Consider the following 57,400-nt stretch of genomic DNA (forward strand, 5'->3'; position numbering starts at 1 on the left):
GCCTGCGGGCCGCGCCCCCTCCCGCTTCACGCCGCCTCGGCCTCCAGCTCGAACCAGACGGCCTTGCCCACTCCGTGCGGCCTGACGCCCCAGGCGTCCGCGAGGGACTGCACAAGGAACAGGCCCCTGCCGTTCGTACCGTCGTCGGCGATCGGTACGCGCAGCCGGGGTCTGCGGGCCACGAAGTCCCTTACCTCCACCCGCAGTCCACGCGGTCCGACCGTGGCCGTCAGAAGCGCGTCGTGATCGGTGTGGACGATCGCGTTGGTGACGAGTTCGCTGGTGAGCAGTTCCGCCACATCGGATCGTCCGGTCCTCCCCCACTGCCCGAGCAGCTCCCGCAGGGCCCTGCGGGCTTCCGGCACGGCCCGCAGGTCCGCCCGCCCGAGTCTGCGCCTCAGCTGAGGCACGGGCACCTGCTCCGTGTCGTCGTCGGTCCTGTCCTCCACCGTCTTCGCCGAGAAGGCCCCTATCGTTATGGGACCGCCTCCCCGTGCCTGCCTCTCCATGACCCCCGCCCGCGCGCCGATGTCGGTTCCCCTCCTGCTCGAACACGTTCACGGGGATCCATGCCCCATCGGACACGCGGCAGTCCTGTCGAGTCGTCAACGACCGGGTGTTCGGCCAATCGGACGGGACCTGCGGGCCGGGCTGCGGGCCGCTGAGCGGTACGGCGGTGGCGGGGAGGGGGACAAGAGGGTAGCCGGTACATGTCCCCGGGCGGATCGTGACCGCAGGAGATCGGACGATGTGCCGATGGCCGGCTGCCGATCCTTGCGTACGCGACGAAGGAGCGGGGCAGCCGGCCCCCGTGCGGGGCGGCCCGGTGAAGTTGGCCGAAGTACGACGGTCTCTCCCCGGCCTCTGACCGGAACAGGGCCGTCCTCCCCACCCCCGTGGCGGGAGGACGGCCCTGGTTCTCTCCGGTGGCCGCGCGGTCAGTACAGCTTGTTGACGGCGGTGGTCGTCGTCTTCTTGAAGGCGGCCACGGGGGCGTCGCCGAAGTCGCCCATCTGTCCCCACTGGACGACGGTGACGGTCCGGCCGTCCTGTCCGACGGAGAGCAGCGAGATGTCCGTGGCGCCCCAGGAGGTCTCGGTGTGCAGTCCGCGGACGTGGGCGCCCTCCTCGACCGGCAGCGTGCCGTAGTCCCGGCCCTCCGCCTCGATGTCGGGGGAGGACTCCTCGATGCGGTCGGCGCAGGTGCGGATCAGGTCGTCGTAGTGCTTCGCCAGGGCCTTGGCCCGGGCGGCTGAGCCCGTCACGACGGTCAACTGCACGGCGCCGGTGTCCAGGTCGGTCCGGAACGTCCGGTGCCGGTATTCGTAGTCGAGCACGCCCTCCGTGCTCACGCAGAAGCCGAGTTCCTCCGGGAACCCCTCGGTGACCGGCCCGGCGGTCCAGGACGACGTCGGGTGCGGCGGCAGCTGGGACGCCGACAGGAACTTGGGCGCGGCGGCCTTCGGCGCGGCGCCGGCGGCCGGTGCCGTGAGGACGGTGCCCGCCGCGAGGGCGGCGGCGGTGAGTGCGGTGAGAGCGCTCGTTCGGATGCGCATGGACATGGGTGTTCCCCCGTGATGAGTGCGTGGACTGGATGCCGCGGCGAGGCCGGCTGGTCGGCCCGGGCCTGGCCGGTGCGACACCAAGAGCATCAGCGGTCACAGCCGGCGGGCGCAACAGCCGGCGGCCGATCGGCCACGGTGGAACCATCCCAGGCCGTCTGACGTGCAGGTACAGGGATGCCTGGGATGCCGTCCCGGGCCGGGTCGGACCTTACGAGGGCGGGGGAAACGTGTCGGCACAGGAAGACGTGGACGACGTCGGGGAGTTCGCGGCGCTGCTGAGGGAGCTGAAGGAGCGCACGGACCGCAGTTACGGTTCGCTGGCCCGCCGTCTGGCCATGAACACCTCGACCCTGCACCGCTATTGCGCGGGCGATGCGGTCCCCCTCGACTTCGCGCCCGTGGAGCGTTTCGCGGCGCTCTGCGGAGCGACCCCGGAGGAACGCCTGGAGCTCCACCGCCGCTGGCTCCTGGCGGTGGCGGCACGCAAGCGGCCTCGTACGGCGAGTGCGGTGGAGGAGGCAGCGAGTGCGGTGGAGGAGACGGCACCTCCTGTGGAGGAGAAGGACGACTCGGATCCGTCCCCGCTCCCCCGCCTCCCCTGGTACCGCCGCAGAGGGGTCGCGGTCGGGCTGGCCGCGGCCTGTGCGCTGCTCGTGACGCTCGGGGCCCTTTCCGCGCTGCCGGACGGACGGCGCCCCGCCGCCGACCGTGCCCGTACGGCCGGACCCGCCACTTCCGGCACGACGGAAGCCAAGGCCCCGGACCGGAGCGGCACCTCGCCCACCCCGAGCGCCTCCCCGACGACAAGGCAGCCTTCTGCCTCCGCCACTCCGAAGAACAAGGCCAGGCCCTCCCCCAGCCCTTCCGCCCGGGCCACCACCCCGCCGCGAAGCGGGAAGAAACCCGCCGTGCCCCTCACCTGGTCCGTCGACTCCCAGGCCTGGAAGCTCGGCTGCGGTCATGACTACGTGATCGCCAAGCCGCCCGGGCAGGTGCCCCCGCCCCCGGCCCCGCAGGACGCCGGGACCTGGGCGGCGTCGCAGGGCGCGGTGCATGGGGGCGAGACACTCGTGGAGCTGTCGGTGCAGGGGCGGACGGACACGGCCGTCGTGCTGAACGCGCTGCGCGTGCGCGTGGTGGGGCGTGCGACCCCCGCTCCGGGCAACGCCTACGCCATGGACCGGGGCTGCGGCGGTGCGGTCACCCCGCGCTACTTCGACGTGAACCTGGACAAGGACCGGCCCATCGCCCGCGCGGTCGCCGGAAGCGACACCGGCGTGCCGATCCCGGCGGTGCGCATGCCGTACCGCGTCTCGGCCGAGGACGCCGAGGTGCTGCTGATCACCGCCCGGACCGTGACCTGCGACTGCCGCTGGTACCTGGAGCTGGACTGGTCCTCCCAGGGCCGCAAGGGCACGGTCCGCATCGACGACGCCGGCCGCCCGTTCCGCACCAGCGGCATCAAGGGCCTTCCCCGGTATGTGTACGACACCTCGGCACGCCAGTGGACGCCGTACAGCTGACCGCGCTCAAGGCCGGGGCACGTTGCGCAGGTTGGACCGGGCCATCTGGAGCATCCGGCCGACCCCGCCGTCCAGCACCATCTTCGAGGCGGACAGCGCGAAACCGGTCACCATCTCGGCCTTGATCTTCGGCGGGATGGACAGCGCGTTGGGGTCGGTGACGACGTCGACGAGGGCCGGGCCCTTGTGCTTGAAGGCGTCCTTGAGGGCTCCGGCGAGTTCCTTGGGCTTCTCGACCCGTACGCCGTACGCGCCGCAGGCCCGGGCGACGGCGGCGAAGTCGGGGTTCTTGTTGGCGGTGCCGTAGGACGGCAGCCCAGCGACCAGCATCTCCAACTCGACCATGCCGAGGGAGGAGTTGTCGAAGAGGACGACCTTCACCGGGAGGTCGTACTGCACCAGCGTCAGGAAGTCGCCCATCAGCATGGAGAACCCGCCGTCGCCGGACATCGACACGACCTGCCGCTTGCGGTCGGTGAACTGCGCGCCGATCGCCATGGGCAGTGCGTTGGCCATCGAGCCGTGGGAGAAGGAACCGATGACGCGGCGGCGGCCGTTGGGTGAGATGTAGCGGGCGGCCCAGACGTTGTTCATGCCGGTGTCGACGGTGAACACGGCGTCGTCGGAGGCGACTTCGTCGAGCACGGACGCCACGTACTCGGGGTGGATCGGCGTGTGCTTCTCGACCTTGCGGGTGTACGCCTTCACCACCCCCTCCAGCGCGTCCGCGTGCTTCTTCAGCATCCGGTCGAGGAAGCGGCGGTTCTTCTTCTCCTTCACCCGCGGGATCAGACAGCGCAGCGTCTCGCGTACGTCGCCCCACACCGCGAGGTCCAGTTTCGAACGGCGGCCGAGGTGTTCGGGCCGGACGTCGACCTGGGCGATCTTCACGTCGTCGGGGAGAAAGGCGTTGTAGGGGAAGTCGGTGCCCAGCAGGATCAGCAGGTCGCACTCGTGGGTGGCCTCGTAGGCGGCGCCGTAGCCGAGGAGCCCGCTCATGCCGACGTCGTACGGGTTGTCGTACTGGATCCATTCCTTGCCACGCAGCGCGTGCCCCACCGGGGACTTGACCTTCCCGGCGAACTCCATGACCTCGGCGTGCGCGCCCGCGGTGCCGGCTCCGCAGAAGAGGGTCACCTTGCCGGCCTCGTCGATCATCTTCACGAGCCGGTCGAGCTCCTCGTCACCCGGGCGGACCGTCGGCCGGGAGGTGACGAGGGCGGTCTCGGCGGGCTTCTCCGGGGCGGGCTCGTCGGCGATGTCGCCGGGCAGGGAGACGACGCTGACACCGCTGCGGCCGACGGCGTTCTGGATGGCGGTCTGGAGCAGCCGGGGCATCTGCTTGGGGCTGGAGATCAGCTCGCTGTAGTGGCTGCAGTCCTGGAAGAGCCGGTCGGGGTGGGTCTCCTGGAAGAAGTTGAGGCCGATCTCGCTGGAGGGGATGTGGGAGGCGAGGGCGAGGACGGGCGCCATGGAGCGGTGGGCGTCGTACAGGCCGTTGATGAGGTGGAGGTTGCCGGGCCCGCAGGAGCCGGCGCAGGCGGCGAGCCCCCCGGTGATCTGGGCCTCGGCGCTTGCGGCAAAGGCGGCGGTCTCCTCGTGCCGGACATGGATCCAGTCGATGGCGGAGTTGCGCCGGACGGCGTCGACGACCGGGTTCAGGCTGTCGCCGACGACTCCGTAGAGGCGTTTGACTCCGGCGCGGGTCAGGATGTCGACGAACTGTTCCGCGACGTTCTGTTTGGCCATGGCTCTCGTGTGCCCCTTCGGTCTCCAGGGATCCCTCCGGGTTCCATCAAGTCACAGGGTGCGCGCTCACGCCTCCCACACGGCGGCGGCCGTACGGTCGTCCGCGTAGCCCTTGACCCGCACCTGGGAGTCCGCGAGGAACGCGGCGAGGCCGGGCGGGTCGGGGCGGGACCACCGCTCGGCGAGGTAGTCGCCCAGTTCGGGTTCGCCGCGCAGCGGGTCGGCGAGGCCGCCGCTGCACAACAGGAGCGTGTCACCCGGGCGGGCGATGGAGGTACGGAAGCGGAAGGGTTCGCGGGGTGGTTCCGGGGCCGGTTCGTAAGGGCTGGGCGGGGTCGGGATGCCCAGGTCCATGGTGAACCGGTCGCCCTCGGGCGTCTCGGACGGCGGCGAGCCGAACCCCATCACGGGCTCGCCCTTGATCTGGGCGACCTGCGGTTCGATGTCCTGCCACTCGCCGTCCCGCAACCGGAACAGCCCGCCGGGCCCGACGCCGAAGAACACGCGCGTACGGCACTCCGGATCGGCCGACAGCAGCAGACAGCGCAGGCCGGCGGCGTACTCCTCCGGGTCGACGCCCTGTTCGGAGGCGCTGGCGCGGAGCTTGCCGAGACTGCGGTCGGTGAGGCGGTGCAGCCCGGACTTGAGGTCGCCCCGCCGGCCGTCCCTGATGTCCGCCACCAGCCGGGCATGACTGCGCCCGACGGCCCGGCCGATCCAGTGACAGGCCTCGGCGGCGGCCCGGTGCGCACCCGGCGTGGCCCGGGCGCCGGTCGCCATCGCCACCAGCAGCAGAGCGTGCTCGCCCGTGCCGAAGCGCGCGGTGAGCAACGAGTCGCGTCGTGGCTCCCCCCGGTACCGCGCGGAGTCGCCCCGCACGGACACGGCCCGCAACGTACAGGCCCCGTACCGGGCCCCGTCGAGCACGGTGTCCGCGACGAGGTCGTCGAGATCATCGGGGTCGGCCGCCGGCAGCGCGATGGGTTCGGCGTCGTAGGTGGGCGGCCGGGACCCCACGTACCCACGGGGCCGGGGGGAGGACGCGGGCCGCTCGATCCGGGGGGTGGGTCGGTCGGAGGGGGTGTGCGGCGGGGCCGGTGGATCGGCCGGGCGCGGTGGCGTGGTCGGTGCATCGGCCGGTGGATCGGCCGGGCGGGGTGGCGCGGTCGGAGGTTCGGCGGACCGGAGGGGCGCGGGCGGCGGGTCGGCCGGGGCGGGGAAGGCGGGCTCGGCGGGGCGGAACTCCGGGCTGGGCCAGGAGGGTGGGGTGGTGGGCAGGGGTGGAGGGGGAGGTGGTGGGGGCTGCGGGGCCGGCGAGGTGGGGGCCGTCATCGCCGGGGGCTCCGCCGGCGCCTCCGAGGGGCCCCGGGGGCCGGTCGGCGAAACCGTGCCGCCCGTGGGTGGCCGATCGGGTGCTTGCCCGGCCCGTTCCGGCGGCTTTGTGGCGGTCGGGAAGGTCAGCGGGCCCTTGGGCCGGGAAGCCGGTGGCTCCCACGGCGCGCGCGGCAGGTCCGTGGCCTCGTCGGCGGCTGCCCGGGGCGCCGGAACCACCGGCTCGGAGGCGGGCCGTTCGTCCGCCGGGTCCCCCACCGCCCCCGCCGCCGAGGCGAAGCGGTCGTCCAGGGAATCCGGGGCGGGTGCGGGGCCCGTGTCGTCGGTGGAGTCGTCGTACAAGTGCCTCCACCAGTCGTCGTCATGACCGGTGGGCCTTCCCCCCTGCTGACTCATGCCCCTAATTGTCCACCGCACGGCCGGGATGAAAACGGGGCTTCCGGAAAAACCGGTCCGTCACGGCGGCGTGAAACGACGGCTCGAGTGATCTCTAGAACGACCATGCGATAAGGGCAGACGGCGGACCCCCGGGCGGCTGACCTGCGGGTCCTGACCACGGCCACGCTCCTGACCTGCGTGTTCTCCTGGATTCCGGCAGGCTGGTCAGATGGGAGTGTGGGAGCTCCTGCTGGTCGGGCTGGTCATCCTGCTCGGTCTGTGCGGAGTGCTGCTGCCCGCGGTGCCCGGGTCGTTGCTGGTGTGGGCCGCGGTCATGTGGTGGGCGCTGAAGGATCCCCAGCCCGTCGCGTGGTGGACCCTGGTGGGTGCCACGGTCCTGATGTTCGTCTCCCAGGGCGTGCGCTGGGCCCTGCCGCCCCGGCGGCTCCGCGCGAGCAGCGCCAACCGCCGCATGCTGGCCTGGGCCGGAGGCGGCTCCACCGTCGGTTTCGTCCTGCTTCCCGTGCTCGGCGCGATCCCCGGATATCTGGCCGGTATCTACCTCTACGAACGCCGCCGCCTCGGCCGCCACGGCGACGCCGTAGCCGCCCTGCGTCAGGTGATGCGCTCGGGCGGCTCCAGCATCCTGGCCGAACTGTTCACCTGCCAGCTGATAGCGGCGGCGTGGATCGGCGCGGTGCTCTGGGGCTGACAACGCCCCGGGCGGCGGCCTGGAGCACGCCCTCGTGCGTGAGCAGCCGTACCTTGCGGTCCAGGCCGCCCGCGTAACCGGTCAGGGTGCCGTCGGCGCCGATCACCCGATGGCACGGCCTGACGACCAGCAGCGGATTGGCGCCGATCGCGCCGCCGACAGCCCGTACGGCCGCCCTGGGCGCTCCGATCCGCGCGGCGATCTCGCCGTAGGTCGCCGTCGAGCCGTAGGGGATGTCGTCCAGCGCGGCCCAGACCTTCTCCCGGAAGGCCGTGCCTTCGGTGCGCCACGGCAGCCGGAACTCCTTCAGTTCCCCGGCGAAGTAGGCGGCGAGCTGCTCCTCGGCCTCCCGGAACGGCCCGGCGTCCTGCCGCCAGTCGTCCAGCACCACCCGTCCGCCCTTCTGCCCGGGCACGGACAGCGAGGTCAGCTCGCCGGTCGGGGCGGCGGTGAGCAGCAGCGGCCCGAGCGGGCCCTCCGCTGTCGTCCAGTACGTCGTGGTCATCACAACTCCCACTCCCCTGCTGCGCGCAGGTGGTTCAAGGCGTACGAGCGCCAGGGGCGCCAGCTGTCGGGGACGTCGAGGCCGGGCGGGGCCACGTCCGGGTCGCCGAGGGCGCGGGTGCGGATCTCGGCGATGGTACGGGCGTCCAGGCCGGGCACGGCGCGCAGGGCGTCCTGCGCGTCGTCCCGGTCGGCGCCCGGGTCGAGGCGTACGGCGTGGTCGGCGAGGGCGGCGGTGAGCGCGCCGAGGGTGCCGCCGGGCTCGGCCCCGGCGAGGACAGCCGGCTCGGGGAAGAGGTGGGTGAGGCTGCCGCAGGGGGCGTCGAGCGCCTTGCCGTATCGCCGTACGAGCCGTTCCGCCTCCGTCCGGCCGGCCAGCGCGCGCACCGCGAGCTCCTCCGGGTCGGCGGTGCCCGGCGAGCGCAGCCCGGGGCGGGCGGCGACCAGGGGCGCGAGCCGTGGGTCGGCGGCGAGGCGCTCGTCGACGGCGTAGGGGTCTGCGTCGAGGTCGAACAACCGCCGCAGCCGCTGTACGGCGGTGGTCAGGTCGCGGGGGTCGGTGAGGTGCAGCCGGGCGTCGAGCCAGCCGCCGGGGTGGGCGCCGAGCCCGGTGCGGGCGGTGCCGGGGCGCTCGTCGACGGCGACGATGCCGGTGCCGTACGGGAGCCGGAGCGTGCGCCGGTAGGTGCGGGCGCCGGGCGGGCCGCTCACGTCCTCGACGCCGGGTACGGCCTCGCGTTCCAGCAGGTCGAAGACGGGTCCCGCCTGGTAGGGGCCGCGGTGGGCGAGCCGCAGCGGGATGCCCGCGCTCGGGGTGGCCGTACGGCGGTTCCGGCCGCCCTTCGGGACGGCGGCGGCGCGCAGCTCGCTCGGGGTGGAGGCGTACACGGCCCGGATCGTGTCGTTGAATTGCCTGATGCTGGCGAAACCCGACGCGAATCCGATGTCGGTGACCGGCAGCCCGGTGGTCTGGAGCAGCACCCGCGCGGTGTGGGCCCGCTGGGCCCGGGCGAGGGCGACGGGCCCGGCGCCGAGTTCGGCGGTGAGCTGCCGCTGCACCTGCCGTGCGCTGTAGCCGAGCCGGGTGGCGAGACCGGCGACGCCCTCGCGGTCGACCACGCCGTCGGTGATCAGCCGCATGGCCCGGCCCACCACGTCCGCGCGGACGTTCCACTCGGCGGAGCCGGGCACGGCGTCCGGCCGGCAGCGCCGGCAGGCCCGGAAGCCCGATCCCTGCGCGGCGGCGGCCGTGGCGAAGAAGCGCACGTTGGGCCGCTTCGGGGTGACCGCGGGGCAGCTCGGCCGGCAGTAGATGCCGGTCGTCGCGACGGCGAAGAAGAACACGCCGTCGAAACGGGCGTCGCGGCTGCGTACGGCCTCGTACCTGGTGTCCTCGTCCGTTACCTGGTCTCTCACCCGTCCAGTCTCCGCCGTGCCCCGGCCTGTCGCTGGCGGAAATCGGACATAGCGCTTCGAGTGTCCGGCCTCGTCCTGGGGCGGGCCGCGCCTCGCGGCGGGCGAGGCCGGCCACCCGGCACCGCGTCTCCCGTCGGCGTCGGTGGGCGCCTCGGCCAGGCACCGGCGCAGGCTGTCGGCGCCGGCCGCGCGGGACTGCCAGGCGGCCAGGAGCGGCGCCGCCCAGGCCTCCTCGCGCAGGGCCGCGTAGTCACCGAAGGGGTCGACGAGCCGCAGCGCCTGCGCGCGGTGGTCGCGGAAGAAGCGGTGGTGTTCGTCGCGGGGAGGGACTCGGCGGTGAGGCCTGCGTCGTGGCGCACGACGTAGGCCTCACGGCGGCCGACCGGGTGGCCCTGGCCCTGGAACATGAGCCACCGGACGGTCTCTAGGGGACGTAGAACTCGGTGTCGTAGTACCAGTCGTCGACGCCGTTGAGCCGCAGCCGGCCGGCGACCACGAAGATCGACTCGTTGCCGACGTACTTGGTCGGCGCGAGGCACCCGCGGGTGAAGCCGGCGTTGAGCGTGGAGCCGGCGCAGTCCACGTCGCTGCCGAAGTTGCTGCTCACCGCGCCGCCGATCGACACCGCCACGCTCGCCGCGTTCTGCACGACCAGGACGGCCTGGCCGTACCTGCTGCCGTTGATGACGGCGCAGACCTTGAACTTGACGTTGTCGGAGACCTTGTGGGTCTTGTAGGCGCCGCAGTGCCAGGTCGAGTTGGTGCTCACCGCCTGCCAGTTCTGCGCGGCGCCGGCCGGCGCGGCGGTGACCGCGAGGGCCCCCGCCGCGGCCGCGGCCACACCCAGAGCTCTGAAACGCATATCGCCATCCCCCTCGATACGAACACTTGACCGCCCTCAGGCGGCCGTTGATCATATCCGGCCGACGGCGACGCGCCTACGAGCGCCAGTGCGCTCCGCGCTTGGCCTCCATCGCGGCCCGTCCGATCGCCCCCTTCCGCTTCCAGTCCTTGCGGATCTCGGCCCGGAGCCGGGCGTCCGTCTTGGCGACGATGCGCTGGTTCTCCCGCAGGAGCTTGCGGTAGCTGTCCAGCCGCCGTTCCGGCAGCTCACCGGTCTCGATGGCGGCCAGTACCGCGCAGCCCGGCTCGGCCTCGTGCGCGCAGTCGTGGAAGCGGCACCGCTCGGCCAGTTCCTCGATCTCGGAGAACACCTGGCCGACGCCGGTCTCGGCGTCCCAGAGGCCGACGCCCCGCAGTCCGGGGGTGTCGATCAGGACCCCGCCGCCGGGCAGGGCGAGCAGATTGCGCGTGGTCGTGGTGTGCCGGCCCTTGCCGTCGGCGTCCCGGGTGGCCTGGACGTCCATGACGTCCTCGCCGAGCAGCGCGTTGGCGAGGGTCGACTTGCCCGCGCCGGACTGCCCGAGCAGCACGGACGTACCACCGCCGACGATCGCCGCGAGCACGTCGAGCCCGTCCCCGTCGACCGAGCTGACGGGCACCACCGGCACGCCGGGCGCGCTGGTCTCCGCGTCCTGGACGAGGTGGGAGAGGGTGACGGCGTCCGGCACGAGGTCGGCCTTGGAGAGGACGACGACGGGCTGTGCCCCGGACTCCCAGGCGAGCGCGAGGAACCGTTCGATGCGGCCCAGGTCGAGTTCGAGGGCGAGGGACACGGCGACGATGGCGTGGTCGACGTTGGCCGCGAGGATCTGCCCCTCGGACCGCTTGGAGGAGGTGGAGCGGACGAACGCGGTGCGGCGCGGCAGGTACGACCGGACGTAGCGCGGGTTCCCGCCGGGTTCGACGGCGACCCAGTCGCCGGTGCAGACGACCCGCATCGGGTCGTGCGGCGTGACGAACGCGGTGTCGGCCCGCAGGATCCCGTCGGCGGTGACGACATCGCACTGCCCGCGGTCGACCCGGATCACGCGTCCGGGCAGCAGTCCTTCGGTGGCGTAGGGGGCGAACTCGGCCGCCCATGCGTCGTCCCAGCCGTAGGGAGCGAGCGCGGAGGAAACGGATGAAGCGGAGCTGGAAGTCAAGGGTGACCCTTCCCAGGTCGGCCCCCGGCCCGACAGTCGGTCGGATCAGCCGGTGACCATGGAGGTGGACTTGATGAACTGGATGCGGGCAGCGCTCATCGCAATGACAGCCATCGGTCAACACCTCCTCGTCCCTGAACTCTTCGGCTCTTCTTCGGCTCTCTCAGTGGAACCGCCGTAACGCTATCCCGGCACGGCGGAGTCGCGTCAACCGGTTTTCGCGCAGTCGTGGCCGTTCAGCTCGAAGTCGTACGGCGGGGAGTTCTTGCCGCGCCAGGATGAGAGGAAGCCGAAGGCCAGATCGTCGCCCGCCTGGACCGACTTGTTGTAGTCGGCGGCGGTGGCGGTGACACGCGAGCCGTTCTGGGAGACGGAGGCGTCCCACATCTGGCCGACCTGCTGGCCGTCCCGGAAGGACCAGGAGACGCGCCAGGAGTCGAGGGCCTCGTTGCTGGTGACGGTGACGGTGGCCTGGAAGCCGTCGGGCCACTGGTTGACCAGGTCGTACTCGACCCGGCAGACGGGGTCCTCGCTCTCGCCGCCTTCCGCGCGGTCCGTGGGAGAGGAGGTGCCCTGCGGTTCCGTCCGGCGGTCGCTGCTCTCCGGCTTGCCGGGCTTCTGCGACTTCCCCGTGTTGCCGGTGGCCTTGCCGGCCGGCTTCGAGGTCGCGGGAGGCAGGGAAGGGACGGACGGCACGGACAGGTCGGGTTCGGCCACCGGCTGACGGTCGGCGTCGCCGCGTGCTCCGAGGTCGTCGCCGCTGCCGCCGAAGGGCATCATCGAGACGCCGAGCGCCAGTACGGACACCAGGACGGCGGCCACGAGGAGGCCGTTGCGGGCGACGCGCGCCTTCTGCTCAGCCTCCTCCGGTTCGCCGGGCGCCAGTTCCGCCCGCCCCGGACGGCCGGCGCCGAGACGCACCTCGGCGGCGCGGCGGCGGCGCTCCAGGTAGGCGAGCCCGCCCCAGCCGATCACCCCGCCGGCCAGCGCCCCGGGCAGTCCTCCGCCGTGCAGGCGCAGACAGGCGGCGGCCTCGGCGCACTCCACGCAGGTGGCGAGGTGCCGGGAGAGGTCGCCCGGGGTGTCGGCGGCGGGGGCCCGGGTGACGGCGTCCAGCAGCCGTGCGTAGCTGCGGCAGCGGGCGTCCATCGGTGTGTCGAGGTGGTTGCGGTGGCAGCGGTCCCGGAACAGGGTGCGCACCTGCTGGAGTTCGTCGTCGGCGGTGGCCGGGTCGAGGCCCAGCCGGCGGGCGACCAGGGAGAGCGGCAGCGCCTCCACCTCGGCCAGCCACAGCAGTTCGGCGTCCGCCTGCTGGAGGTCGCGCAGTCCGCGCAGCGCGAGCGGGCGCCGCAGGGGCGGCCCGGTGTAGCGGGCGGCCTTGTCCGAGTTGAGCCACAGGCGCAGGTCGGGGTCGAGTTTGTGGCCCTGCCCCGTCTCCTCCCAGGCCGCGGCCGTGCTGCGTACGGCGGTCAGCAGCAGGGGTATGCGCGGCAGCCGGGCGGGGCGGCGCCCGGAGGCGCGGACCGGGCCTGCGTCGGCGGCGCGTGCCTCGCGTATGCCGTGTGCGAACGCCTCGCGGCCCAGCTGTGCGGCGGCGGTGGAACCGGACGTGCACAGATCGGCGTAGGCGAGGACCGCGTCCCAGCACTCGGAGAACAGCGCGGCCTCGGAGGCGTCCTGAGGGGTCGGCAGGTCGGGCATGAGTCTCCTGCATCCACAAGCGAGGTCAACTCACCATGTTGGCAAAGGAGTTGGGGGGAACCTCGGGGCAGGAGACGAGTTTTTCACGCTCTCGACACAACTGACAAGCCGCGTATTCAAATCCTCACACGGCCGACTCCGGAAGTAGATACGTACAGAACGCCGAAACGTCTCGATGGCGACCCGGATCACATCGGGTCGCCATCGGAACACGGCGCTGGACGAGTGCGTCGTCAGATCTCCACCGGCTCGTCCGCGGGCAGGCTGTCCATGAAGGAGCTGACCGAGAAGACCGCGTTGCCGGCGCCGGGGGGACCGTAGCCGGGGGGCGAGGAGAGGCCGAAGTCCTCCATCGTCTGCCGGTACGCCTGGAGCAGACGGATGTGGTACTCCAGGGGCGCGCCCTGCGGGTTGGCCTTGCCGAGCGGGGTCGTGGGCTCGGGGCACCAGGTGGTGAAGCGGGGCGTGATGCCGTGGGACATGAAGAAGCGCAGGCCCTCGGTGGTGGAGTCGATGGCCTCGTCGACGGTCTTGAACCCGAAGGGCTCGGCCATCTCCACGCCCGCCACGAAGTTGGGGATGACGTTGCGCGCGCCGAAGATGTCCGCCGAGTCGAGGATGCGCTTGTGCCACTCGTCGCGGCCGACGTACCGCTCCTTGCCCGGGCAGTACATCTTGAAGAGGTACTCGTCCCACACCTCGTAGTTGGGGTGGTAGATCTGCACGCCGTAGTCCTTGAACCGCTGGACGTCGTCCTTGGGCAGCGCCTGGGCGACGACCTTGCCGATCCAGCGGCCCGGGAAGTGCTCCTCGATGGCCTTGGCGTAGCGCCCGTAGAAGTCCGCCTCGTCCAGGCCCTGGACCTTCGACGTGATCGCGCCGCCGGTGAGCGTGTACGCGGTGGACACCTTCGCGGTGTCGTACTTGTCGATGATCTCGAGTGCCTCGAGGACCTCGTCGACGTCCTTCACGCCCGTGTACGGGCGGCCGGCCGCCTTGTGCTGGCGCCAGTTGTGGTTGATGTCGCAGTACTGGCACTCCTCCTTGGCGCCGAAGTACTGGCAGACGCGGAACGCGGTCAGATAGATCAGGTAGCCCCACTGGATGGTCGGGGCCACCTCCATGACCGACTTCCCGTTGGCGAGGGTGTGCCGGTAGTACTCGGGCATCGGCGGCACGCCGACGTCGGAGATCCGCTTGCCGTCGAGGTAGAGGCCGAGCACGCCGTCCTCGTTCGCGGCGACGCGGTACGGCGAGGAGGGGTTCACCCGGACCGAGACGACGGTCCGCCGCAGGTCGTACGGGCCGCCGGTGAGAATGATCTCCTCGGGCGGGCGGCGCAGCGCTGCCTCGCCCAGTTCCGGCAGGGTGCCGTGGTCGAAGGAGAAGATGAAGTACGACTTCGGCTTGACCTCACCGCCCTCGTTGTCGCTGAGCGCGGACGGGTCGAAAGCCACTCCGCCCCGGAGCAGGTCCTCCTTGAAGACGGCCTCCCGCGGGACGTGCGGGAATCGCTCCATCAGATCCTCGACCAGCGCGGTACGGCTGCCGCTGCTCATCCCGTCTCTCCTCCCGGCTCGGACGTACGACTCCTCACGGTATGCCCACGGCTGTACGTGAGCGGTACCGGGTCCCCCCTGGAGCGGGGGCAAGACCTCACCCGGCGGGACACCCGCCGCCCCTCCTGCCTGCGGATCGCCGCGCCCGTCCCGTCGCCGGTCGGCAACCGCCGGAGGCCTCGCCGGCCGACAGCTGCCCTGACGGCCCGGCAGCCCCCGCCCGGTGACGCCACCGAGTCTCCTTGGAACAACGGGCAGCGCCCAGCCGACGGGGGCACGCGCCGCCCGCCGCCGCCTGGCCGGTCGGCGAAATGCCACCGGCGGGGAACTACCGCTGAGAACCCAGCCGCCCCAGCGGCACAGCCGGCACAGGGCGTGCCGCTGCCCGCGCGGCCCCCTTTGCTGCCGCGCGCACCAGCGACAACGGGTCCCCGAGAGCAACGGGCAGCGCCCGGCCGACGGGGCACACACCGCCCGCCGCTGCCCGCAGACCGCCGCCCGGCCCGTCAGCGGAGGCCACCGGGCGGGGAAGTGCCGGTGAAGACCCAGCCGCCCCAGCGGCACAGCCGGCACGGGGCGTGCCGCCGCCCCCGCAGCCTCCCCCTCGGAGCGGCGGGCCTGCTCACCCGGGCCGCCGCATCGGTGAGGACCCGCCCGGCCAACACACCCCTGCCCGGCCTGTCGGAGCCCGCAGCAGCCCCGGCGGGCAAGCACACGACGCCCGGCCGGGACGGCAGTCGAACATCAGCGCCAGGCCCGCCCGCGCACAACCGTCACACCCCCGCGGCCCCCGCCCGCCCGGCCGACCCCATGAGGCGACCCGCCGGACCACGCACCCCACCCGGCCACCGGGACCCCTGGCAACCCGGCGGGCAAGCACACGACAGACGGCCGGCCTCAGCCGAGCCGAACGGGATCGATTCTGCCGATATCGGCACATACTGGCGCTGCCCACCAGGCGCGCTCTCAGGCCTCCCGCCCCAGCGCCGCCAAGTCGACCGCATAGGCCGGTTCCCCTCCGGCCAGCAGTCGTTCCGCCTCCTCGGCGACCGTCCGGCCGAGGCGGGCCAGTTCGTTGCCCTGGGAGCCCGCGAGGTGCGGGGTGACGAAGGCGCCGGGCAGGTCGTAGAGGGGTGAGTCGGCGGGGAGCGGCTCGGGGTCGGTGACGTCGAGGATCGCGGTCAGGCGCCCGGCACGCAGTTCGGCCACCAGGGCGTCGTGGTCGACCAGCGCGCCGCGCGCGGTGTTGACGAGCACCGCCCCGTCGGGCATCAGGGCCAGCTCGCGGCGGCCGATCAGGTGGTGGGTCTCGGGCGTCTCGGGGGCGTGGACGGTGACGATGTCGCAGGTGCGCAGCAGGTCGTCCAGCTCCAGCAGGGGGACGCCCAGCGCGGCCGCCTCCGCCTCGTCGACGTACGGGTCGGTGAGGGCGGGCCGCAGATCGAAGGGGCGGAGCAGTTCGAGGACGCGGCGGCCGATGCGGGAGGCACCGATCACGCCGACGCGGCGGCCGTAGTTGCCGATGCCGGGGACGATGCCCCAGCCGGAGGAGGTGCGGGACGTGCGCATCCGGTCGCGCGCGGCGAGGACGTCCTTCCCGGCGAGCAGGATCATGGCGAGGGTGTACTCGGCGACGGGCAGCGCGTTGGCGACGGCGGCCGAGGAGACGGCGATGCCGCGCCGCCAGATCCCGGGGGTGGCGAAGGACTTCACCGAGCCGGCCGAGTGCAGTACGGCGCGCAGCCGGGGAGCCGCGTCGAGGACCGTCTCGTCGATCCGGGGGCAGCCCCAGCCGGTCACCAGGACTTCGGTCCGGGCCAGCGCCCCGAGCACGCGCGGGTCGGTGAAGTCCTGCGCCACCAGGGCGGGATCGATGTCCACGGACTCCCGCAGCCGCGCCAGCACCTCGGGCGGGAAGACCTGCGGCACGTTCTCTGCGGCCATGGCGAACAGTGCCTGGGGGCGCTGGCTCAAGGAGGTGACCTTCCGGCTCGGCGGCACACGGGGAAACGGAGCGGATAGAAACCGCTCTCTACAACCTCTCCACGGTAGGCCGAGCCGGGCGGCGGCGGCAACGGACACCGGGCCGGGGTAGGTTCCGGCGGGGGCTTGTCGTCCCCACAGCCTCGGGGAAAGGACGACGTGGATGACCGGGACCGTGACCAACTGGGCGGGCAACATCACCTACGCGGCCAAGGAGCTGCACCGGCCGGGCTCGCTCACCGCGTTGCGCGCGCTGGTCGCGGACAGCGACCGGGTGCGGGTGCTGGGCAGCGGGCACTCGTTCAACGGGATCGCCGAGCCGGGCGCCGAGGGTGTCCTGCTGTCGCTGGCCGATCTGCCGCCCGAGGTGGACGTCGACACGGTGGCCCGTACGGTCCGCGTCGGCGGCGGGGTGCGCTACGCGGAGCTGGCCCGCCGGCTGCACGGGCAGGGTCTGGCGCTGCACAACATGGCGTCCCTGCCGCACATCTCGGTGGCCGGGTCGGTCGCCACCGGCACCCATGGCTCGGGGGTCCTCAACGGCCCGCTCTCGACGGTCGTACGCGAGGTGGAGCTGGTCACGGCGGACGGCTCGACGGTGACGACGGGACGCGACGAGGAGCGGTTCGGCGGGGCCGTCACCTCGCTCGGCGCCCTCGGTGTCGTCACCGCGCTCACCCTCGACCTGGAGCCGGCCTTCGAGGTCGAGCAGCATGTGTTCACCGAACTGCCGCTGGAGGGGCTGGACTCGGGGACGTTCGAGACGGTGATGGCGACGGGGTACAGCGTCAGCCTGTTCACCGACTGGCGTGCGCCGGGCTTCCGGCAGGTGTGGCTGAAGCGGCGCACCGACCAGGCGCTGCCGGCCTTCCCCTGGGCGGCTCCCGCCACCGAGAAGATGCACCCGGTGCCGGGCATGCCCGCGGTGAACTGCACCGAGCAGTTCGGTGTGCCGGGGCCGTGGCACGAGCGGCTGCCGCACTTCCGGGCGGAGTTCGTCCCGAGCAGCGGGGCGGAGCTTCAGTCGGAGTATCTGCTGCCGCGCGGGCACGCCGTGGAGATGCTGCGCGCGCTCGACGCGATCCGGGAGACCGTCGCCCCGGTGCTGCAGACCTGCGAGGTGCGCACGGTCGCCGGCGACGACCAGTGGCTGAGCCCGTCCCACGGCCGGGACACCGTCGCGGCGCACTTCACCTGGGTCGAGGACACCCGGGCGGTGCTGCCGGTGGTGCGGCGGGTCGAGGAGGCGCTGGAGCCCTTCGGGGCGCGGCCGCACTGGGGCAAGGTGTTCACCGTGCCCGCGTCCGTCCTGGGCGGGCTGTATCCGCGGCTGGACGACTTCCGCGCGCTGACGCGGGAGCTGGACCCGGAGGGGAAGTTCGCCAACGCCTTCGTGCGGGACGTGCTCGCGGAGGCATAGGCGGGCGGTCGGCGAGTCAGGTCGCGGCGCGCGGCCTGCCGCCCGGGGCGGTGACGCGGTCGGCCTCGGCCTGGACGAGCAGGGAGAGCAGTGAGGCCACGGTCAGACCGGCCTCGGCGGGGTGGCGCAGCACCTTGCCGGGGTCGATCCGGTACGTGTTGGTGCGGCCCTCCTTGGTGTGGGACAGATATCCGTCCTGCTCCAGGTCGGCGATGATCTTCTGCACGGCGCGTTCGGTGAGCCGGCAGTGGGCGGCGATGTCCCGGATGCGGGCGCTGTGATTGTCGGCGATGGCCGCCAGCACCCGGGCGTGGTTGGTGATGAACGTCCATCCGGTGTGTGGCTCGGGCACTCCATCCATACCCCCACTCTAGCGACCAGGGGTTCACGCAATCAAAAACACGTACTTCGTTTCATGTATCGGTTGACGTGTGTGGGGTAGAGAGGCAACGCTGGAATCACGGGGGCAGGGCGAACGGACAAGGGAGAAGAGGGCCATGCCGGAGCCTGCGTACTCTGCGCGGTCTCACGCGCCGGAGGGCGGCGCATCCATGGCGGGCGACAGCGCACCGGCGGCGATCCCGCCGTGCATGGCGACCATGGACGTCGCACCGGACGGCGACCGGATGACCGTGACCCTGTGGGGGGAACTGGATCTGGGAAGCCGGCGGCTGCTGCCGGACCTGTACGACATCCTCACGCTGTCGGGCAGCGGCATCGACCTGCGCCTGGACGCGGTCGGCTTCTGCGACTGCTCGGGCCTCAACGTGCTGCTGGATCTGCGCATGCGCGCCCTCGACCTGGCCAAGACGGTCGTGGTGCGCTCCAGCGGCCGCGCGGTCGAGCGGGTCCTCGACCTGACCGGCACCCGGGAGCTGTTGACGGACGACGCCCCCCGGCCCGCCCGTGCCGTCTCCCCTCAGACCGGCGCCGACCAGGACCTGCGGACCGAAGTCGCCCAGTTGCGACGGGCGATGCAGACCCGGCCGACGATCGATCTGGCCCGCGGCATCCTGATGGCCTCCTTCGGACTGAGCCCCGAGGCGGCCTGGAGCGTGCTGGTCCGGACCTCCCAGAACACCAACACCAAGCTGCACCATCTGGCCGACGAGCTGGTGAGCACCGCCCACGGAACCACACTGCCGGAACAGGTGCGGCGGCAACTGGCGGCCGCGGTCGCGAGCACGAGCACCCGGAGCGCCGCGGCGGCCGGTCCCAGCGGAACCGTCGAGCACGGGGACTGACAGGCCCCTCCCGGGACCCGCCACGTCCGCCCCCTGAGGCATCATGAACAGGCCATGGCCAGCCACCGCCGGTTCCACCGGGAGCGCACTTTATAAAGCCCCTTTCCAAACCCCTTGTCGAAAGTCCCGCCAGCCCATAGCCTTGCGCCGCGCCGGTGCCGACGTCGACCCCGGCCAGGGCAGGTCTGGGAAGGGATGGGGCACCCCGGTGAAGCGCACATCACGCGACATCCGCACCGCGAACCGCTACGAGGTGCTGCGCCAGATCATCGCGGAGTCACCCACCTCCCGGCAGGAGCTGGCGGCCGCGACCGGCCTCAGCCTCGCCACGGTGGCCACGCTCGTGGGCGAGCTGCTCGACCTCCGCATGATCACGGAGGTCGGCTTCGAGGACTCGGCAGGGGGCCGGCCCCGGGGCCTGGTGGCGGTGAACGCCTCGGGCGGCGCGCTGATCGGCGTCGACATCGCCGAGACCTACGTCCATGTCGAGCTGTTCGACCTGGGGCTGAACGTCCTGGCCCGCGCCGAGGAGGACGTCCGGGCGAGTGAGAGCCTGCCCGAGCAGGTGGTCGGCCATGTGGCCACCGCCGTCGGCTCGGTGGTCACCCAGGCCGGCATCGAGGGCGCCCGGGTGCTCGGGGTCGGTGTGAGCGTGCCGGGGCAGGTGGACCGCGCCACCGGCATCTCGGAGTACGCGCCCAACTGGGACTGGCACGACGTACCGCTGCTCGACCTGCTCACGGAGCACATCGCCTACCCGCTCTACCTGGACAACCCGCTGCGCGCCAGCGCCGTCGCCGAGCTGTGGTTCGGGGCCGCGCGCGGAGCCGGGACCGCCGTGGTGGTCAACCTCGGCACCGGCGTGGGCGCCGGGCTCGTCCTGGGCGGCGGGCTGCACCGCGGGGTGAGCAATAGCGCCGGCGAGTGGGGCCACACCACAATGGTGCTGGACGGGCGGCTGTGCCGCTGCGGCAACCACGGCTGTGTGGAGACGTACGTCGGCGCGCGCGGCATCATGCTGAACCTGCGGGAGATCGGCCCAGACAGCGCGCTGCTGCACGCGGACGACCAGACGGCGACCATCGACGCGCTGGCCCGCGGGATCGCGGCGGACGACCCGGTGGCACGCCGGGCCGTCCATGAGACCGCCCGCTATCTGGGCGCCGGCGTCGCGGACCTGGTGAACCTGTTCAACCCCGAGATCGTCGTGCTGAGCAGCTGGGTCGCCCGCACCCTGGGCGAACCGCTGCTGCACGAGGTGCGCGAGGCCGTGACCCGGCACGCGCTGCCGCGGCCCCTGGCCGCCACCGAGATCGTCCTCTCCCCGATCCCCACCGACCCGGTGTGCCTGGGCGCGGCGACGTTCGCGCTGGAGGGCGCGCTCCAGGCCGTCGGGCAGAAGAACGGCAAACGCACCGCCCCCGTGAGGAGCCGAACCGCCGCCGCACCCCCCTCCTAGCGGCGGAAGCAACTCCTCCGCCACCCCCGCATGTTCGAAATCGCGAACCGGACACAACGCTTCGAACAGACTTCGTCCAACCCCTTGCCGAAGCCTTAGCCGAAGCTCTAGCGTCCCGCACCGCACCTCTCTTTGAGCCATCTGGCGCGAGCCCCCGGGCCCGTGAGCCATCAGGCAGTGAGCCGAAGAGCCGCAGCCGCACTCGAGACAAGGACGTCAGCATGTCGGCATCGAGCAACATGAACTGGGACCGCCGCAACGTACTGCGGGCCGCGATGGGCCTGGCCGCCGCCGGCGGACTCGCCGCGTGCGGCAGCAACACCGGCCGGGGCGGTGGGTCCGGGTCGGGTGACGGCCTCACCCAGTACTTCCACGCATACGGCGAGGCCGGCGTCGAGCAGGCCGTGAAGCGCTACGCGAAGGCCTACAAGGACGCCAACGTGACCACCCAGTGGATCACCGGCAACAACTACGAGCAGAAGCTCTTCGCCGCGCTGCTCACCAAGAACGCGCCGGACGTCTTCGAGTTCCACCCGCAGATCCAGCTCGTCAAGAGCGGTCAGGTGGCCGACCTGACCGACATCATCGACCCGGTCAAGGACGACTTCAACCCGGCCGACATCAAGTCGCACACGGTCGACGGCAAGATATACGGCATCCGGATGATCGACGACCCGCAGTTCCTCTTCTACCGGCCCTCGCTGTTCGAGAAGGCGAAGATCGAGGTCCCGACCACGCTGGAAGAGCTGATCGAGGCCGCCGACAAGCTGACCACCAACAAGGTCAAGGGCATCTTCCTCGGCAACGACCTGACCTCGATCCAGCACAACGTGATCTGGTCGGCCGGCGCCGACACCCTGACCCCGGACAACAAGCCCGCCTTCAACACGGACGCGGTGGCCGACGGCCTCAAGCAGCTCCGTGGCCTGTTCACCAGCGGCAACCTGCTCCTCGACGCCCCTGCCGACTCCTGGGACCCCTCCGCCTTCAACCAGGGCCTGACCGCGATCCAGTGGTGCGGCATGTGGGCCATGCCGGCCATGCAGCAGGCGCTCGGCGACGACATCGGCATCTTCCCCTTCCCGAAGATCGGTTCCGCCGGCAAGGAGTCGGTCTACAACGGCGGCTGGTCGATGTTCGTCAACGCCAAGGGCAAGAACGTCGAGGCGGCCAAGGACTACGTCAAGTGGCTGTGGATCGACCAGAAGAAGTACCAGGAGGACTTCGCCACCTCCTACGGATTCCACATCCCGCCGCGCACCTCCCTCGCCCAGTCCGCCACCAAGCTGAAGTCCGGCCTGCCGGCCGAGGGCGTGAAGCTCTTCAACGAGTTCGGCCACTTCGACAACATCGGCTGGACCCAGGCCATGATCGCCGCGATCAACGACGTCATGGCGAACTCCGTCCGCAAGAACGGCGACCCCAAGGCCCAGCTCGCGGCCGCCGAGAAGAAGGTCGACGCCGAGCTCAAGAAGCTGTTCGGTTAGGCCCGGCGGACGGACCACGACATGTCGACCACCACCACACGCGGGGTCGCCCAGCCCGCCCCGGCCAAGGTCACCAAGACCCGGCCGCGGCGGGGCCTGAGGGCGAGCAGCACCTTCAACTTCTGGCTCTTCACCGGCCCGTTCCTGATCGGCCTGGTGATCTTCGTCTTCGTGCCCATCGGCTGGAGCATCTGGCTCAGCTTCTTCGAGGCGCGCTTCACCGTCACGCCGAGCGAGTTCATCGGCTTCGACAACTACCGGCAGATCCTTAACGACACGAACTTCCGGAACTCGCTCGTCACGTTCACCGTGTTCGCCGCGTTCATCGTGCCCGCGACCTGGGCCATGTCGCTGGGTCTCGCCCTGCTGGTGAACCGGCTGCGGTTCATGCGGGCGTTCTTCCGTTCGGTGTTCTTCCTGCCGACCGCGGTCAGCTACGTCGCCGCCGCGCTGATCTGGAAGATGTCCATCTTCAACGGCGTCCGCTTCGGCCTGGCCAACACCGTCATCGGCTGGTTCGGCATCGACAACGTCGCCTGGCTGGCCAACCCCGACCCGCCCTGGTACTGGCTGGTCATCGTGACCGTGCGACTGTGGCTGCAGTCGGGCTTCTACATGATCCTGTTCCTCGCGGCGCTGCAGAACATCCCGCGGGAGCTGTACGAGGCCGCCTCCATCGACGGTGCCAAGCCGGGCTGGCAGACCTTCCGGCACATCACGCTGCCCCAGCTGCGGGCCACGTCCACCGCGGTGATCCTGCTTCTGCTCGTCGCCGCCTACCAGGCCTTCGACGAGTTCTTCAACCTGCTGTCCAAGGCCACCTGGGGCCAGCCGCCCCTGGTCGAGCTGTACAAGATGGCGCTCGGCAACAACCAGAACTACGGCGCGGGCAGCGCGGGCGCGGTCGTCCTGACCCTGCTCATCTGCGTCGTCACGCTGCTCCAGGGCAAGATCATGGGCTTCGGAAGGGGTGAGGAGTCCAAGTGACCACCACAGCACCCGACATCCGCGAGGGCGCGAAGCCGGCCGCCAGGGCCAAGCGTGGCGGCGGGGTCCTCGGCAACACCGGGCTGTACATCGCGACCGGCGTCGCGGCCCTGCTCTTCCTGGTCCCCTTCTATCTGATCGTCCGCAACGCGCTGATGACGGACCAGGAGATCACGGGCGAGGAGTGGAAGTGGTTCCCCACCACCATCCAGTGGGGCAACATCACCGAGCCGTTCAACGATGTCACGGTCGACTTCGCCCAGTCCCTGTGGAACTCGGTGGTCGTCGCCGTCCTGCACACCGCCGGCATCCTGCTGATCTGCTCGCTGGCCGGGTACGGCCTCGCCCGGATCCCGTACAAGCACGCCAACAAGGTGTTCTACGCCGTCCTGGCCACGCTGATGGTTCCCACGGCGGTCACCTTCGTGCCGAGCTTCGTTCTGGTCTCGTCCCTCGGCTGGGTGGACAGTTACCGGGGTCTCATCATCCCGGGGCTCTTCAGTGGTTTCACCTGCTTCCTGTTCCGGCAGTACTTCCTGGGGTTCCCCAAGGAGCTGGAGGAGGCGGCGCGCGTGGACGGGCTCGGCTACTGGGGCGCGTACTGGCGTGTCGTCGTGCCGAACTCGCTGAACTTCTTCGCGGCCATCGCCACGATCACCTTCATCAACGGCTGGAACGCCTTCCTGTGGCCCCTGGTCATCGGCCAGGACCCGAGCGCCTGGACGGTCCAGGTGGCGCTGTCGTCGTACATGACGAACCAGACCGTCAACTACCACCTGATCTTCATGGCCACGGCCATTTCCATCCTGCCCCTGGTGTTCGTCTTCCTCTTCCTCCAGCGCTGGCTGGTGCAGGGGATCGCCCAGACCGGCATCAAGGGCTGAGCTAGGAGACCGATGTCTTTCCGCACCACCGCCGACTATGTCGAGGACGTCTCCCCGGGCAGCGGGGCTCTTCCGGCCCGCGCCTGGTACGCGTCCTCGGACGCCGCGTCCCTGTCGCTGAACGGCAGCTGGCGCTTCCGGCTGTCGGCCACCGTCGACGCCGAGGACGACTCGTTCGCCGAGGAGGGCTACGACGCCCACGGCTGGGCCGAGGTCACGGTCCCCGGGCACTGGGTCCTCCAGGGCGACGGGGCGTTCGGGTCCCCGATCTACACCAACCACCTCTACCCCTTCCCGGTGGACCCGCCGCACGTCCCGACCGAGAACCCGACCGGTGACCATCTGCGCGTCTTCGACCTGCCGTCGGACTGGCCGTCGGACGGCGGGGCGGTGCTGCGGTTCGACGGCGTCGAGTCCTGCGCCCGCCTCTGGCTGAACGGCACGGAGCTCGGCGAGTTCAAGGGCTCCAGGCTGGCGCACGAGTTCGCGGTGGGGCATCTGCTGAAGCCGGGCGGCAACGTCCTGGCGGTGCGGGTGCACCAGTGGTCGGCGGGCTCCTACCTGGAGGACCAGGACCAGTGGTGGCTGCCGGGCATCTTCCGTGACGTGACGTTGCTGCACCGCCCGGCGGGCAGTGTGGGCGACTTCTTCGTGCACGCCTCGTACGACCACACCAGCGGCGAGGGCACCCTGCGCGTCGACTCCGACGTGGAGGGGCGGGTGACCGTCCCGGGTCTGGACATCGATGTCGCGACCGGCGAGCCGGTGACGGTGGCCGTCGAGCCGTGGACCGCCGAGACACCGCGGCTGTACGACGGTGTGCTGGCCACCGAGGGCGAGCGGGTGCCGCTGCGGATCGGATTCCGGACGGTCGCCCTCGAGGACGGGCTGATCAAGGTCAACGGCAAGGCCGTCCTCTTCAAGGGCGTCAACCGGCACGAGTGGCACCCCGAGAAGGGCCGTGCGCTCGACCTGGAGACCATGCGCGAGGACGTGCTGCTGATGAAGCGGCACAACCTCAACGCCGTGCGCACCTCGCACTACCCGCCGCACCCGGCCTTCCTGGACCTGTGCGACGAGTACGGCCTGTGGGTCATCGACGAGTGCGACCTGGAGACCCACGGCTTCACCGAGCAGGACTGGCGGGACAACCCGGTCGACGACGACCGCTGGACCCCGGCCCTGCTGGACCGCGCCGAGCGGATGGTCGAGCGGGACAAGAACCACCCGTCGGTGGTGTTCTGGTCGCTGGGCAACGAGGCCGGCACCGGCCGCGGGCTCACCGCGATGGCCGAGTGGATCCACGACCGCGACCCCGAGCGCCTCGTGCACTACGAGGGCGACTGGAACTGCCGCGACACGGACGTGTACTCGCGGATGTACGCCTTCCACGACGAGGTCGACAAGATCGGGCAGCGGCTCGACGGCGGTACCGGCAAGCGCCGGGAACTCCCCTTCATCCAGTGCGAGTACGGGCACGCGATGGGCAACGGCCCGGGCGGGCTCGCCGACTACCAGGAGTTGTTCGAGAAGCACGAGCGGCTCCAGGGCGGCTTCATCTGGGAGTGGATCGACCACGGCGTCAAGCACGCCGAGCTGGATTACGCCTACGGCGGTGACTTCGGCGAGGAGCTGCACGACGGCAACTTCGTCTGCGACGGGCTGGTCTTCCCGGACCGGACGCCGTCGCCGGGTCTGATCGAGTACAAGAAGGTCATCGAGCCGGTCGGCATCGAGGGCGACGGCACCGACGGCACCGTGCGGATCACCAACAAGCAGGACTTCGCCGACCTGTCCGCGCTGGCCTTCGAGTGGTCCTGCCAGGTGGACGGCGAGACCGTCGAGTCGGGCCCGCTCGCGGTGCCGGTGCTCGTGCCGGGCGAGAGCGCCGAGGTGAAGCTGCCGGAGCCACCCGCGGACGGCCGGGGCGGCGAACGCCAGTGGACGGTGCGGGCCCTGCTCGCCGACGACACGGTCTGGGGTCCGAAGGACCATGTCGTGGCCTGGGGGCAGTTCGCCGTGGGGGTACGGCCGCTGCCGTCCTTCCCCGCGAGCGACCGGCCCGTGGCGGACCCGGACCGGATCACCCTCGGCCCCGCCGAGTTCGACCCCCGTACCGGCGCCCTGCGCTCGATCGGCGGGGTCAGGGTCGGCGCGGCACCGAAGCTGGACGTGTGGCGCGCGCCGACCGACAACGACGACGGCGCGGAATGGCAGACCGACACCCGCTACGGGATGCTGTGGCGCACGCTCGGCCTGCACCGCATGCGTCACCGCCTGGTCTCGGTCGAGGCCGGCGACGACGCGCTGACGGTCCGGACCCGGGTGGCGCCCGCGGCCCGCGAGGTCGGCCTGGACACGGTGTACCGCTGGACGTCCGACGGCGAGCGGCTGCGGCTGACCGTGTCCGTGACCCCGGAGGGCGACTGGACGGTGCCGCTGCCCCGGCTCGGTGTCCGCTTCGGGCTGCCGGAGGCCGACCGGGTGGAGTGGTTCGGCGGCGGTCCGGGCGAGGCCTACCCGGACACCAGGACGGCGTCGATGGTGGGCCGCTGGCAGTCGACGGTGGACGGGCTGCAGACCCCGTACGTCCGTCCGCAGGAGAACGGCGCCCGGGCCGATGTCCGCTGGGTGGAACTCGGCGGGCTGCGGATCGAGGGCGACCCGGAGTTCTGGTTCACCGCGCGGCGCTGGACGACCGAGCAGCTCGAGGCGGCCCGGCACCGCACCGACCTCACGGCCGGCGACACGGTGTGGGTCAACCTCGACCACGGGCAGCACGGCATCGGCTCGCAGTCGTGCGGCCCGGGTCCGCTGCCGCAGTACTTCCTGAAGGCGGAGCCGGCGGAGTTCTCGTTCGTGTTCTCGACCACCGGGTAAGAAATCGTTTAATCGATTGACCAATTGATCGACATTCCGACAGTGTCGGGACGTCATCCGCGGCCGGTCGGCCCTCGAAGCCGACCGGCCGCAGCTGCGTTCACCGCACGAAAGCAGGTGGGTCGATTGAGTGTCTCCATCGAGGTCCGCGGACTGTCCCGGACCTTCCACACCACCGTCCGCCGCCCCGGATTCCTGGGCGCCGTCCGCTCGCTCGTCAACCCCGAGCGGGTGGCCAAGCACGCCGTCTCCGACATCACCTTCGACGTGGCCCCGGGCGAACTCCTCGCCCTGCTCGGCCCGAACGGCGCCGGCAAGTCCACCACCATCAAGATGCTGACCGGCATCCTCACCCCCACCTCCGGCGAGGCCCGGGTCGCGGGCGTCGTGCCGTACCGGGAGCGGGAGCGCAACGCCCGGAACGTAGGCGCGGTGTTCGGGCAGCGCACCCAGCTGTGGTGGGACCTGCCGGTGCGGGAGTCGTTCGCGATCCTGCGGGACATCTACGAGGTGCCGAAGGCCGAGCACGCCGCCCGGCTGAAGGAGTTCGACGAGCTCCTGGACCTGTCGTCCTTCTGGGACACCCGGGTCCGTCATCTCTCCCTGGGCCAGCGGGTGCGCAGCGACCTGGCCGCCGCCCTGCTGCACGATCCGCCGGTGGTCTTCCTCGACGAGCCGACCATCGGCATGGACGTGGTGGTCAAGGAGCAGGTGCGGGAGTTCCTGCGCCACCAGGTGGAGCAGCGCGGCCGTACGGTCCTGCTGACCACGCACGACATGACGGAGGTCGAGCGGCTCGCCGAGCGGGTGGTGCTGGTCAACCACGGCCGGCTGGTCCTGGACGGCACCCTCGACGAGATCCGCCGGAAGTTCGGCTCCACCTGGCAGGTGCGCGCCACGCTCGCCGACCCGCACGCCGAGGTCCTGCCACCGCCCGGGATCACGCTGCTGCGGCACAACGGCGCGCAGGTCGTCTTCGGCCCGGACGGCGCGGACGCGCCCACCGTCCACCAGGCGCTCAAGGCGGTGATCGAGCGGTACGAGGTGACCGACATCGCCCTGGACGAGGCGGACCTGGAAGACGTGATGCGGGCCGCGTACGTGCATGCCGGGGAGGTCTGACATGGCCGTGCTGCACGCCTGGCGCGCCGCCCGCGTCACCCCGCTGGGCGAGTTGAACGCCCCGCCCCGGATGACGGCCGTCGCGCTGCGGCTGGCCGTGCAGGTGGTCCTGGTCTGGTCGCTGTGGCGCGGCCTGTACGCGGATTCCGGCACGACTGCCGGCCTGACTCGCGACCAGGCGGTCACCTACGCCGTACTGGCCGTACTGGCCTCCCGGCTGCGGGAGCTGGACCAGTACGCGGGCCGGGACACGGTCCTCCAGCACATGCACTTCGGCACGATCGTCTACTGGTACCTGCGCCCGCTGCCGCCGCAGCGCTACTACGCCCTGCGGGCCGCGGGCGAGCAGCTGTACGGGCTCGCGTGGGCGCTGACCGGGTATGTGATCTGCCTGGCCGCCGGGCTCGTCGACCCGCCCCGCTCGGCCGCGGTGGCCGGGGTGTTCGCGCTCAGCATGCTGCTGGGCCAGTGGGTCCTGTACTACGTGATGCTCATGCTCGACCAGTTGTGCTTCTGGACGGTCCGCAACACCGCCGCGATGCTCATCCTGCTGTTCGCGCAGAACCTGCTGTCCGGCGTGTACGCGCCGCTGTGGTTCTTCCCGGACTGGTTCGTGACGATGAGCGCCTTCCTGCCCTTCCAGGCCACGCTGAGCGTGCCGCTGTCGCTGTACGTGGGCCGGATCCCCCTGTCGGACGCGGCCTTCCAGCTCTGCGTCCAGGCCGGGTGGGTCGTGGTGCTGGCGTTGTTCACCCGGCTGCTGTGGCGGCGGGCCGCCCGGCGCGTGATCTCGCAGGGAGGCTGAGATGTCGCTGAAAGCTCTGCGGATAGTGTGGCGCGTGACGGCGCTCAACTTCCGCGCGCAGATGGAGTACCGGACCGAGTTCCTGCTGATGATCGCGATCGGGGCGATCTGGCAGGTGTCGGTGATCGTGTTCGCCACGGTGCTGTTGTCCCGGTTCGCCGGGATGGGCGGCTGGGACAGCTCGGACGTGCTGCTGATCCCGGCGACGCGCATGCTGGCGCACGGTCTGTTCGTGCTGTTCCTGGGGCGGATGCACTGGGCCGGCCGGCAGGTCCAGGAAGGCCGGATCGACATCTATTTGATGCGCCCGATGCCGGTGCACCGGCAGATCCAGCTGGCCTTCTTCCCCACCAACGCCATCGGGGACCTGACGGTCGCGGCGGGCCTGATGGTGGGCGCGCTGTCCCGCAGCGACCTGGACTGGACGGCGGGCCGGATCACGTATCTGATCGCGGCCGTGCTGGGCGGCATGCTCCTGGAGGCGGCCCTGTTCACGGTCGTGGCGAGCGCGTCCCTGCGCTTCCCGGCCGCCGACATGTGGGGCCGCTGGCTCGAGGAACTCCTCGGCACGTTCGGCAGCTATCCGCTGAACGTGCTGCCCAAGGCCGTGGGAGGACTCCTGACCTACGGCCTCCCGCTCGCGTTCGTCGCCTACTTCCCGGCGGCGGTGCTGACCGGGCACGGCCATACGACCGGTGTGCCGTACTGGCTGGCGGCGGCCTCACCGCTGCTCGGGCTGCTGGCGTATCTGGGGGCGCGGCTGCTGTGGCGGTGGAGTCTGCGGCACTACAGCGGCATCAACGGCTGACGGTCCGGCCCGCGCCGTGGACCGGGGTGAACAGGGCGGCCACGGCGAGCAGGACGCAGGTCGCTCCGGCGGCCAGCGCGACCGGCGTCGTGCCCTGTTCCTCCGCCGCCCAGGTCAGCACGGCGGCGCCGATCGGTGCCGCCGCGTAGTGCAGGGTCCAGAACGCGGAGGTGACCCGGCCCAGGAGGTGTTCCGGGGTCACCTCCTGGCGGAACGACATCGAGCAGGTGCCTCCCATGGCGGCGCAGGCGAGGAAGGCGGCGCACAGGGCCGCGACGGCCGGCACGTCACGGGCCCAGCCGAGACCGGCGAAGGCGAGCCCGCAGCCCGCGACCGAGCCGACCCAGGTCGGCCCGAAGCCGAGGCGGCGGCGGATCCCGGCCACGAGCAGGGCGCCCGCGATGGTGCCGAGCGCGCCGGCCGCCATGACGGTGCCGACCGTGCCGTCGTCCTGGCCGAGATCGTGCTTGAGGTGGTAGATGACCAGGTCGTGGATGCCGAGGGTGAGGAAGCTGAAGACGAACAGCAGAACGGTGAGCGAGCGCAGCACGGGGTGGCCGTAGAGGAAGGCGATGCCGGTGCGCAGGTCCTGCCACAGGCCGGTGCGCGTGCCCGGCCGGTCGTCCGGGGCGCGCTTGCGGAACCGTACGCAGAACAGGAGGGCCGCCGACACCCCGAAGCTGGCCGCGTCCACGCCGACGGCCGCGGCCGGCCCGGACCAAGCGGCCACCAGTCCCGCGCACAGCGGCCCGAGAACGCCCGCGGCGGCGGCCGTGGCGTTCAACCGGCCGTTGGCCTCGGTGAGTTGACCGGTGCCCACCAGGCCGCGCACGACGGTGACGTAGCCGACCGCGAACAGCATGCCGACGGCCTCGCACAGCGGCAGCACCACGTACAGCAGCCAGATCTGCGGGCCGAACAGCCACACCAGCGGGATCACGCCGTACAGCCCCATGCGCACCAGGTCGCAGCCGATCAGCAGCCGGCGCCGGTCCACCCGGCCCACCACCGCCCCGGCGAACACCGCGGCCGCGACGGACGCCGCCCCGCCCACCGCGGTGAGGAGCCCCATCCGCGCGACCGAACCCGTGGCCTCCAGGACCAGCAGCGGCAGGGCGATCAGGGCGAAGGAGTCGCCGAGGACGGAGAGCGTCTGCGCGGTCCAGAAGATCCCGAAGTCCCGCTGCCGCCACAGCGGGCGGGGGCCGCGTAAGCCGTCGTCGCCGGCGTCCCGGGGCGTGCCGCTGCCGGGCTCGTCCTCGCGCCGCGCCGCCTCGGATGTCATGCACACTCCCCCGTCGCCGATGCACGGCAACCTTACGGCCGAGCGCGGCGACTGAGGGTGTCGCACGCCCTCCGCCCGCTCACGCTCGCCGCCGCAGGCGTAGGGCGAAAACCAATACCGGCGGGCGGTGCGGGCGGGCTATCGTCCGCACCGTGAGCTGATCTCTTCCGCGGTGTCCCGGGACACCGCAGACGCGCAACGCACTGCTTTGTCGTGCCCGTCCCACTGGGAGAGATCACCATGCAAATCATCCTGGGCAACACCCCTGACGACACACTCGCCGCCTTCACCGCCCGGGCGGCCGAGGACCCCGGAGTCGCGGGTCTGGTCCTCAGCGGCTCACGGGTCCACGAGGGCATGCCGACCGTCCACTCGGACTACGACCTGCACGTGATCCTCCGGGACCGGCAGGCCTCCGCACTCGCCGAGCTGGACTGGTTCCGTTCCGCCCACCTCGACCTCGTCGTCATCCCGCTGGCGGAGTTCCGGACCCGCGGCATGCCCGGCCGGCCCGACCACTTCGCGCGCTACTCCTATGTCCACGCGGAGGTACTGCTCGACCGGCTCGACGGGGACATCGCCCGGATCCTCGACGAGAAGCGGCGGCTGGGTGCCGAAGAGGCCCGGGCCGCCGTCGACGGCTGGCTCGACGCCTACGTCAACCAGACCTACCGCTCCTTGAAGAGCTACCGCGACGGCAACCCGGCCATGGGTCACCTGGACGCCGCCGAGTCCGTGCCGTACGCCCTGGAGGTGCTCTTCGCGCTGCACCGCCGTGTCCGGCCCTACAACAAGTACCTGCGGTGGGAGCTGGAGCGGAGCCCGCTGGGCGAGCGGCGGTGGGAGGCGGACCGGCTGCTGCCCGTCGTACGCCGCCTGCTCGCCGACGGTGACCCGCCCACGCAGCGCGCGCTCTTCACCGGGATCGAGGAGGCGGCGCGCAGGGCCGGGCACGACAAGGTCCTCGACGCCTGGGGCACGGACCTGGACCTGCTGCGTCCCTCCTGAGGCGGGTTTGCCTTCAACTGTTTCCCCTACTCCCCTTGCGCCACACGGGTGTTGCCCCCGAACCTGAGCACCGTTCACCTTCCTCCCCGCTGCCTCCCGACCGGAGACACCCCCCATGAAGAGACTGATCGGCACCCTCATGGCCGCCGCCCTGGCGGTCACGGGCCTGGCCGCCACCGCCGCGACACCCGCCGTCGCCGCGGACTCCGGCTCCTTCAACGTCCTCACCTACAACGTCGCGGGCCTTCCCGAGGGTCTGAGCTCCGGCAACCCGGAGAAGAACACCCCACTGATCTCCCCCCGCCTCGGGGCGTACGACATCGTCAATGTGCAGGAGGACTTCAACTACCACGCGGCCCTGTACGCGGGCGACAACCACGCCCACCGCACCGCGACCAGCGGCGGTGTCCCCTTCGGCGACGGCCTCAACACCCTCTCGGACCATCCCTTCGAGGACTTCCAGCGGGTGAAGTGGAACAAGTGCACCGGCACCAACTGCCTGACCCCCAAGGGCTTCTCGCTGGCCCGGGTCCGGCTCGCCGAGGGCGTCTTCGTGGACCTCTACAACGTGCACACGAACGCGGACGACTCCGCCGACGCGCTCGCCGCCCGCCGGGCCAACATCGAGCAGCTCTCCGACTTCATCCAGGCGAACTCGGCGGGCAACGCGGTGATCGTCATGGGCGACACGAACACGCGGTACACGCGCTCCGGCGACAACATCCGCACGCTGCTGAGCGAGAACGGCCTGACCGACGCGTGGGTCCAGCGGGTGAAGGGCGGGACGCCCCCGGCCCAGGGCAGCGACGCGCTCGTCTGTCCCACGACGGCGCCCACGAACGACTGCGAGGTCGTGGACAAGGTCCTCTACCGCGGCAGCAAGCTGCTCAGCCTGAACGCGACCCGCTACAGCAACGACTGGGCGTCCTTCCTCGACCCGGCCGGCGCCAACCTCTCCGACCACTTCCCCCACACGGTCGACTTCTCCTACACGCTCGACTCCTCCCTGCGCGCCAGCGACTTCTTCGGCGGCCCGCACGGCACGGCCTTCAACGACGCGGACGACCTGCCCGCGACCCCGGCTCCCCGCACGCTGACCCTGCGCGGCAGCGCCCGCCTGGACGCGGTGTCCCTGGCCCACGACGGCGGTACGACGCTCACCCACGGCGGCACGGGCGGCACGGCGACGTCGCTGACGCTGGCGGCCGGTGAGCACCTGACCTCGGTGAGGCTCACGCAGGGACAGAAGGACGGCCGTACCCGCCTGTTCTCGGCGGCGTTCACGACCGACAAGGGCCGCACCCTGTCCGCCGGTACCGCCACGTCCGACGCGAAGACCTTCACGGCCCCCGCCGGCCGGCAAATCGTGGGCTTCACGGGCCGCGCGGGAGACGAGGTCGACAAGCTGGGAGTGGTGTACGCGCCGATCCGCTGAGTCAGCGTCGCGGCGGGCTCAGGGCCGTCAAGTCGGCGGGCAGCAGCTCCGGGTGGTAGGTCGCCAGGGCCGCGCCGCCGAGCCACCAGCCGCGGTGGACCAGGGCCCGGCACAGGCCGGGGTCGAGGCGGTCGAAGACGGTCGGGACGAGGGCCAGGTGCCGGCCGTCGAAGGCGGGCTGTTCGGCGAAGGCCGCGCGCCAGCGGCGCAGGGCGTCCGGGCCCTCGGCCGGGAAGTCGGTGGAGAGCTGGACGAGGACTCCCCGGCGGGCACCGCGCGGCAGTTCGCCGTCCGGGCCCGCCGCCCTCGCCCCCTCGAAGCGGTCGACGACGGCCCGGGTCCGCAGCGTGGTGCTCTGCCGGTACAGCAGGGAGTTCGCCCGGGCCAGGTCGCGGACGACGGGGAAGCGCCCGTACACACCGGGCCGCAGCAGTCCTCCGGCGTTGAGGACGCACAGGAAGGTGTGGCGGTAGCGGTCCCCGTCGATGGCCTCCAGGCCGGTGTTGTCGTACGTACCGCCGTCGAGCAGCGCGGGCGGGTGGGTGGCGCACGGGAAGGGGTTCCGGTCGAGGACGACGGGCGGGAAGGCGCCGGGCACCGCCGCGGAGGCCGACACGGCCCGGCTCAGCCGCAGCCGTGTGCCGGCCGTGGGAGCCAGGCCGATGGTGTAGTCGCCGTACACATCGCGTTCGAAGGTGAAGCGGGCACCGGTGGTCAGGTTGGCCGCGTTGACGATCCAGCGCACCTGCGGGTCAAGCCGCTCCAGTTCGGCCTTCTCGAAGAACCACTCGTCCAGACGCCTGGCCAGCAGGTCCGTGCGGGTCGTGGGCCCGATGGTCCGCCACAGGCCGCGCAGGAGGGCCCGCTTGAGGGAGCGCGAGGAGATGCGGTCGACGACCGGTGCGATGACGAGTTCGTCCACGGCACGCGCGGTGAAGCCCTCCTGCCGCAGCGCGGGCCACGCCGTGGCCAGGCAGCCGTTGGCGATCGAGCCCCCGGAAACGGAGGAGGAGTAGCGCAGCCGGGACAGCAGCCCGGTGTCGGCCAGCAGCCGGACGAAGCCGAGTGCGGAGAGGGTGGCGCGGAATCCCCCGCCGGACATCGCGAGCGCGACCGGGTGGGCCGTGGGGGCCGGTTCGGCTGGGCGGAGGGTGTCACCGCAGGGACGGGCCACGAGGCCCGTGCCGACGGCGGGCGAGTCGACGAGCCATCCAGGAGGGGCGGCCGCCGTGGTCTCGGCCGGGGGCGCGGGCGGGGCTGGGGCATGCCGGGCGGAGGTCATGGCCGGTCTCCGATCGTGACGACGAGCGCTTGCTCGGCCGGCTCCCGGACGTCCACGCCGAAGGCGCGGCCCTCGCCGAGCCGGGTCAGTTCCTCCTCGGCGAACGGGATGTGGTTGGTCAGGTGGATGACGTACTCGTCGTCCGGTGCCCGGGACTCGACGAGCCAGCGCAGGGTGTCCTCGTTCGGATGGTGGTGGCGGACGCCGTCGGCGGAGACGACGTAGTGGTCGGCCCGCACCTGCTCGAAGAAGCCGGCTTCCACGTTGCGGTCGCTGCCGTGGTGCGGCAGCTTCAGCAGATCGACGTGGAGCGGTTCCGAGTCGTCGAGCAGGCCCAGTTCACGCAGCCCGGTCAGGATGTGGTCCCCGCGGGCGTCGCCGGTGAGCAGCGCGGTGCGGCCGTCGTGGCGCAGCAGCAGGACGATGCTGGAGAGGTTCGGCACCGACGAGTCGGCGTACGCCGCCGTGATGACGTCGGGGTCGCCGCGCTGTTTCGCCTTGCGCCAGCGTTCCTCCAGCTCCTCGAGCGCCGCTTCGTCGGGCGCGACGACCGTGACGTCCAGGTCGTCGAGGGTGGCCTCGGCGCCCTCGGTGAGCGGCCCGCCGAACGGGGCGTTGCCGTCCAGGTGCAGCGCGCCGGCCGCGTTGCGGATGTCGCGGCCCTGCTGGTAGCTGGCGGCGACCGCCGCGTCGGTGGCGGCGCGTTCGAGGAGCGGCTTGACGGACGCGCTCAGCCCGGGGGCGCGCTTGTCGACGAGTTCCTCCACGGAGTTGAACCACAGGGCGTCCACCGCGTAGGGCAGTGCGTCCCCGTCCTGCTGGGCCTGCCTCATGTCGCGGAAGAGCCGTACGAGTCCGCCGGCGTGGTCGTCGTCGACGTGGGAGAGGCACACGACGTCGAGGTGCGGCGGGGCGTCGCCGCCGGGCGTGCCGAGCTGCTGGAGCCGGCCGCGGAGCGTGGCCCGGTAGACACCGACGGGACCGCCGTCGACGAGCATGACCCGTTCGTCGGGTGCGCCCCAGCGGACGAGGAAGCAGTCGCCGTGCTTGGCGTCGAGGAAATCGAAGGTATACATGTCAACCTGCCTGGCTGGTGGTTCGGCCCGTCAGACGGACTGCACGGCACGCAGCACGTCGACGAGCCCATGGCCCTGGAAGTGGCGTTCGCGGGCGAGGTCGGTCGCGGTGGCGCAGAGGATCTCCTTCACGCGTTCCGGGCGGCCGAGCAGCTCCCGGTGGCGGGCGAGCAGCATGGCGGCGGCTCCACTGACATGGGCCGCCGCCTGGCTGGTCCCGTGCATGGCGGAGATGCCCTCGCCGGGGATGGGTCCGTCGATGTCCTCCCCCGGCGCCACCAGGTCGGGCTTGAGCCGCCCGTCGCCGGTGGGACCCCGGCTGGAGAAGTAGCTGACGCCGTGGCGGTGCGGGTTGCTGCGGTGGGTGGAGCCGACGGTGATGACGGAGTCCGCGTTGCCGGGGTCGGAGATGCTGATGTCCCGGTAGTCGGCACCCAGGGTGTGCGCGGTGCCGCCGGTGAACCCCGCGTTGCCGGCCGCGGTGACGACCACGACACCCGACCGGGTCAGGCGGTCGCACTCGACGCACACGGGTGTCCATCCGGTGGAGTGGCTGGCGACGTCGTGCGGGACGGACAGGCTGATGTTGACCCCGGCGACGATGAACCGCCCGGCCTGCTCGTTGATGTGACGGATCGCCTGGAGCGCGGTGACGATGGAGAACTCGTCGCCGCCGCCCTCGTCGTCGAGGACCCGGAAGTCGTAGAGCCGGATGCGCGGGCAGATGCCGCGGAAGTCCAGCTCCGGCCACCAGCCGCCGATGATGCCGGCGATATGGGTGCCGTGCTGGTCGCCGGGCGGGGGCCGGGCGGGCTGCTGTCCCGGGGCCGGAGTGGTCTCGACGGACGGCAGGGCGGCCGCCCAGTTGACGAGGCCGCCCACGAGGACGTCGGCGGTGAGCTTTTCCCGTACACCGGTGAAGTCGAAGGAGCGGGCGATGCGCGTCTCCAGTGGCTGCGGCGTCGGGCCGGTGGTGTCCCAGTCGTGGAAGGCGGGGTGCCGCGCGTCGATGCCGCTGTCGACCACCGCCCATCCGATGGTGGCGGTGTCGACCGAGAAGACCTGCTCCGCCGCGTCGGCCTTGATCGTCCGGCGGGACCGTACGACCGCGCGGGTCGCCGGCCGGTTCGTCGTCACGGAGACGATCGGGTACTTCTGCCTGCGGTCGGCCACGCGCCCGACGGGGGTGTGCGGCCCGCGCACCGGGGTGGTGTCCACGACGACGTCGTTCAGCATGTCGACGAGTACGGCGGTCACCTCCTGTTCGCGGGTGTCGCTCCGGGCGAGGTCCGGCCGCGCGTTCTCCACGACGCGGTGCAGCAGCCGCAGGAACCAGGTGAGATGGCGGCCGCGCTCCTGCCGACGCTCCATGCTGTCGTGGATCTCGCTGGTGGCCGGGGTCCTGACGTGTCCGGCGAGGGCCGCCTCGATGCCGTCCGCACCACCGGCACCGGCGAGTTCGTGGGCGACCCGCACCGCGCCGGCGAGACTGGTCAGCGGCAGCAGGTCGCTGACGAGTTCCTTCAGGGTCAGCCGCGCCGCCACGAAGCTCCCGGCGGCGATCGGACGGCACTTCTCCATCAGCCCGCGACTCTGGAACCGTTCAAGTACGCGCTCGACGCCGTACTCCTCGCGGATCGCGAGGATCAGGTCCTGGCGTCCCTCCGAGGACGGCCGCGGCGGCTGGGCGAACGCCAGCCACACGTCGAACTGGACGGGGCAGTAGGTGGCCCAGAGGACAGGTACGGGTCCCTCCCCATAGAACACCGCTGCGAGATCGGCTCGGTCCATGTGGATTCCCGGTGCGTAGCCTGTTCTCATTTTCCGCCCTGGTCATGGGCACTGCAACCGCGGGCCCGCAGGCTACGATCACCGTGCGTCCGTGGGCCCTTCACACCGACGCGGCATCACCGTCGTGGCCTTCTTCGAGAGGTAACGCCCAGAACCCCCATGCCCAGAGCCGGCCTCACCCCCGACCGCCTCGTCGCGGCCGCAGCCGACCTCGCCGACGAGGCCGGCTTCGAGCGTGTCACCCTGTCCGCGCTGGCGCGCCGCTTCGGCGTGAAGGACGCCAGCCTGTACACCCACGTCCGGAACCTCAAGGACCTCCGTACCCGCCTGGCGCTCCTCGCGGGCGGCGAGATGATCGACCGGATCGCGGCGGCGGTCGAGGGGCGGGAAGCGGGCCGGGACACCCTCGCCGCCTTCGCCGGTGCCTACCGGGCCTACGCCCTCGAGCACCCCGGCCGGTACGCGGCGACCCAGATCCCGGTCGACCAGGACCTCCTCGCCGACTCCCCCGCGATGCGCCGCACGGCCGACGTCACCTACGGCATGCTCCGCGCCTACGGCCTGGAGGAACCCGACCTCACCGACGCCGTGCGCCTGCTGCGCAGCACCTTCCACGGCTACTGCGCCCTGGAGTCCAACGGCGCCTTCGGCGCGCCCCGGGACGTACAGGCGTCCTGGGACCGGGCCATCGACGCCCTGCACGCGCTGCTCCGGAACTGGCCCCGCGAGGAGAGGAACCCCGATGATTGACACCGCCGACTCGATAGCCGAGATCTACTCGCTCGGCGTCGGCCCCTGGGCGATGACGCCCGTCACCCGGGGCGCCCTCGGCCAGATCTGGAAGCTCACCGGGAACGGCCGGTCCTGGGCCGTGAAGGAGCTCCTCTTCGGCTGCGACGAAGCCCAGGTACGACTCGAGGCCGCCTTACGGGACTCCGCGGAACGCCTCGGCATCGCCTCGCCCCGGCTCCACCCCGACCGGCACGGCGCGTACGTCACCCGCCTCGACACCCCGGGCGGCACCTCCTGGGTGAAGCTGTACGACTGGGTCGACGGCACTCGGGCGGACGCCTCCGACCCGGACGTGCTGGACTGGTTCGGCCGGACCATGGCGCTGCTGCACCAGGCCGGGGAGGGTGCCGTCGGCACCCCGGGCGACTGGTACGAGCGGTGCCCCGACGACGCCGAGTGGGAGGACGTGCTCAAGAAGGTGCGGGACGCCGGCCTGCCCTGGTCGGACGAGCTCGGCGGCTTCGTCGCCACGTCCGCGCCCCCGCTGGCCCACTGGGTCACCCCGTCGGAACCGCGCGGCCTCGTGACCTCGCACCTCGACCTCCAGCCCCAGAACGTCCTGGTCGGCCCGGACGGGCCGGTCCTCCTCGACTGGGACAACGCCGGGCCGGTCTCGGCGGAACGGGAGTTCGCCCGGGCCCTCTACGTCTGGTCGGGCGGCAATGACGTGAACATCGAATCCGCCCGGCGGCTGGCGCGGGCCTACCGCGACGCAGGAGGCCCGGCCGTCATCACGGGCCCGGAGTCGTTCTCCATGCTCTTCGCCACGGCCCTCAACTACGTCCATGTGCAGACCGATACGGCCGTCGATCCCGAAGTGACCGCTGCACAGCGCGAGTTCGCGGCCGACCAAGCCCTCACCTACCTGCGCGACATGCCGGACCTGGCCGCCGTCGCCCTGCTGGTCGCCGCGCTCGACGGCTAGAGCGTGCCTCTTTGATCGGTTGGTCAGTTGACCGGATGTGCCTACCGGTCAGACGAGCCGGCCGGCGGCCGTCACCAAGGCGGTGAGTACGCGGCGGGTCTTGTTCTCAGGGTGCTCGGAGAGGGGCACCCCGCGTTCCCGTACCGCCTCCTGGAGTTTCCGCTGCTTGCGCTCGGCCCGTGCCGTGAACGTCTTCCGGTCGTCCTCGTCCTTGGGTTTCACCCGGATCGAGACCTCCAGGAACTCCAGGCCGGTCACCGACCACACCTCCAGATCGGCCTTCAGGTCGTCGAGCGGGACGTCCTCGATCTTCGTCGACAGGACCGGCCCCAGCGCGACCAACTCGTCGAGCGGGACGGAGGGCGCACAGGCATGCAGGAACTGCTCCTGCACCGCGTCCATCGCAGCAGCGGCATCGGCTCCCTGCTCCACCGCGTTGCCCAGCGTCCCAGGCGGGCACTCGCGTACCAGAGAGGCCGCCAGCACTCTGCCGTTCTTCGACCAGTCCTCCTCGATCCGGTAGGTGAAGGGTCCCGCTTCGAAAGCGTCGGAAAACCGGCCGACCAGCTGCTTCTGGTCGCACGGACGCAGCTTGACCGTCAAATCCTCCGATGCGCCGCCCAGTCTGAAGCGTACGATCACGCCGTTGTCCAACAACGGGATCCGCCCCTCGGCGGCCCCTTGCCGGTCTTCGGCGAACCAGATCCGGCGCGATGTCAGCGCACCCCGCGAACTCCCGAGAGCCGACAGCGCACCGGGCACATCGCCCTCAACGTTGACCTTGATCTCGGCCGGAAGCAGGCCCATGACATCCCTCCTGCACGGTTCCAGAGGGGCGCAATCCTCGCGCGCTGTCCGCCTCGGGCCGTGACGCCGGGTTTCAGTGTGAGTGCGCAGTGACCTGGTCGCCCTCCCGCAGTCTGTCGTCCGGACCGTCGGGCCTTGCGGCGATCGTGAGAGCCGGCCCTCTCCGCAGCACTTCGTCGGTGAGCTCGGCACGCGAGGCACCGGGGGCCTGCATCGCAACGACGTGGTCGAAGTCCGGGGGCATGGTGACGAGGTGCGCGAGGAATCGCTCGTCACCCTTGCCGAAGGCCAGGTAGGTCAGGTCCGTCGGGCGGACGGCGTGGTGGTCGAACCGCCGGAAGTGAACGACGTGCCGCACGTCGACCGTCACCGGGTCCAGGAGCTTCGTTCCGCCGCGTTCGAAGTGGCCGCGGAACAGGGTGCCGGTGAACGACGTGCGTGCGGGTGGCCCGTCTTTGCCGACGAGCTCGGTCAGGACGAAGCGTTCGGGTCTCAGCGTGTATACGGCTGCCCCGGTCGTCCGGGCAGGTGAGAGAGGTACGCCGTCTCCTCCCCGACCACCAGCATTCCGTGGGTGGCTTTTGGATCAGCGGCCGCCATGTTACTCACCTCCGTTCGAAGCCCCCGCCTTCGGTTGAGGCAACCGGGCTTCTCAAGAACTGTCTTCAATTTTTTCACATCGCCCGAGAAGCCGCACAAAGCATCACAGAGAGCGGGAGCAGCTCCGTGTAGACCATCGGGGCGGAATCGCACCGCCGGCAGAGCCAGCCGGACGTGAAGGAAACGCTCCGTAGGGTAACCAGGCCTCCGGACACAAGAGGAGAAGGCATGGCGATCTGCATTCATCACATTACGCTGCGCCCTGAGGCGGACGAGAACGCGTTCGCTCGATTCGCCACCGAAGAACTTCTTCCTGCTGCGCGGACGTTCACGAACCGTAGGGCGGGGTTGCATGACGATCGCCATGTGATCGTCAAGGACCACACCGAAGAGCGAACCTACTTGTGGATCATCGAGTGGACCCTTCAAGGAGGCGAGAGCTCTGATTCCTTCACCGTGGCCGTCGGGCCACGACTGAAATCGAAGCTCGATGCCTTCGCTGTGCATACCTTCAAGCTCTACGCCGTCTTGGCGCGGTCCAGCCATGAATCCATCGTGACACCGACCCTCGATGTCCCCGATGAGCTCACCGATCCCGAAGGCTGGCTCGGCGAAGACAACTGGAACGTCGTGTGAGCATTCCGCCGACTGACGGCCGGTCTGGAAACGGGTGGGGGTGCGAATTGGCCGGTGGGAAAGATTGCTGAAAAGCGATGACGGTGAGGTCCGCGAGGCCGCGCTGAACACACGTCTCCGTCAACCGGGCATTCGACATGCTCGGCAAGACGCGGGATTTCTTCCAGCGGGTGTTCGCTCGGAACTCGATCGACGGTCACGGGATGCGCCTGGCCGGATACGTCCACTACGGCTACGAGTTCGCCAAAGCCTGCTGGAACGGGCGCCAGATGGTGTTCGGTGACGGGGACGGTCGTGTCCTCTCCGACCTCACGGGCTCGATCTCCGTGATGGCCCATGAACCGGGGCATGGGGTGACCGAGTACACCGCGGGGCTCGAGTATCACAACCAGTCCGGAGCCCTGAACGAGTCCATGCCGGACGTGTTCGGGGCGATGGTCGAGCAGTGGACGCTGAATCAGGAGTTCGCGGACACCGATGGCCGTGCTGGGGGCGTGGCAGGAGGTCGGCATCTCGATCACCGGGGTCTCGGCCGGGCTCGCAAGGGCGCGCCATCGCACAGCCGGCCAGAACGGGGAAGCGACCGCGGCAGTCAGAGCGCTGACGGCCCAGGTACAGGAACTGAGGCGGGACGTGGCCGCGCTCAAGGGACGTGTGAGCGCCGGCGGTTGACGTCGAGGTGTCCGGCGGCCGACGCCGGGTTCCTCTGCGTGAACAGCGAAGGCGGCAGATGGCTGAGAGGTGCCATGAGGGTCACTTTGGCGACGCACGGCGGGCTGGCGGCTCCGGTACTCGCCGGCCTCCCGCCGAACGTGGTGGACACCCACGCCCTGCCCGAGAGTGCCGCGGCCGAGTTGTCCCGGCTGGTGGCCGCGGCCGTTCCGGCGAGTGCGGCGGCTGCGGGAGACTCGGAGCCCCGCAGGCGCGCACCGGATGCCATGAGCTACTCCATCACGGTCGAGGAGGGCGAACACTCGTCCGTTCTCGTCCAGTCGGACACGGACATGCCCCCGGAGTTCGCGGCGCTGCTGCGGTGGCTCAAGGAGCATGTCGCGCGGGAGTGAGAGAAGAGTCGAGCCACGCCTCCGGACAGCCTCGCGTTGTCGTCAGCGGTGCACCAGGGCGTCGGGCGTGATGCCCTCGTAGCCCCGCAGCGCGCCCGGTTCCGGCTGGTTCTCGTACCCGGCGATGCGCGCGACGGAGTCGATGCGGTTGACGGCCCCTCGCAGGTGCGCGGCCCCGCCCAGGGCCACGTACATTCCGACCTCGGGGTGGAGAAGGGTGGCGGCCACGTCGTTGTCCGTGCGGGACTGGGGGTAGTTCACCCATATGTCAGCGGTCGCTCTCGCCCCGACAGGAACCGCGCCTTGGGCCCACAGGAGTTCGACCTCGACGAGGTGACGACCCGGTGCGGAGAAGGCGAATCCGTCCGAGTCCCAGTACACCCTGGCCTCGGCTCCCCGGTCGCTGTTCGCCTCCAGGGGCTTCAGCGCCACGTGGTCCGTACGGATCACCATCGACCGCAGTGTCTTCTGCCGCCCCTGGGGGTCGGTGATCCTGATGAACGCGTGCTGTGCCTCGATACCGAGGTCGGAGGGCACGGGGATGGGTAGGGGCGTCCGGTTGGACAGCGTCCACGAGAGGCGCAGCGGTTCGCCCAGGTCGATCTTGTCGTGCTCCACCTCCAGCTTCAGGTGGAGTTCGTCGGGGCTGAAGAAGAGCCGGTCCGGGGAAGGGACGCTCGTGCTGTGCCCTGAGCCGAAGGTCAGCCCACCGGGGCGTACGGCCACGTCCGGCCAGTGGATCAGGTGGTGCCGGACGTGTTCGTTGAACGCCAGGACGATGTCCGTGGGAAAGACTCCGGGAGGGCCGCCCAGCACGTTCGCGACACTGGGCGTCGTCGTCATGATGGAGTTGTCGGCACCGCCCTCCTGCTCCTGGTGAACCTGGTTGAAGCCATGCCCCAGTTCATGGCAGGCGCTCCGCAGGAACGCCCGCGACACGTCACGCTGCCGCTGGTCCGCCGCGGAACCGAAGAAGGGGGACTCGGTCGAGGGGTAGCCGTCGTCGCAGAAGCTGGCCACGCCCTCTCTCGGCACATCGACCGTGTCGTACATGACGCCACGGCCGCAGCCGATTCGCGCGGGTACGACGACGAGGTGCAACCGCCATTCCCTGTCGAGGTCGGTCGTCGGCTTGCGCACCGCCCGCATGAGCTGGTGCAGGTCGGCATGGCTCCAGCAGGTCGTACTGGTGACGCCTTCGGGCACGGGAATTTCGATCTGGTCGTACTCGACCGTCACGTCCCAGTTGGCGGAGGCGAACACGGTGCGGATGTCCTCCGTTCCGGTGCCGGACGCGTCGGGCGTCGGCTGGGGCGCGACCGCACCGGTCAGGGTGTCCACCTCCACCGTGGCACGCCGGAAGTGGGGAGAGAGCCACCGCAGGGTGACGGTCGCCCGGGGCGTCCCCGCCTCCATCAGACTCCCCTCGAACGTGGGCCCGCCGAGGATCGGAGGGGTGGGCACGGGGTGCAGCACGATCGTGAACGTACGGCTGGGGCCGGCCGGGAACGTGCCGTTGAACGAGCCCGGCGAGGGCTGGGTGTAGAAGTACTCCTCGACGGTGAGTGTCATCAGGTGAGGTCCGGGCGGGAGCGGCGGACTCTGCCGGATCCCGGTCACCTTCAGGTAGGAGTAGTACTTGTTCCTCGGGTGGACGGGTATCTCGGGGCGCCCCAGTGCCGTGGGGTCGAGGCCGGCGAGGACCGCCGGTGAGCGGCCCGCCTCGGCCGCTCCCGCGTGCCCGTTGGCCTGCAGCGCAGGTGGGAGGTTGAGAAAGCGGTAGAGGTCCCCGCTCGCAGTGGTGCTGCTGCCTCTCCGCTCCACCCGCAGGGTTCCCGAATACGACACCAGCGCGGGCGTGGGGCGGATGGTCAGCTGGTAGCAGCCCTGCTTCAGGCCGAGGCCGGGGGCCGCAAACGGAGGGAAGGGAGTAGCCTCGGGATCGTTGTCACGGCCGTGGATCTCGGCGGTGGGCCGTTCCCGTACCGGCGTCCCTTCCCCTGAGCCCGGGTTCTCGCCCGTCTCGACGGGCTCCGCCAAGGGCAGCGCGCCCGTACCGGCGGCGACGGGCGGCGGTGCGAACTCCATGCCGGACGGACGCGGGTGGTCCGAGGCGATCCTGTCGTACATGCTTGCTCCCTCGACTACGTCTTCGATCACGCATCTCTGTCGGTCAGCCGTCCGTCATCGTCCGGACAACCGTTGGCCGCAGCGCCTCGTACCGTTCTGGGAGTCCAGCCAGCAGCCAGCGTTCCAGCGTCCTCGCGGAGTCGGCGAGGACGCTGCCACCGGTGGCGACCAGACCACCGAAGATCCGGTAGGTCCGGTCGCCGTCCATGACCACGAAGCCTCGGTAGCCCAGGCCGGGCTGCGTGGCCGCGGGGGCCGCCGCCGGTCCGAGGCCGGCCATCAGCCGGTGGAAGGTCGTCCTGGCCTCGTCGTCCAGCCGCCAGCGCGGGTTGGGGCGGCCGCTGAACACGTCCAGCTCGACGATCACATCGGTCTCCGTGGCTCCGAGATCCCGTACGCGGGCAGCTCAGTTGATGACCACGGACTTGCCTGCGTAGAAGTAGCCGCAGAAGTCGGTGTAGCCGCCGCGGTCGCAGGTCTCGGGGTTGGTGATGAGCGCGCCGCGGTTGTCGTAGTTGCGGGCTTCGGTGCTTCCGGGCTTGTGCCCCCAGAAGTCACCCTTCTGCTCCCGGTACCAGTGGTAGTCCCAGCCGGGCCAGACAGCCAGTGCCATCAGCCGGCGCGGTTTCTCCGAGTCCGGCAGACAGTGGTACCGGTGCACCAGCCCGTCGGCGAGGGCGGCCTTGGTGACGCTGGCGCAGGCCATGTTGCTGGTCTGGGCTCCGTGTGCCCGGCCGGGCTGGGCGAAGGTGTCGGTGCGGTGGTTGCGGGCGTAGTTGTAGCAGTTGTTGCGGGGCCGCACCTCCGGTCGGTTCCAGAAGTCCGGGTTGAACTGGCTCACCTCGTACCAGCAGGTCTCCGCGGCCTCCCGCTCCTGGATGCTGGACCTCTCCGGGGGCTGCGGAGGAGCCTGCATGCCGCGGTTCCAGGCGGGCGGGTCCTCGAAGAAGGTGTCGAGCTGCTCCAGGACGAAGTCCCGGGTCTGCGTGTCGACCGGGGTCAGAGCGTGCTCGACCAGCGTGACATCGCCGTACTGGGGCATGTCGGCGATGAGCCGGCGGGCCAGCTCCCCGGAACTCGAGGGGTCGGCCGCCGCGATGGTGCCGAGCGCGAAGCTCTGCGGCAGCCGCTCGGGCCAGGCGGTCATGTCGTCGGACGCCGAGGTGACCACCACCTCCCGGTAGCCGAGACCGTCGTACCCGGCGCCGGGCAGCCCGATCGTGTCGCCCGCCGCTCGGGCGACGGTTTCCAGCAGGGTTCCAGCGGCGTCCTCATCGGTGACGACCCAGGTGGGGTTGGGTCGGCCGGAGAAGATCTGAACGGTGACGCGAAGCATGACGCTGACCTCCGATGCGGGTGGCGATGCTGGGCCTGTATCGGCACAAACCGCCGCAGGCCCCTTGGTCCGAGTGTCACGCCGGCTGGTCCGGCTGACGCGCGGGGAGGACCGTCAGAGGTCCGTTCGGGTGTCGACGAGGGGGACGGAGAGATCGCAGCGACCCCAAAGCCATGGCCGACGTCACCGAACGTGACATCGGCTCGGCGGCACGTCCACCGTCAGTCTCCGTATCTGCTTCAACAGTCGTACGTTGAACGGAAATTCGTGTAGGTCCCGAGACGGAGGAGCGCGTGGACGACGCTCCCTTGCGTGAACAGCCCGTTGCCGCCCGGGCTGTTGGCCGCTTCACTTGCTCCGGCACGCCTTGCTGTATTGACCCGCAGGGCCACCTCGTCGTACGACGGCGTCATGCCCTGCGGTGATCGTCCCGCCCGGATGTCCGCCACCGCCTCCAGCGCCGCGCCCAGTGCCCTCCGGTACAGCAGTGAGCCGAGGCTGATCCGGCGGACGCCGGCATCGGCGAGGTGCGGGACGGGCGGGCCGCCGGGCGTGTAGAGGACGTTGAGGGGGACGTCCACGTGGCGCACCAGGGCGGCGATCCGCCGTAGGTCGGTGAGGCCGGGGACGAACACGCCGTCCGCGCCCGCCTCCCGGTAGGCGTCGAGGCGGTTGAGGGTGTCCGCGGTGTCGCCGTCGCCGAGCCAGTGGGTGTCCGTGCGGGCGTTGACGAAGAGGGCGGGTGCCGCCTCCTTGACCGCGGCGATTTTCGCCGCGTGCCGGGCGACCGGTCCGAGGCCGTCCTCCAGGTTGATGCCGACCGCTCCCACGGCGTGCAGCTCGCGCGCGAACTCCGCCACCTCGTCCGGGTCGTCGCTGAAGCCGCCCTCCGCGTCGACCGACAGCTGGAACGGTTCGGATCCCAGGGCGAACGCGAGCCTGAGCGTCTCCTCACGGGTCGCCGCCACACCGTCGGGCAGTCCGGCGACCGCGGCGACACCCAGGCTCGTCGTCGCGATCGCCCGGAAGCCCTGCCCGGCGAGGGCCCGGGCCGAGGCGTGGTCCCAGGCGTTGGGCAGCAGGAGGGGCTCGTCTTCGTGGTGGAGGTCGGCGAAGGCAGACATGGCGCCACGCTAGGCGCGGATCTTTTCGGCGCGGACCGAAACATGGCCTCCGAGTGCGCGGCAAGCTTCCCCGCCGCCACGACCCTGAGGATCGCCCGCCTCAAGCCGTGACGTCCACTCCCGACTCGGTCAGCAGGACCCGTGCCACGCCGCCGTCGCTCCAGCGGACCTCCAGTGCTCCGCCATCGTCCGCGCGTACGGAGACCGACTCCTCCAGCGGGGCCGGGTCCGGCTCGGCCGTCAGCCGGGCCAGGGCGACGAACAGGGTGGCGGTCTCGCCCACGACTCCGGTCAAGGAGTCCGTGAGCCCGATCGCCGGTACGAGTTCGGCCCGCAGGCCCTCCCCGGCCGGCCAGCCGGTCACCCGGACCGGCGTCCCGGGCTCCGCGCCCGTCACCAGATGCGCCCGCACCTCCGCGGCCCCGCGCGCCAGCACGGCACTCGTCACCCGCGCCCCTCCGCCCGCCGTATGCCGGGAGGCCACCCAGCCCTCGCCGACGCCCAGCGGTTCGATGCCGGTGCGGCTCGGGTCGTCGCCGACGATCACGCTGTTGTCGCCCACGGAGGGTGAGGAATCCGGGGCCGTCACCGTCGAGTACGCCAGCCGCGTGTAGTACGGGTCGTAGCGGACGTCCTCGCTGCCGTGGTTGTGGAGACGGACCACGCCGTCCGAACGGGTCGACTGGAGCAGCCAGTTGGGCGGTCCGACGGGGGTGACGGCGTCCGCGCGTTCGGCCGGGCCGGGTTCCTCCGGCGCCGTCCACACCTCGTGGTCCGCCGGGAGGAGCAAGCCGAGGAAGCCCTTGCTCGCCCAGTACGGGGAGGCCGGGCCCGAGTAGCCCTGGAGGACGGAGGCGTCGGGGCCGTGCCAGCCCAGGGAGAGCAGGCCCTTGTCGTCCACCGCGCCCCGGTCGAGGAAGTACCGCAGCGCTCCCGAGGCCAGGCGCCTGGTCTCCCCCGGGGGCAGCGGCGTACGGCCGGTCAGCGCGCCCAGCCACAGGGGGGCCGTCGTCGCGAAGCGGTACGTCAGGGAACGCCCCTGGCGCATTGGGGCGCCGTCGCCGCCGAACAGCCGGGCGTAGTCGGCGAGGTGGCGCGAGAGCCGGTCGCCGTACAGGTCCAGCAGGCGCTCGTCGCCTTCCAGCCAGGCGTGCAGCACCGGGTAGAGGTGCATGGCCCAGCCGTTGTAGTAGTCGAACTTGCGGCCGTCGCCGTCGGTGTACCAGCCGTCGCCCACGTACCACTGCTCGATGCGTTCCAGGCCTCGGTCGATCGCCGCGCGGGAGGCGTCCGGCTCGTGGCCGGCCTCGGCCAGGAAGCCGCCCACCGTGACGGGGAACAGTTCCCAGTTGCAGGGCCAGGCCTCGGCGGTGAGCGCGTCGCCGAGCCAGGCGGCCGTCCGCTGCCGTACGCCGTCGTCCAGCCGGTCCCACAGCAGCTCCCGCGTCAGGCGCAGGGCCAGCGCGATCGACGCCGCCTCCACCAGGGGCTGGCCGCGGTCCTCGATACGGGGCCAGACGCCCGAGACACCGGCGGCGAGGCCGGTGGCATAGCGCTCCAGGGCCTTTTCGTCGCGGCGGAAGGCGGCCAGCAGCAGGGTGCGGGCGTAGCCCTCCAGGCCGTCGGAGAGGCGGCCCGACCAGCTGGTCCGGTCGCCGGGCAGGTGGTACAGCGCGCGGTCCTCGGTGGCGTACGGCTCGACGGCGGTGAGCAGGGCGTCGGCCGCCGCCTCCCAGTGGGCGCGGGTGTAGCCGGTGAACGGAGACGTCGTGCCGTCGGCCGGAGGCAGGTGCATCGGTTCTCTTTCGTGTCTCTTTCGCGCGCGGGTTCGTGCTCAGACGCTTGGATCGGCCCGAACAGGCCGGACCCGGAGAGGCCGGAACAGGTCGGACCTGGAGCGCCCCGGTTCCGGTCGGGGCGCCCCAGGGGCTCTATCCCACCCGCACCTTGCCCTTCGGCACCAGTCGCTGGGTGACGAGTTCGTCGCGGACCAGGCCCGCGTAGGCCGTGGCACCGCGCACGGAGGTGTGCGTGTTGTCCCGCGCCTCGTTGTAGAGGTACAGCGCCTTCGAGCCCTCCACGCCCAAAGATTCCACGAGCGCCTTCGTCTTCGCGGTGAGGTCGATCAGCGGGATGTTCCGCGCGGCGGCGACGGAGCGAGTGACCGCGGGGTGGTCGACACCGAGGCCGTTGACCAGGAGCGCGGTTCCGTTGTTCAGCGTGCCGTCCGGGTTGAACCAGCGTCGCACGATGGGAGTGACAAGGACCGGCTGTCCGCCCCGCGCCCGGACGCCTTCCACCAGGGTCTCCAGGTTGGCCCGGTAGGTGGCCTCGTCCGTGGTCTTGTCGTTGTGGGCGAGCTGGACCAGGACCAGATCGCCGGGGCGGATCAGGGGCCGTACGGTGGCCCACAGTCGCGGGTTCCCGAGATACGAGACCGTACTCTCGCCGGAATCGGCGTAGTTGGCGACGGACACGCCCTCGCGGAGGTACTGGGGCAGCTGCTGGCCCCAGCCGGAGTAGGGGGCGCCGGGCTGGTCGCAGACGGTGGAGTCGCCGACGAGGAAGATCTGGCGGGTGTGCCGGGCGGGGGTGACCCTGATGTCGGCGAGGGCGGGGGCGGAACCGCCGATCCGCAGGTCGAGGCCGGGGGTGCCCTCGGGGCCGGTGGGCTCGCCCTCCGGGGTGCGGACGTTCACGGTGAAGCTACGGGTGATCCGGTCACCCGCCGGTGCGGCCGTCTCGGGGAGCAGGGCACGGCGGGTCTCGCCGCTGACGCTGGTGGCGGACGCGGATCCTCCCCCGAGCACTACCCGCACGTCGTACGTGCCCGGAGGGACATCGAAGTGGCAGGTGTCCGCGGCGCACTGTGCGAGGCCGGTATGGGCCTGTGCCGGTACGGACGGCAACGCGCTCCCCAGAGCCACCGCCGCCGCGACGGCGATGCTGAAACGTCTCACTCGGTGCTCCTCCCAGCGGACGACAAGACCTGGAGGTGGACCGTACCGCCCCGGACAAGCGCTTTCCAGGCCTCGAGCAGCATTCACGGGATGGACAACTTCACATGACCGAAAGCCCTTTCGCGAAATCGATTCAACTGTCACCCTCACTCCCACCCGAACTCCCCCCACCTCCCGAGGAGGCCCCCCATGTCCGGATCCGCGAACAGACCGGTCGGCCGCCGCGCCTTCGTCCTCGCCGCCGGCGCCGCCGCGGGCACGGCCCTCACCGGCACGGCTCACGCCGCCGCCTTCGGCTACAGCGACGACGGCTCGAACTACGTCGTCGACACCGGCGCCCAGCTGGTCTTCAAGGTCAGCAAGTCGACCGGCGACCTGACCTCGCTGGTCTACCGGGGCACGGAGTACCAGGGCTACGGCGGCATGAACTCGCACATCGAGTCCGGGCTCGGCGCCTCCACCGTCGGCATCAGGCAGTCCGGCTCGACGATCCTCGTCTCCGTCACGCACGGCACGCTGAAGCACTACTACGCGGCCCGCAGCGGCGAGAACAACGTGTACCTGTGGACCAACAAGGCCGACACGTCCGTCTCCGCGACCCGGTACATCGTGCGCGTGAAGAAGGGCGCGTTCCTCAACGACGAGCCCGACTCGTACACCTACGCACCGACCACCATCGAGGCCTCGGACGTCTTCAGGAAGTCCGACGGGCAGACCCGGTCGAAGCACTACTCCAAGCGGCGCGTCATGGACTACGACTACCTCGGCTGGTCCGCCGGCGGGGTCGGCCTGTGGATCGTGCGCAGCAACCACGAGAAGGCCTCCGGCGGACCGTTCTACCGCTCCTTGCTGCGCCATCAGAGCGCGGACGGCGGCGGCCTGTACGAGATCCTGTACTACGGCCAGAACCAGACCGAGGCCCAGCGCTTCGGTCTCCAGGGCCCTTACGTCATCGCCTTCACGGACGGCGGGGCTCCCTCCTCGGCACTCTTCCCGGGCACGCTGACCACCCCGTGGGCCGACGCGCTCGGCATCGCCGGGTACGTGCCGGCGAGCGGCCGGGGCAAGGTGGCGGGCGTCGGGATCTCCGGCCGGAACACGGCCTACCCGTACACCGTCGGGCTGGCCAACGCGGCGGCGCAGTACTGGGGTTCGGCGCGTTCCTCGGACGGTTACTTCTCCATCGCGGGCGTGTTGCCGGGGACGTACACGCTGACCGTCTTCAAGGGCGAGCTGGCGGTGTACACGACCTCGGTGAGCGTGTCGGCGGGCGGGACGACCACCCTGAACACGATCGCCCTGCCGTCCTCGAACGACCCGGCGGGCGCGAGCGCGATCTGGCGGATCGGCGACTGGAACGGCACGCCGGGCGGGTTCAAGAACGCGGACCTGATGACGTACGCGCATCCGTCGGACGTACGGGCCGCTTCCTGGACCGGGAACGTGGTGATCGGCAGCGGCGGGGAGACGGCGGCCTTCCCCTGCTACCTCTGGAAGGACGTCAACAGCGGCATCCTCGTGTACTTCAGGCTGACCGCCGCGCAGGCCGCCGCCGCGCACACCCTGCGCATCGGCGTGACGACGGCGTACGCGAACGGCCGGCCCCAGGTCACCGTCAACGACAGCTGGACCTCGGCGGTCCCCTCTCCGCCCACCCAGCCGAACACCCGGTCGCTGACCAACGGTTCGTACCGTGGCAACAACCACACGTTCACGTACAACGTCCCGGCGTCCGCCTGGAAGACGGACACGAGTCAGTACAACGTGCTCAGGATCGACGTGGTGAGCGGGTCGGGGGCGGCCGGTTTCCTCAGCGCGGGGACGGCGATCGACGCAATCGATCTGCTGGCCTAGGAGCCGTCGGGGGTTGTCATGTCCCGCGCGTCCACTGCTGGTTGGTTCCTCCGTTGCACGTGTATGTGATGAGGGCGGCGGAGTTGGCGGTGGACGCGCCGTTCACGTCCAGGCACTCGCCGGTGGCGCGCGACTTGACGTTCACGTACGAGCCGGTGGTGGTCAGCGACCACTGCTGGCTCGTCGCGGAGGAGCAGTTCTCCTGTGTGACCGTGCTCGCGTTCTCCTGCACGCACAGGGAGCTGTTCCTGACCAGCAACTGGTAGTAACCGCTTCCGACGGCCTTGAACCAGTACCTCTGGTTGGTGCCGCCGTTGCAGTCGTACTGCTTGAGTTGGACACCGGCCCAGAGCGACTGGCTCGTGACGTCCGCGCATTTGGAGGAGTGGCGGGCGATGAGGGTGTTGTACGTGGCGCTGGTGCCCGAGACGGTCCCGGCGGCCGTGTCGACGGTGACCTCGGGCGACCAGGACATGGACATGGTGGTCGAGTTGGAGAAGGTCAGCGGCAGCCACACGTACCGCGAGTCGTTGACGGTCCCGCCGAAGGAGTTGCCCCAGCGGTCGCCGAGGTAGAGGTACGAGGTGCCCGAGGTGCCCTGCACGGGCAGGACGAACGCGGTCTGCGAGCCGTAGGTCGTCGAGTCGCCGACGTTCTTCATGGCCGACCAGGGTCCGGCGATGCTCGTGGCAGTGGCGTACTGCTGCTGGTTGGGGTTCCAGCCCGTGGCGCCCGAGGTCAGCATGAAGTACACGCCGTTCCGCTTGAACAGGGCGGGGGCCTCGCGGTGACCGCCGGGCCAGGGGTTGGCGACCAGGCTCGCGATGCCGGTGTAGTCGGCGGTGAGGCGGTAGATCTGGAGGTCGTAGTTCTCCCGCGCGGCGGAGATCATGTACCCGGCGCCGTCGGTGTCGACGAAGACCGTGATGTCCCGGGACATGTGCTGGCCGAGCGGCCGGAAGCTGCCCTTCCAGGTGTAGTTCCCGTCGACGGTGTCGGAGACGGCGACGGCCGCGCGGGCCTCGCTGTAGTCGGTGCCGTTCTCCTTGTGCATCCACATCACGAACTTGCCGGTGGACGCGTTGTACATGACCTTGGGCCGCTCGATGTTGGCGGTCGCCAGCTCCGGGTCACTGGCCTCGGTCAGGACGTGGTTGCGGAACTCCCAGTTCTTCAGGTCGGTGGAGCGGTAGGCGTCGACGTACCGGAAGGTGTTGTCGGCGTTGCGGTGCTCACCGAACCAGTAGTAGTAGGAACCGACCTTGAGGACTCCGCCGCCGTGCGCGTGGACGGGGTTGCCGGAGGTGTCCGTGAACTGGGTTCCGTTGGTGATGGTCTGGGGCGCGGCCTGGGCGGGTCCGGCGGTGGCGAGGGCGCCGAACATCCCCAGGCACAGGGCGAGGAGGATGGCGTAAGCACGTCTCATCTCACTCACCTGCCGTGGCCGTGTCGGCGACCGGGACGCCGAAGTCCGGGGTGCCGTCCGCCTTCCAGCCGAGCTTCTGGACGCGGGTGTGGCGGTTGGGGTCGTTCAGCGGGTCGCCGTTGATCTCCTTGTACTGGCGGGCGTGGTACACGAGGACGTCGGTCCGGCCGTCCTCGGCGACCGTGAAGCAGTTGTGGCCGGGGCCGTACTGCTTGGTGGTGTCGTTGCTGGTGAAGACCGGGGTCGGCGACTTGGACCAGCTGATCGGGTCCAGGAGGTGGCTGTCCGCGTCGGCCGTCAGCAGGCCCATGCAGTAGTTGAAGTCGGTGGCGCTGGCCGAGTACGTCATGAAGAGGCGGCCGTTGCGCTTCAGCACGTAGGGGCCTTCGTTGACCTTGAAGCCGATGCGCTCCCAGTCGTACTCCGGGGTGGAGAGCCGCACCTGCGGGCCCTTCAGGGTCCAGGGGTTCGCCATCTCGGAGAGGAAGATGCCGGTGTTGTTGTCCATGCCGGGCTCGTGCTGCGCCCAGGCGAGGTAGCGCTTGCCCCGGTGGGTGAAGGTGGTGGCGTCCAGGGAGAAGGTCTCCCAGGCCGTCTTGACCTGGCCCTTCTCCACCCAGGTGCCCTTGAAGGGGTTGGGGTGGGCGTTCTCCAGCACCCAGATGCGGATGGCCCAGACGTCCTCGGCGGGCGCGGAGGCGAAGTAGATGTACCACTTGCCGCCGATGCGGTGCAGTTCGGGCGCCCAGATGTGCGCGCCCATGTTCCCGGTCGGGTGGGCACGCCAGATGACGGACTCGGCGGCCGTGCCGAGGCCGTTAAGGGTGCGGGAGCGGCGCAGGATGATGCGGTCGTACTCGGGGGCGGTGGCGGTGAAGTAGTAGAAGCCGTCCTTGTGCCGGTGGATGTGCGGATCGGCGCGGTTGCGGACGAGCGGGTTCACGAAGGGGGCCGGCTTGGGGTGCCCGGCCGGGGCGGCCTGTGCCACGCCGGGAACGGCGGGAACGGCGGCCAGGGCGCCGGCGGCTGCGGCACCTTTCAGCAGCAGTCTGCGGCTGGGGGATTCGGGCAGAGCGTGGTCGCGGTCGCGGCTCATGCGGGGGGCTGCCTCTCACTGGCGTTGACTGATATTTCGAACACCATCTGTCATTACGAACGCCGAAAAGGTAAGGGTGTGTCACGGGGAGGTCAACGGGTCTGACGGGACGAAGACGGGCGGCAGTCGCCGATTTTCTGTTATCGGCCGCTCTCCCCCACGTCTCCGCTCATGTGCGCAGCCTCACCCACACCACAGCAGCGGCCCTGGGCGTCCTCGCGGCGGTCGCGTCCCTCGTCACCGCTCCCCCGGCGGCGGCCGCCGGTCCCCGGGACGTCACGAACGCCGTGCTCGCCGGCCGGGACGTGACGCTCACCGGTGACACGGCGGTCACCGTGCCGCCCGGGACGACGAGGTACGACGGCGTGTTCCGGGGTGAGGGCACGCTCACCGTGCGTGGCAGCGGAACACTGATCCTCACCAGGGACAGCGACTTCACGCTGCCCCGCTCCCGGCAGCGGCAGACCGTGCGGACGCTCGGCGGCAACCACCCGTATGTGACCGTGGCCCGCCCGGACCCGCCCGCGATCACCGTGGAGCGTGGGGCGACGCTCCAGTACGGCGACGGCGGCACGTCCGGGCTCATCGGCCATTTCCCCTACGGCACCCCGGCGTTCCGGCTCAACCAGGACAACATCCGGGTCGACGGCACCCTGCGGCTCGCCCTGAAGAGCGCCTACAACCTGGGCACCATCAGCGGCTCCGGGCTGATCACCCAGCCGCGTTTCCTCTGGGGCACCTGGGACCTGTCGGGGACCCACTCCTTCTCCGGGGTGATCGACAACGGCACACAGGCGAACGCCGGCCGGCCGGAGTACGCGACCTCGCTGCCCCGCGTGCGCAAGATCCTCAACCAGGGCACCTGGACGGTCGACACCCCGCTGGGGCGGACCGTCACCATGGGCATGGACTTCTACCAGCGCGAGTACGGCAGCGACATCAACGTCCAGTCGCGGCCGGGCAGCGAGGTCGTCCTGGCCGGGCAGTACAGCTGGTCGGACCGGGACGGCGACACCGACCCCTCGCTCAGCGACCCCGCCCTGAACTGGACGCCCGCCCGCAAGAACGTCAACAAGCGCGGCACCAACATCAAGGGCGCGAACGTCCGGTGGGGCGACGGCACCACGAACAAGATTTTCATGCCGGGCACCGCGGAAACCGTGTACATCAACCTCCTCGCGGCCCGGGAGCGTTCGAAGCTCACCTTCGACTACAACGGCCCCGTGACGCTCGGCGCCCCCATCGGCGGCGGCCGGTTCCACGACACGCTCTCCGCCCCCGGCGCCGGCGACATCGTCATCGCCGGAACCCCCGGCAACGACGTCACCTTCGCGGCCGTCCAGTACTACGACGGCTCCACCACGGTCGAGAAGGGCGCGGTCCTGCGCCTGGGCAGCGGCCAACGGGGCGGCGACGGCGGCCTGTACACGCGAGGCGCCCGCTCCGAGGTCGTCAACAACGGCTCGCTCGTCCTGCGTAACACGGACAGGCCTCTCACCCTGTCCCGCGTCGGCGGCAGCGGCTCGCTCACGCAGTCGGGCGCGGCCACGACGACACTGACGGGCGGCTCGGTGACGTACACCGGGACGACCACGGTCTCCAGGGGCACGCTGGCCCTGCGCCGGGGCGCCACGCTCGCGCGGAGCAAGGCGATCCGGCTCACTTCGGCCGGAGCCCGGCTGGACCCGGGCGGGGCGGGCCTGCACATCTCGACCTCTCTCACCGGCAAGGGCACCGTCCGAGGGGCGGTCACCAACGAAGGAACCATCACGACCGGGCTCACCGTCGACGGCGCCTACACGCAGGGCGCGAAAGGCTCCCTGCTCCTGCGGGACAAACCGCTGAAGGTGACGGGCGCGGTACGGCTGTCCGGAGAGCTCGACGTGTCGGCCGCCCGCGGTCGGCCCACTCGTGTGATCCCCGTGCTCGACAACCGGGGCCGCTCCGAGCCCTCGGGAACCTTCACCGGTCTGAAGGAGGGCGCCCGCCTGAAGCTGGCCGGCACCGCCTACCGCATCAGCTACCGCGCCGGTGACGGCAACGACGTCGCCCTGACAGCGGTCAGCGCCGCCCCGAGCCCGTCCCCCACCGCGCCCGGCCCGCCCGCATCCGACGCGGTGACGCCGCGCAGCGCCGGCGCGTCGGAGAACGTCGGCTTCGGCTGGTGGCCCTACGCGCTCGGACTGGCCCTCGTCGTCAGCCTCGCCGTACCGATGGCCACGCGACGCGGGCGGGGCCGGCGGCGCGGCGGCCGGCACACGGGCCGTGCGCGGCAGTGAGGTTCACACCTCGGACTCGCCCCACAGCGTGACGGCCGCCTCGTCGCCGACCGAGACCTTGCCGGGCCGGAGCACCGCGTACTTCGTGCCGAAGGCGATGCCGCCCTCGGACGCCCGCCGGTAGGCGGCGAGGGTGCGCAGGGGTTCCGGGCCCGCCCTGGTTCCGGAGTGCTGGTCGACCAGGGTGACCGCGCAGCGGATGGCGAGCTTCCCATACCCCAGTTCGGTGTCGCCGATGCGGATGCGGTGGGCGCGGTCCTCGGTGTGGGGGTCGTCCCAGCCGTCGAGCACGAGGTTGGGGCGGAAGCGGTCCATGGGCAGCGGGCGTGCACCGCGCTCGGCCAGTCTCCGGTTGAGCAGGCCGAGGGTGGAGCGGGAGATGACGTGCAGGGCGCAGCTGTCGGCGTATCCGGAGGTGCCGGGTGTCATGCCGTCGGTCACCCGGTCGTGCTCCGGCGGTACGCGCACGAGCCGGCTCGGGGCGCCGAGCACGTCCGAGAGCCAGGCGGCTGCCGCATCGCCCTGGTCGATGCCCTGGTAGGGGGTGCCGAACAGGTCGACCTGCTGCCGGGGGCCGGAGGTGTCCACCCGGAGGTGGAGGGCCTCCAGTCCTGGTGCCCGGAGCGTGAGTCGCGACCCGTCGGCGGTGATGGCGGGCCGGACGAGGGCCAGCCTGGGGTCCCGCCGCTGCGTCCGGTACACGCCCTCCTCGCTGACGACCATGAAGCTGCGGTCGTGTGCCAGTCCGGCGGGGGTCAGCAGCGCCTCCTGGACCTGTGTCCCGGCGCACCCCTTGAGGGGGTAGTACGTCAACTCGACCACACGGGCCATGATTTTCTTTCCCTCCTGCTGCCTGCCTGCCGTCAGCGTCCGCTGGGTGCCTCGGGAAAGCCGAGTCGGGGAGCCAGCAGCCGTGCCTCGGCCGCCCAGT

At 71.1% G+C, this 57,400-nt stretch carries 48 protein-coding genes and 1 pseudogene (1 of these 49 cut by a window edge); 21 read left to right on the plus strand and 28 right to left on the minus strand.

Going from position 1 to position 57,400, the window contains the following annotated elements; all coding sequences use genetic code 11:
- Positions 1-26: 26 nt before the first annotated feature.
- Positions 27-509, minus strand: a complete 483-nt coding sequence (locus ACWIF2_RS16265) for an ATP-binding protein (RefSeq protein ID WP_454361029.1) — start codon at positions 507-509, stop codon at positions 27-29.
- Between the two features lie 429 nt (positions 510-938).
- Complete coding sequence (locus ACWIF2_RS16270; protein ID WP_454361031.1) at positions 939-1,562, minus strand: hypothetical protein; 624 nt, start codon at positions 1,560-1,562, stop codon at positions 939-941.
- 230 nt (positions 1,563-1,792) lie between these two features.
- On the opposite strand from ACWIF2_RS16270, the gene ACWIF2_RS16275 reads away from it, so the two are divergent.
- Positions 1,793-3,088, plus strand: a complete 1,296-nt coding sequence (locus ACWIF2_RS16275; RefSeq protein WP_454361033.1) for a helix-turn-helix domain-containing protein — start codon at positions 1,793-1,795, stop codon at positions 3,086-3,088.
- Between the two features lie 6 nt (positions 3,089-3,094).
- On the opposite strand, the gene ACWIF2_RS16280 is transcribed toward ACWIF2_RS16275, so the two are convergent.
- A complete protein-coding gene (locus ACWIF2_RS16280; protein ID WP_454361034.1) occupies positions 3,095-4,837 on the minus strand; it encodes a pyruvate dehydrogenase in 1,743 nt (580 codons plus the stop codon).
- A 66-nt stretch (positions 4,838-4,903) separates the two neighbouring features.
- Positions 4,904-6,565, minus strand: a complete 1,662-nt coding sequence (locus ACWIF2_RS16285; RefSeq protein WP_454361036.1) for a protein phosphatase 2C domain-containing protein — start codon at positions 6,563-6,565, stop codon at positions 4,904-4,906.
- Between the two features lie 211 nt (positions 6,566-6,776).
- Between ACWIF2_RS16285 and ACWIF2_RS16290 the strand changes: the two genes are divergently transcribed.
- The gene (locus ACWIF2_RS16290; RefSeq protein ID WP_454361038.1) at positions 6,777-7,259 is read left to right on the plus strand and encodes a DUF456 domain-containing protein; all 483 of its coding nucleotides are present in this window, start codon (positions 6,777-6,779) and stop codon (positions 7,257-7,259) included.
- On the opposite strand, the gene ACWIF2_RS16295 is transcribed toward ACWIF2_RS16290, so the two are convergent.
- The 7 genes from ACWIF2_RS16295 to ACWIF2_RS16325 form a co-directional block, all read right to left on the minus strand.
- A complete protein-coding gene (locus ACWIF2_RS16295; RefSeq protein WP_454361039.1) occupies positions 7,207-7,764 on the minus strand; it encodes a methylated-DNA--[protein]-cysteine S-methyltransferase in 558 nt (185 codons plus the stop codon). The genes ACWIF2_RS16290 and ACWIF2_RS16295 overlap by 53 nt on opposite strands.
- Positions 7,764-9,179, minus strand: coding sequence for a DNA-3-methyladenine glycosylase 2 family protein (locus ACWIF2_RS16300; protein ID WP_454361041.1), 1,416 nt, complete (start codon positions 9,177-9,179; stop codon positions 7,764-7,766). Before ACWIF2_RS16300 ends, ACWIF2_RS16295 begins: the two co-directional genes overlap by 1 nt.
- A gap of 424 nt (positions 9,180-9,603) precedes the next feature.
- The gene (locus ACWIF2_RS16305; protein ID WP_454361043.1) at positions 9,604-10,041 is read right to left on the minus strand and encodes a hypothetical protein; all 438 of its coding nucleotides are present in this window, start codon (positions 10,039-10,041) and stop codon (positions 9,604-9,606) included.
- Between the two features lie 76 nt (positions 10,042-10,117).
- Positions 10,118-11,224: a ribosome small subunit-dependent GTPase A gene (rsgA, locus tag ACWIF2_RS16310; RefSeq protein WP_454361044.1), complete on the minus strand. Its 1,107-nt coding sequence runs from the start codon at positions 11,222-11,224 to the stop codon at positions 10,118-10,120.
- A 207-nt stretch (positions 11,225-11,431) separates the two neighbouring features.
- Positions 11,432-12,925 carry a cellulose binding domain-containing protein gene (locus ACWIF2_RS16315; protein ID WP_454361046.1) on the minus strand — a complete coding sequence of 498 codons (1,494 nt, stop codon included), beginning with the start codon at positions 12,923-12,925 and terminating at the stop codon, positions 11,432-11,434.
- Positions 12,926-13,158: 233 nt separating this feature from the next.
- Entirely contained in the window at positions 13,159-14,484 is a 1,326-nt protein-coding gene (locus ACWIF2_RS16320; protein WP_399021695.1) for a radical SAM protein, read from the minus strand.
- 966 nt (positions 14,485-15,450) lie between these two features.
- Positions 15,451-16,458, minus strand: coding sequence for a hydroxyacid dehydrogenase (locus tag ACWIF2_RS16325; protein ID WP_454361049.1), 1,008 nt, complete (start codon positions 16,456-16,458; stop codon positions 15,451-15,453).
- 172 nt (positions 16,459-16,630) lie between these two features.
- On the opposite strand from ACWIF2_RS16325, the gene ACWIF2_RS16330 reads away from it, so the two are divergent.
- Positions 16,631-17,887 carry a D-arabinono-1,4-lactone oxidase gene (locus ACWIF2_RS16330; RefSeq protein WP_454361050.1) on the plus strand — a complete coding sequence of 419 codons (1,257 nt, stop codon included), beginning with the start codon at positions 16,631-16,633 and terminating at the stop codon, positions 17,885-17,887.
- A gap of 16 nt (positions 17,888-17,903) precedes the next feature.
- Here the strand turns inward: ACWIF2_RS16330 and ACWIF2_RS16335 are convergent, their stop codons facing one another.
- Entirely contained in the window at positions 17,904-18,248 is a 345-nt protein-coding gene (locus ACWIF2_RS16335; protein WP_454361051.1) for a helix-turn-helix transcriptional regulator, read from the minus strand.
- Between the two features lie 190 nt (positions 18,249-18,438).
- Between ACWIF2_RS16335 and ACWIF2_RS16340 the strand changes: the two genes are divergently transcribed.
- The 9 genes from ACWIF2_RS16340 to ACWIF2_RS16380 all read left to right on the plus strand — a co-directional run bounded on the left by ACWIF2_RS16340 (position 18,439) and on the right by ACWIF2_RS16380 (position 29,563).
- Positions 18,439-19,131, plus strand: coding sequence for an ANTAR domain-containing protein (locus ACWIF2_RS16340; protein ID WP_454361052.1), 693 nt, complete (start codon positions 18,439-18,441; stop codon positions 19,129-19,131).
- A 208-nt stretch (positions 19,132-19,339) separates the two neighbouring features.
- Complete coding sequence (locus ACWIF2_RS16345) at positions 19,340-20,590, plus strand: ROK family transcriptional regulator (protein WP_454361053.1); 1,251 nt, start codon at positions 19,340-19,342, stop codon at positions 20,588-20,590.
- Positions 20,591-20,811: 221 nt separating this feature from the next.
- Positions 20,812-22,077, plus strand: coding sequence for an ABC transporter substrate-binding protein (locus tag ACWIF2_RS16350; RefSeq protein WP_454361054.1), 1,266 nt, complete (start codon positions 20,812-20,814; stop codon positions 22,075-22,077).
- A gap of 21 nt (positions 22,078-22,098) precedes the next feature.
- Positions 22,099-23,064 carry a carbohydrate ABC transporter permease gene (locus tag ACWIF2_RS16355; protein WP_454361055.1) on the plus strand — a complete coding sequence of 322 codons (966 nt, stop codon included), beginning with the start codon at positions 22,099-22,101 and terminating at the stop codon, positions 23,062-23,064.
- Complete coding sequence (locus ACWIF2_RS16360) at positions 23,061-23,948, plus strand: carbohydrate ABC transporter permease (protein ID WP_454361056.1); 888 nt, start codon at positions 23,061-23,063, stop codon at positions 23,946-23,948. The genes ACWIF2_RS16355 and ACWIF2_RS16360 overlap by 4 nt, the downstream gene beginning before the upstream one ends.
- 12 nt (positions 23,949-23,960) lie before the next feature.
- Positions 23,961-26,828 (plus strand): glycoside hydrolase family 2 TIM barrel-domain containing protein, encoded by a 2,868-nt coding sequence (locus tag ACWIF2_RS16365; RefSeq protein ID WP_454361057.1) that lies wholly within the window; start codon positions 23,961-23,963, stop codon positions 26,826-26,828.
- Between the two features lie 126 nt (positions 26,829-26,954).
- Positions 26,955-27,950, plus strand: a complete 996-nt coding sequence (locus tag ACWIF2_RS16370; RefSeq protein WP_454361058.1) for an ABC transporter ATP-binding protein — start codon at positions 26,955-26,957, stop codon at positions 27,948-27,950.
- Between the two features lies 1 nt (position 27,951).
- Positions 27,952-28,755 carry an ABC-2 family transporter protein gene (locus ACWIF2_RS16375; protein ID WP_454361059.1) on the plus strand — a complete coding sequence of 268 codons (804 nt, stop codon included), beginning with the start codon at positions 27,952-27,954 and terminating at the stop codon, positions 28,753-28,755.
- A gap of 1 nt (position 28,756) precedes the next feature.
- A complete protein-coding gene (locus ACWIF2_RS16380; protein WP_454361060.1) occupies positions 28,757-29,563 on the plus strand; it encodes an ABC transporter permease in 807 nt (268 codons plus the stop codon).
- On the opposite strand, the gene ACWIF2_RS16385 is transcribed toward ACWIF2_RS16380, so the two are convergent.
- Positions 29,553-30,848, minus strand: coding sequence for an MFS transporter (locus ACWIF2_RS16385; RefSeq protein ID WP_454361061.1), 1,296 nt, complete (start codon positions 30,846-30,848; stop codon positions 29,553-29,555). The two genes, ACWIF2_RS16380 and ACWIF2_RS16385, sit on opposite strands and share 11 nt — an antisense overlap.
- Before the next feature lie 240 nt (positions 30,849-31,088).
- Between ACWIF2_RS16385 and ACWIF2_RS16390 the strand changes: the two genes are divergently transcribed.
- Complete coding sequence (locus tag ACWIF2_RS16390; protein WP_454361062.1) at positions 31,089-31,856, plus strand: hypothetical protein; 768 nt, start codon at positions 31,089-31,091, stop codon at positions 31,854-31,856.
- A gap of 115 nt (positions 31,857-31,971) precedes the next feature.
- Positions 31,972-33,291, plus strand: coding sequence for a jacalin-like lectin (locus tag ACWIF2_RS16395; protein ID WP_454361063.1), 1,320 nt, complete (start codon positions 31,972-31,974; stop codon positions 33,289-33,291).
- A 1-nt stretch (position 33,292) separates the two neighbouring features.
- On the opposite strand, the gene ACWIF2_RS16400 is transcribed toward ACWIF2_RS16395, so the two are convergent.
- The 3 genes from ACWIF2_RS16400 to ACWIF2_RS16410 are packed head-to-tail and all read right to left on the minus strand — an operon-like array spanning position 33,293 to position 37,440.
- Entirely contained in the window at positions 33,293-34,573 is a 1,281-nt protein-coding gene (locus tag ACWIF2_RS16400) for a patatin-like phospholipase family protein (protein WP_454361064.1), read from the minus strand.
- Positions 34,570-35,649 carry a ComEC/Rec2 family competence protein gene (locus ACWIF2_RS16405; protein WP_454361065.1) on the minus strand — a complete coding sequence of 360 codons (1,080 nt, stop codon included), beginning with the start codon at positions 35,647-35,649 and terminating at the stop codon, positions 34,570-34,572. Before ACWIF2_RS16405 ends, ACWIF2_RS16400 begins: the two co-directional genes overlap by 4 nt.
- Positions 35,650-35,679: 30 nt before the next feature.
- The gene (locus tag ACWIF2_RS16410) at positions 35,680-37,440 is read right to left on the minus strand and encodes a S8 family serine peptidase (protein ID WP_454361066.1); all 1,761 of its coding nucleotides are present in this window, start codon (positions 37,438-37,440) and stop codon (positions 35,680-35,682) included.
- Between the two features lie 159 nt (positions 37,441-37,599).
- On the opposite strand from ACWIF2_RS16410, the gene ACWIF2_RS16415 reads away from it, so the two are divergent.
- Both ACWIF2_RS16415 and ACWIF2_RS16420 read left to right on the plus strand, forming a co-directional pair.
- A complete protein-coding gene (locus ACWIF2_RS16415) occupies positions 37,600-38,190 on the plus strand; it encodes a TetR/AcrR family transcriptional regulator (RefSeq protein ID WP_454361067.1) in 591 nt (196 codons plus the stop codon).
- Entirely contained in the window at positions 38,183-39,157 is a 975-nt protein-coding gene (locus ACWIF2_RS16420) for a phosphotransferase enzyme family protein (protein ID WP_454361068.1), read from the plus strand. The genes ACWIF2_RS16415 and ACWIF2_RS16420 overlap by 8 nt, the downstream gene beginning before the upstream one ends.
- 48 nt (positions 39,158-39,205) lie before the next feature.
- Here the strand turns inward: ACWIF2_RS16420 and ACWIF2_RS16425 are convergent, their stop codons facing one another.
- Both ACWIF2_RS16425 and ACWIF2_RS16430 read right to left on the minus strand, forming a co-directional pair.
- Positions 39,206-39,964, minus strand: coding sequence for a hypothetical protein (locus tag ACWIF2_RS16425; protein ID WP_454361069.1), 759 nt, complete (start codon positions 39,962-39,964; stop codon positions 39,206-39,208).
- Positions 39,965-40,037: 73 nt separating this feature from the next.
- Entirely contained in the window at positions 40,038-40,334 is a 297-nt protein-coding gene (locus ACWIF2_RS16430; RefSeq protein ID WP_454361070.1) for a hypothetical protein, read from the minus strand.
- Positions 40,335-40,792: 458 nt separating this feature from the next.
- Here ACWIF2_RS16430 and ACWIF2_RS16435 point away from each other — a divergent pair, with 458 nt between their 5' ends.
- The 3 genes and pseudogenes from ACWIF2_RS16435 (at position 40,793) to ACWIF2_RS16445 (ending at position 42,264) form a co-directional block, all read left to right on the plus strand.
- On the plus strand, positions 40,793-41,200 hold the full coding sequence (locus ACWIF2_RS16435; protein ID WP_454361071.1) for a hypothetical protein: 408 nt from the start codon (positions 40,793-40,795) through the stop codon (positions 41,198-41,200).
- A gap of 137 nt (positions 41,201-41,337) precedes the next feature.
- Positions 41,338-41,634: pseudogene (locus tag ACWIF2_RS16440) on the plus strand (M4 family metallopeptidase); the annotation flags it as partial.
- A 312-nt stretch (positions 41,635-41,946) separates the two neighbouring features.
- Positions 41,947-42,264 carry a protealysin inhibitor emfourin gene (locus ACWIF2_RS16445; RefSeq protein ID WP_454361091.1) on the plus strand — a complete coding sequence of 106 codons (318 nt, stop codon included), beginning with the start codon at positions 41,947-41,949 and terminating at the stop codon, positions 42,262-42,264.
- A gap of 42 nt (positions 42,265-42,306) precedes the next feature.
- On the opposite strand, the gene ACWIF2_RS16450 is transcribed toward ACWIF2_RS16445, so the two are convergent.
- From ACWIF2_RS16450 to ACWIF2_RS16475, 6 genes are all read right to left on the minus strand, one after another.
- Entirely contained in the window at positions 42,307-44,394 is a 2,088-nt protein-coding gene (locus tag ACWIF2_RS16450) for a hypothetical protein (protein ID WP_454361072.1), read from the minus strand.
- 43 nt (positions 44,395-44,437) lie between these two features.
- A complete protein-coding gene (locus ACWIF2_RS16455) occupies positions 44,438-44,761 on the minus strand; it encodes a hypothetical protein (protein ID WP_454361073.1) in 324 nt (107 codons plus the stop codon).
- Between the two features lie 39 nt (positions 44,762-44,800).
- Positions 44,801-45,730, minus strand: a complete 930-nt coding sequence (locus tag ACWIF2_RS16460) for a hypothetical protein (RefSeq protein WP_454361074.1) — start codon at positions 45,728-45,730, stop codon at positions 44,801-44,803.
- A 239-nt stretch (positions 45,731-45,969) separates the two neighbouring features.
- Complete coding sequence (locus tag ACWIF2_RS16465; protein ID WP_454361075.1) at positions 45,970-46,854, minus strand: isocitrate lyase/PEP mutase family protein; 885 nt, start codon at positions 46,852-46,854, stop codon at positions 45,970-45,972.
- A gap of 100 nt (positions 46,855-46,954) precedes the next feature.
- Positions 46,955-48,649 carry a DUF2264 domain-containing protein gene (locus ACWIF2_RS16470; protein WP_454361076.1) on the minus strand — a complete coding sequence of 565 codons (1,695 nt, stop codon included), beginning with the start codon at positions 48,647-48,649 and terminating at the stop codon, positions 46,955-46,957.
- 136 nt (positions 48,650-48,785) lie between these two features.
- Positions 48,786-49,814 (minus strand): rhamnogalacturonan acetylesterase, encoded by a 1,029-nt coding sequence (locus tag ACWIF2_RS16475; protein ID WP_454361077.1) that lies wholly within the window; start codon positions 49,812-49,814, stop codon positions 48,786-48,788.
- 189 nt (positions 49,815-50,003) lie between these two features.
- Between ACWIF2_RS16475 and ACWIF2_RS16480 the strand changes: the two genes are divergently transcribed.
- Positions 50,004-51,668, plus strand: coding sequence for a rhamnogalacturonan lyase B N-terminal domain-containing protein (locus ACWIF2_RS16480; RefSeq protein WP_454361078.1), 1,665 nt, complete (start codon positions 50,004-50,006; stop codon positions 51,666-51,668).
- 16 nt (positions 51,669-51,684) lie between these two features.
- Here the strand turns inward: ACWIF2_RS16480 and ACWIF2_RS16485 are convergent, their stop codons facing one another.
- Positions 51,685-53,094 carry a family 43 glycosylhydrolase gene (locus tag ACWIF2_RS16485; protein ID WP_454361079.1) on the minus strand — a complete coding sequence of 470 codons (1,410 nt, stop codon included), beginning with the start codon at positions 53,092-53,094 and terminating at the stop codon, positions 51,685-51,687.
- A 1-nt stretch (position 53,095) separates the two neighbouring features.
- Positions 53,096-54,190, minus strand: a complete 1,095-nt coding sequence (locus ACWIF2_RS16490; protein WP_454361080.1) for a glycoside hydrolase family 43 protein — start codon at positions 54,188-54,190, stop codon at positions 53,096-53,098.
- 173 nt (positions 54,191-54,363) lie between these two features.
- Between ACWIF2_RS16490 and ACWIF2_RS16495 the strand changes: the two genes are divergently transcribed.
- The gene (locus ACWIF2_RS16495; RefSeq protein ID WP_454361081.1) at positions 54,364-56,469 is read left to right on the plus strand and encodes an autotransporter-associated beta strand repeat-containing protein; all 2,106 of its coding nucleotides are present in this window, start codon (positions 54,364-54,366) and stop codon (positions 56,467-56,469) included.
- Positions 56,470-56,472: 3 nt separating this feature from the next.
- On the opposite strand, the gene ACWIF2_RS16500 is transcribed toward ACWIF2_RS16495, so the two are convergent.
- Together ACWIF2_RS16500 and ACWIF2_RS16505 are read right to left on the minus strand one after the other, a co-directional pair.
- On the minus strand, positions 56,473-57,300 hold the full coding sequence (locus tag ACWIF2_RS16500; RefSeq protein ID WP_454361082.1) for an MOSC domain-containing protein: 828 nt from the start codon (positions 57,298-57,300) through the stop codon (positions 56,473-56,475).
- Between the two features lie 32 nt (positions 57,301-57,332).
- On the minus strand, positions 57,333-57,400 hold the 3' portion of the coding sequence (locus ACWIF2_RS16505; protein WP_454361083.1) for an aminoglycoside phosphotransferase. It continues 1,048 nt past the right edge of the window; the window shows 68 of its 1,116 coding nt (coding positions 1,049-1,116); the start codon falls outside the window, past its right edge; the stop codon is at positions 57,333-57,335.

The organism is Streptomyces sp. NPDC055506, from assembly GCF_053643595.1.

Coding starts and splice junctions, on each gene's coding strand:
- ACWIF2_RS16395 (WP_454361063.1), top strand. CDS start 31,972: ATGAAGAGACTGATCGGCACCCTCATGGCCGCCGCCCTGGCGGTCACG.
- ACWIF2_RS16315 (WP_454361046.1), bottom strand. CDS start 12,925: ATGCCCGACCTGCCGACCCCTCAGGACGCCTCCGAGGCCGCGCTGTTC.
- ACWIF2_RS16485 (WP_454361079.1), bottom strand. CDS start 53,094: ATGAGACGTGCTTACGCCATCCTCCTCGCCCTGTGCCTGGGGATGTTC.
- ACWIF2_RS16415 (WP_454361067.1), top strand. CDS start 37,600: ATGCCCAGAGCCGGCCTCACCCCCGACCGCCTCGTCGCGGCCGCAGCC.
- ACWIF2_RS16305 (WP_454361043.1), bottom strand. CDS start 10,041: ATGCGTTTCAGAGCTCTGGGTGTGGCCGCGGCCGCGGCGGGGGCCCTC.
- ACWIF2_RS16385 (WP_454361061.1), bottom strand. CDS start 30,848: ATGACATCCGAGGCGGCGCGGCGCGAGGACGAGCCCGGCAGCGGCACG.
- ACWIF2_RS16335 (WP_454361051.1), bottom strand. CDS start 18,248: ATGGATGGAGTGCCCGAGCCACACACCGGATGGACGTTCATCACCAAC.
- ACWIF2_RS16320 (WP_399021695.1), bottom strand. CDS start 14,484: ATGAGCAGCGGCAGCCGTACCGCGCTGGTCGAGGATCTGATGGAGCGA.
- ACWIF2_RS16365 (WP_454361057.1), top strand. CDS start 23,961: ATGTCTTTCCGCACCACCGCCGACTATGTCGAGGACGTCTCCCCGGGC.
- ACWIF2_RS16265 (WP_454361029.1), bottom strand. CDS start 509: ATGGAGAGGCAGGCACGGGGAGGCGGTCCCATAACGATAGGGGCCTTC.
- ACWIF2_RS16290 (WP_454361038.1), top strand. CDS start 6,777: ATGGGAGTGTGGGAGCTCCTGCTGGTCGGGCTGGTCATCCTGCTCGGT.
- ACWIF2_RS16285 (WP_454361036.1), bottom strand. CDS start 6,565: ATGAGTCAGCAGGGGGGAAGGCCCACCGGTCATGACGACGACTGGTGG.
- ACWIF2_RS16470 (WP_454361076.1), bottom strand. CDS start 48,649: ATGCACCTGCCTCCGGCCGACGGCACGACGTCTCCGTTCACCGGCTAC.
- ACWIF2_RS16420 (WP_454361068.1), top strand. CDS start 38,183: ATGATTGACACCGCCGACTCGATAGCCGAGATCTACTCGCTCGGCGTC.
- ACWIF2_RS16355 (WP_454361055.1), top strand. CDS start 22,099: ATGTCGACCACCACCACACGCGGGGTCGCCCAGCCCGCCCCGGCCAAG.
- ACWIF2_RS16390 (WP_454361062.1), top strand. CDS start 31,089: ATGCAAATCATCCTGGGCAACACCCCTGACGACACACTCGCCGCCTTC.
- ACWIF2_RS16450 (WP_454361072.1), bottom strand. CDS start 44,394: ATGTACGACAGGATCGCCTCGGACCACCCGCGTCCGTCCGGCATGGAG.
- ACWIF2_RS16425 (WP_454361069.1), bottom strand. CDS start 39,964: ATGGGCCTGCTTCCGGCCGAGATCAAGGTCAACGTTGAGGGCGATGTG.
- ACWIF2_RS16350 (WP_454361054.1), top strand. CDS start 20,812: ATGTCGGCATCGAGCAACATGAACTGGGACCGCCGCAACGTACTGCGG.
- ACWIF2_RS16340 (WP_454361052.1), top strand. CDS start 18,439: ATGGCGGGCGACAGCGCACCGGCGGCGATCCCGCCGTGCATGGCGACC.
- ACWIF2_RS16375 (WP_454361059.1), top strand. CDS start 27,952: ATGGCCGTGCTGCACGCCTGGCGCGCCGCCCGCGTCACCCCGCTGGGC.
- ACWIF2_RS16330 (WP_454361050.1), top strand. CDS start 16,631: ATGACCGGGACCGTGACCAACTGGGCGGGCAACATCACCTACGCGGCC.
- ACWIF2_RS16490 (WP_454361080.1), bottom strand. CDS start 54,190: ATGAGCCGCGACCGCGACCACGCTCTGCCCGAATCCCCCAGCCGCAGA.
- ACWIF2_RS16480 (WP_454361078.1), top strand. CDS start 50,004: ATGTCCGGATCCGCGAACAGACCGGTCGGCCGCCGCGCCTTCGTCCTC.
- ACWIF2_RS16410 (WP_454361066.1), bottom strand. CDS start 37,440: ATGGACCGAGCCGATCTCGCAGCGGTGTTCTATGGGGAGGGACCCGTA.
- ACWIF2_RS16380 (WP_454361060.1), top strand. CDS start 28,757: ATGTCGCTGAAAGCTCTGCGGATAGTGTGGCGCGTGACGGCGCTCAAC.
- ACWIF2_RS16280 (WP_454361034.1), bottom strand. CDS start 4,837: ATGGCCAAACAGAACGTCGCGGAACAGTTCGTCGACATCCTGACCCGC.
- ACWIF2_RS16400 (WP_454361064.1), bottom strand. CDS start 34,573: ATGACCTCCGCCCGGCATGCCCCAGCCCCGCCCGCGCCCCCGGCCGAG.
- ACWIF2_RS16405 (WP_454361065.1), bottom strand. CDS start 35,649: ATGTATACCTTCGATTTCCTCGACGCCAAGCACGGCGACTGCTTCCTC.
- ACWIF2_RS16460 (WP_454361074.1), bottom strand. CDS start 45,730: ATGCTTCGCGTCACCGTTCAGATCTTCTCCGGCCGACCCAACCCCACC.
- ACWIF2_RS16445 (WP_454361091.1), top strand. CDS start 41,947: ATGAGGGTCACTTTGGCGACGCACGGCGGGCTGGCGGCTCCGGTACTC.
- ACWIF2_RS16500 (WP_454361082.1), bottom strand. CDS start 57,300: ATGGCCCGTGTGGTCGAGTTGACGTACTACCCCCTCAAGGGGTGCGCC.
- ACWIF2_RS16295 (WP_454361039.1), bottom strand. CDS start 7,764: ATGACCACGACGTACTGGACGACAGCGGAGGGCCCGCTCGGGCCGCTG.
- ACWIF2_RS16270 (WP_454361031.1), bottom strand. CDS start 1,562: ATGTCCATGCGCATCCGAACGAGCGCTCTCACCGCACTCACCGCCGCC.
- ACWIF2_RS16435 (WP_454361071.1), top strand. CDS start 40,793: ATGGCGATCTGCATTCATCACATTACGCTGCGCCCTGAGGCGGACGAG.
- ACWIF2_RS16465 (WP_454361075.1), bottom strand. CDS start 46,854: ATGTCTGCCTTCGCCGACCTCCACCACGAAGACGAGCCCCTCCTGCTG.